General features: G+C 50.9%; 48 protein-coding genes and 2 pseudogenes (1 of these 50 running past the window's edge). 27 read left to right on the forward strand and 23 right to left on the reverse strand.

The window, feature by feature from the left end; genetic code table 11:
* Both B156_RS0109555 and B156_RS31295 read left to right on the forward strand, forming a co-directional pair.
* A pseudogene (locus B156_RS0109555) lies at positions 1-261 on the forward strand (IS5 family transposase); the annotation flags it as partial.
* A gap of 62 nt (positions 262-323) precedes the next feature.
* The gene (locus tag B156_RS31295; protein ID WP_018619465.1) at positions 324-497 is read left to right on the forward strand and encodes a hypothetical protein; all 174 of its coding nucleotides are present in this window, start codon (positions 324-326) and stop codon (positions 495-497) included.
* Positions 498-627: 130 nt separating this feature from the next.
* On the opposite strand, the gene B156_RS30255 is transcribed toward B156_RS31295, so the two are convergent.
* The 4 genes from B156_RS30255 to B156_RS0109580 form a co-directional block, all read right to left on the reverse strand.
* On the reverse strand, positions 628-1,302 hold the full coding sequence (locus B156_RS30255; protein ID WP_157626981.1) for a hypothetical protein: 675 nt from the start codon (positions 1,300-1,302) through the stop codon (positions 628-630).
* Between the two features lie 505 nt (positions 1,303-1,807).
* The gene (locus tag B156_RS0109570) at positions 1,808-2,059 is read right to left on the reverse strand and encodes a hypothetical protein (protein WP_018619467.1); all 252 of its coding nucleotides are present in this window, start codon (positions 2,057-2,059) and stop codon (positions 1,808-1,810) included.
* Between the two features lie 357 nt (positions 2,060-2,416).
* Positions 2,417-5,086, reverse strand: a complete 2,670-nt coding sequence (locus B156_RS0109575) for a hypothetical protein (protein WP_157626982.1) — start codon at positions 5,084-5,086, stop codon at positions 2,417-2,419.
* An 828-nt stretch (positions 5,087-5,914) separates the two neighbouring features.
* Positions 5,915-6,403 carry a hypothetical protein gene (locus B156_RS0109580; protein ID WP_018619469.1) on the reverse strand — a complete coding sequence of 163 codons (489 nt, stop codon included), beginning with the start codon at positions 6,401-6,403 and terminating at the stop codon, positions 5,915-5,917.
* 350 nt (positions 6,404-6,753) lie between these two features.
* Between B156_RS0109580 and B156_RS0109585 the strand changes: the two genes are divergently transcribed.
* Positions 6,754-7,008: a hypothetical protein gene (locus B156_RS0109585; RefSeq protein WP_018619470.1), complete on the forward strand. Its 255-nt coding sequence runs from the start codon at positions 6,754-6,756 to the stop codon at positions 7,006-7,008.
* 34 nt (positions 7,009-7,042) lie between these two features.
* Here the strand turns inward: B156_RS0109585 and B156_RS30765 are convergent, their stop codons facing one another.
* From B156_RS30765 to nhaD, 3 genes are all read right to left on the reverse strand, one after another.
* Complete coding sequence (locus B156_RS30765; RefSeq protein ID WP_342664415.1) at positions 7,043-7,153, reverse strand: tyrosine-type recombinase/integrase; 111 nt, start codon at positions 7,151-7,153, stop codon at positions 7,043-7,045.
* Positions 7,154-7,190: 37 nt separating this feature from the next.
* Complete coding sequence (locus tag B156_RS0109590; RefSeq protein WP_018619471.1) at positions 7,191-7,901, reverse strand: hypothetical protein; 711 nt, start codon at positions 7,899-7,901, stop codon at positions 7,191-7,193.
* Between the two features lie 79 nt (positions 7,902-7,980).
* On the reverse strand, positions 7,981-9,276 hold the full coding sequence (gene nhaD / locus B156_RS0109595; protein WP_018619472.1) for a sodium:proton antiporter NhaD: 1,296 nt from the start codon (positions 9,274-9,276) through the stop codon (positions 7,981-7,983).
* Between the two features lie 142 nt (positions 9,277-9,418).
* Between nhaD and B156_RS0109600 the strand changes: the two genes are divergently transcribed.
* A complete protein-coding gene (locus B156_RS0109600) occupies positions 9,419-9,748 on the forward strand; it encodes a hypothetical protein (RefSeq protein ID WP_018619473.1) in 330 nt (109 codons plus the stop codon).
* Between the two features lie 15 nt (positions 9,749-9,763).
* On the opposite strand, the gene B156_RS0109605 is transcribed toward B156_RS0109600, so the two are convergent.
* Both B156_RS0109605 and B156_RS0109610 read right to left on the reverse strand, forming a co-directional pair.
* Positions 9,764-10,954 (reverse strand): cation:proton antiporter family protein, encoded by a 1,191-nt coding sequence (locus B156_RS0109605; RefSeq protein WP_018619474.1) that lies wholly within the window; start codon positions 10,952-10,954, stop codon positions 9,764-9,766.
* A gap of 40 nt (positions 10,955-10,994) precedes the next feature.
* Positions 10,995-11,864 carry a hypothetical protein gene (locus B156_RS0109610; RefSeq protein ID WP_018619475.1) on the reverse strand — a complete coding sequence of 290 codons (870 nt, stop codon included), beginning with the start codon at positions 11,862-11,864 and terminating at the stop codon, positions 10,995-10,997.
* Between the two features lie 249 nt (positions 11,865-12,113).
* Here B156_RS0109610 and B156_RS0109615 point away from each other — a divergent pair, with 249 nt between their 5' ends.
* The 8 genes from B156_RS0109615 to B156_RS0109650 all read left to right on the forward strand — a co-directional run bounded on the left by B156_RS0109615 (position 12,114) and on the right by B156_RS0109650 (position 25,986).
* Positions 12,114-12,764, forward strand: a complete 651-nt coding sequence (locus tag B156_RS0109615; RefSeq protein ID WP_018619476.1) for a 3-keto-disaccharide hydrolase — start codon at positions 12,114-12,116, stop codon at positions 12,762-12,764.
* Positions 12,765-13,111: 347 nt separating this feature from the next.
* Positions 13,112-13,840 (forward strand): hypothetical protein, encoded by a 729-nt coding sequence (locus tag B156_RS0109620; RefSeq protein WP_018619477.1) that lies wholly within the window; start codon positions 13,112-13,114, stop codon positions 13,838-13,840.
* A gap of 2 nt (positions 13,841-13,842) precedes the next feature.
* Positions 13,843-16,614, forward strand: a complete 2,772-nt coding sequence (locus B156_RS0109625; protein WP_018619478.1) for a TonB-dependent receptor — start codon at positions 13,843-13,845, stop codon at positions 16,612-16,614.
* A gap of 4 nt (positions 16,615-16,618) precedes the next feature.
* Positions 16,619-17,749 carry a DUF4249 domain-containing protein gene (locus B156_RS0109630; protein ID WP_018619479.1) on the forward strand — a complete coding sequence of 377 codons (1,131 nt, stop codon included), beginning with the start codon at positions 16,619-16,621 and terminating at the stop codon, positions 17,747-17,749.
* On the forward strand, positions 17,746-20,157 hold the full coding sequence (locus B156_RS0109635; protein ID WP_018619480.1) for a hypothetical protein: 2,412 nt from the start codon (positions 17,746-17,748) through the stop codon (positions 20,155-20,157). The genes B156_RS0109630 and B156_RS0109635 overlap by 4 nt, the downstream gene beginning before the upstream one ends.
* A gap of 100 nt (positions 20,158-20,257) precedes the next feature.
* Entirely contained in the window at positions 20,258-22,876 is a 2,619-nt protein-coding gene (locus B156_RS0109640) for a glycosyl hydrolase (protein ID WP_018619481.1), read from the forward strand.
* 60 nt (positions 22,877-22,936) lie between these two features.
* Complete coding sequence (locus B156_RS0109645) at positions 22,937-25,084, forward strand: outer membrane protein assembly factor BamB family protein (RefSeq protein ID WP_018619482.1); 2,148 nt, start codon at positions 22,937-22,939, stop codon at positions 25,082-25,084.
* A gap of 2 nt (positions 25,085-25,086) precedes the next feature.
* Positions 25,087-25,986, forward strand: a complete 900-nt coding sequence (locus B156_RS0109650; protein WP_018619483.1) for an ROK family protein — start codon at positions 25,087-25,089, stop codon at positions 25,984-25,986.
* Positions 25,987-26,057: 71 nt separating this feature from the next.
* On the opposite strand, the pseudogene B156_RS32575 reads toward B156_RS0109650, so the two are convergent.
* Positions 26,058-27,932, reverse strand: a pseudogene (locus tag B156_RS32575) (glycoside hydrolase family 13 protein).
* A 131-nt stretch (positions 27,933-28,063) separates the two neighbouring features.
* On the opposite strand from B156_RS32575, the gene B156_RS0109660 reads away from it, so the two are divergent.
* On the forward strand, positions 28,064-29,803 hold the full coding sequence (locus tag B156_RS0109660; protein ID WP_018619486.1) for an alpha-amylase family protein: 1,740 nt from the start codon (positions 28,064-28,066) through the stop codon (positions 29,801-29,803).
* Positions 29,804-29,866: 63 nt separating this feature from the next.
* Positions 29,867-30,706 (forward strand): N-acetylmuramoyl-L-alanine amidase-like domain-containing protein, encoded by an 840-nt coding sequence (locus B156_RS0109665; protein WP_018619487.1) that lies wholly within the window; start codon positions 29,867-29,869, stop codon positions 30,704-30,706.
* Positions 30,707-30,797: 91 nt separating this feature from the next.
* Here the strand turns inward: B156_RS0109665 and B156_RS0109670 are convergent, their stop codons facing one another.
* Complete coding sequence (locus B156_RS0109670) at positions 30,798-31,271, reverse strand: Lrp/AsnC family transcriptional regulator (protein ID WP_018619488.1); 474 nt, start codon at positions 31,269-31,271, stop codon at positions 30,798-30,800.
* Positions 31,272-31,445: 174 nt separating this feature from the next.
* Between B156_RS0109670 and ald the strand changes: the two genes are divergently transcribed.
* Positions 31,446-32,582, forward strand: a complete 1,137-nt coding sequence (gene ald, locus B156_RS0109675; RefSeq protein WP_018619489.1) for an alanine dehydrogenase — start codon at positions 31,446-31,448, stop codon at positions 32,580-32,582.
* A 65-nt stretch (positions 32,583-32,647) separates the two neighbouring features.
* Here ald and B156_RS0109680 read toward each other — a convergent pair whose 3' ends face one another.
* The 6 genes from B156_RS0109680 to B156_RS0109705 form a co-directional block, all read right to left on the reverse strand.
* A complete protein-coding gene (locus tag B156_RS0109680; protein WP_018619490.1) occupies positions 32,648-32,938 on the reverse strand; it encodes a hypothetical protein in 291 nt (96 codons plus the stop codon).
* Positions 32,935-34,473 carry a glycosyltransferase family protein gene (locus B156_RS0109685; protein ID WP_018619491.1) on the reverse strand — a complete coding sequence of 513 codons (1,539 nt, stop codon included), beginning with the start codon at positions 34,471-34,473 and terminating at the stop codon, positions 32,935-32,937. Before B156_RS0109685 ends, B156_RS0109680 begins: the two co-directional genes overlap by 4 nt.
* 62 nt (positions 34,474-34,535) lie before the next feature.
* Positions 34,536-35,333, reverse strand: coding sequence for a DUF3298 and DUF4163 domain-containing protein (locus tag B156_RS0109690; protein WP_018619492.1), 798 nt, complete (start codon positions 35,331-35,333; stop codon positions 34,536-34,538).
* Positions 35,334-35,419: 86 nt separating this feature from the next.
* The gene (locus B156_RS0109695) at positions 35,420-36,154 is read right to left on the reverse strand and encodes a LytR/AlgR family response regulator transcription factor (RefSeq protein ID WP_018619493.1); all 735 of its coding nucleotides are present in this window, start codon (positions 36,152-36,154) and stop codon (positions 35,420-35,422) included.
* Between the two features lie 119 nt (positions 36,155-36,273).
* Positions 36,274-37,341 carry a sensor histidine kinase gene (locus B156_RS0109700; protein WP_018619494.1) on the reverse strand — a complete coding sequence of 356 codons (1,068 nt, stop codon included), beginning with the start codon at positions 37,339-37,341 and terminating at the stop codon, positions 36,274-36,276.
* Positions 37,342-37,490: 149 nt separating this feature from the next.
* Positions 37,491-38,126, reverse strand: coding sequence for a histidine phosphatase family protein (locus B156_RS0109705; RefSeq protein WP_026260732.1), 636 nt, complete (start codon positions 38,124-38,126; stop codon positions 37,491-37,493).
* Positions 38,127-38,290: 164 nt separating this feature from the next.
* Between B156_RS0109705 and B156_RS0109710 the strand changes: the two genes are divergently transcribed.
* From B156_RS0109710 to B156_RS0109755, 9 genes are all read left to right on the forward strand, one after another.
* Positions 38,291-38,707, forward strand: coding sequence for a hotdog fold thioesterase (locus B156_RS0109710; protein ID WP_018619496.1), 417 nt, complete (start codon positions 38,291-38,293; stop codon positions 38,705-38,707).
* A 71-nt stretch (positions 38,708-38,778) separates the two neighbouring features.
* Positions 38,779-39,783, forward strand: coding sequence for a hypothetical protein (locus tag B156_RS0109715; RefSeq protein WP_157626983.1), 1,005 nt, complete (start codon positions 38,779-38,781; stop codon positions 39,781-39,783).
* 75 nt (positions 39,784-39,858) lie between these two features.
* Positions 39,859-42,129, forward strand: coding sequence for an NADP-dependent malic enzyme (locus tag B156_RS0109720; RefSeq protein ID WP_018619498.1), 2,271 nt, complete (start codon positions 39,859-39,861; stop codon positions 42,127-42,129).
* 134 nt (positions 42,130-42,263) lie between these two features.
* Complete coding sequence (gene trpS, locus B156_RS0109725) at positions 42,264-43,241, forward strand: tryptophan--tRNA ligase (RefSeq protein ID WP_018619499.1); 978 nt, start codon at positions 42,264-42,266, stop codon at positions 43,239-43,241.
* A 111-nt stretch (positions 43,242-43,352) separates the two neighbouring features.
* On the forward strand, positions 43,353-43,583 hold the full coding sequence (locus B156_RS0109730; protein ID WP_018619500.1) for a LuxR C-terminal-related transcriptional regulator: 231 nt from the start codon (positions 43,353-43,355) through the stop codon (positions 43,581-43,583).
* A gap of 117 nt (positions 43,584-43,700) precedes the next feature.
* Positions 43,701-44,453, forward strand: a complete 753-nt coding sequence (deoC, locus tag B156_RS0109735) for a deoxyribose-phosphate aldolase (RefSeq protein WP_018619501.1) — start codon at positions 43,701-43,703, stop codon at positions 44,451-44,453.
* A gap of 46 nt (positions 44,454-44,499) precedes the next feature.
* A complete protein-coding gene (locus tag B156_RS0109740) occupies positions 44,500-45,432 on the forward strand; it encodes a sugar phosphate isomerase/epimerase family protein (RefSeq protein WP_018619502.1) in 933 nt (310 codons plus the stop codon).
* A 358-nt stretch (positions 45,433-45,790) separates the two neighbouring features.
* Entirely contained in the window at positions 45,791-46,375 is a 585-nt protein-coding gene (locus B156_RS0109750) for a phosphatase PAP2 family protein (protein ID WP_018619504.1), read from the forward strand.
* An 86-nt stretch (positions 46,376-46,461) separates the two neighbouring features.
* Complete coding sequence (locus B156_RS0109755; protein WP_018619505.1) at positions 46,462-47,469, forward strand: ComEA family DNA-binding protein; 1,008 nt, start codon at positions 46,462-46,464, stop codon at positions 47,467-47,469.
* A gap of 54 nt (positions 47,470-47,523) precedes the next feature.
* On the opposite strand, the gene rlmD is transcribed toward B156_RS0109755, so the two are convergent.
* Complete coding sequence (rlmD, locus tag B156_RS0109760; protein WP_026260733.1) at positions 47,524-48,990, reverse strand: 23S rRNA (uracil(1939)-C(5))-methyltransferase RlmD; 1,467 nt, start codon at positions 48,988-48,990, stop codon at positions 47,524-47,526.
* 70 nt (positions 48,991-49,060) lie between these two features.
* On the opposite strand from rlmD, the gene B156_RS0109765 reads away from it, so the two are divergent.
* Both B156_RS0109765 and B156_RS0109770 read left to right on the forward strand, forming a co-directional pair.
* Entirely contained in the window at positions 49,061-51,316 is a 2,256-nt protein-coding gene (locus B156_RS0109765) for a T9SS type B sorting domain-containing protein (RefSeq protein WP_018619507.1), read from the forward strand.
* Positions 51,317-51,467: 151 nt separating this feature from the next.
* Positions 51,468-52,277: an SDR family oxidoreductase gene (locus tag B156_RS0109770; protein ID WP_018619508.1), complete on the forward strand. Its 810-nt coding sequence runs from the start codon at positions 51,468-51,470 to the stop codon at positions 52,275-52,277.
* Positions 52,278-52,333: 56 nt separating this feature from the next.
* Here B156_RS0109770 and B156_RS0109775 read toward each other — a convergent pair whose 3' ends face one another.
* From B156_RS0109775 to B156_RS0109790, 4 genes are all read right to left on the reverse strand, one after another.
* Complete coding sequence (locus tag B156_RS0109775) at positions 52,334-52,735, reverse strand: group III truncated hemoglobin (RefSeq protein ID WP_018619509.1); 402 nt, start codon at positions 52,733-52,735, stop codon at positions 52,334-52,336.
* Positions 52,736-52,764: 29 nt separating this feature from the next.
* Complete coding sequence (locus tag B156_RS0109780) at positions 52,765-53,112, reverse strand: ArsC family reductase (RefSeq protein ID WP_018619510.1); 348 nt, start codon at positions 53,110-53,112, stop codon at positions 52,765-52,767.
* A 156-nt stretch (positions 53,113-53,268) separates the two neighbouring features.
* Positions 53,269-53,460 carry a hypothetical protein gene (locus B156_RS0109785; RefSeq protein WP_018619511.1) on the reverse strand — a complete coding sequence of 64 codons (192 nt, stop codon included), beginning with the start codon at positions 53,458-53,460 and terminating at the stop codon, positions 53,269-53,271.
* A 97-nt stretch (positions 53,461-53,557) separates the two neighbouring features.
* Positions 53,558-55,807 (reverse strand): carbohydrate binding family 9 domain-containing protein, encoded by a 2,250-nt coding sequence (locus B156_RS0109790; RefSeq protein ID WP_018619512.1) that lies wholly within the window; start codon positions 55,805-55,807, stop codon positions 53,558-53,560.
* Between the two features lie 235 nt (positions 55,808-56,042).
* Between B156_RS0109790 and B156_RS28995 the strand changes: the two genes are divergently transcribed.
* Positions 56,043-57,146, forward strand: a complete 1,104-nt coding sequence (locus tag B156_RS28995; protein ID WP_018619513.1) for an alpha-amylase family glycosyl hydrolase — start codon at positions 56,043-56,045, stop codon at positions 57,144-57,146.
* Positions 57,147-57,615: 469 nt separating this feature from the next.
* Here the strand turns inward: B156_RS28995 and B156_RS0109800 are convergent, their stop codons facing one another.
* Positions 57,616-57,671, reverse strand: partial view of a vWA domain-containing protein gene (locus B156_RS0109800; RefSeq protein ID WP_018619514.1) — the end only. 2,692 nt of this gene lie beyond the right edge of the window; 56 of the gene's 2,748 nt are visible here — the last part of the coding sequence; the start codon falls outside the window, past its right edge — the gene reads right to left on this strand; it ends in the stop codon at positions 57,616-57,618.

Below are 57,671 nucleotides of genomic sequence, written 5' to 3' on the forward strand. Positions count from 1 at the left end.
GATCAGGCCTACAACGGTGTATTCAAAAAAGCACTTGGGGAATGGAGTATTGATTTTGAAAAAGCTTCGCGAGCGGAGTCAGCGAAAGGGTTTGTTCCAGTGGCAAAACGGTGGGTGGTGGAGCGGAGTATTGCTTGGACAAACTTCTTCCGTCGGCTAGTAAAAGACTACGAACACACGCTGAGTTCATCAATAAACTGGCTTTATTTGGCTAACATTCAGCTAATGCTACAGAGAATACCCTCAGAATCAAGCACCTAATTCCCCAACACGCTCTTACTCTCTTTAAACCTACCCAACTCAGGCGTTTCCGCTGTCGCCGGATGCTGATTTTCTCACTAACCTTGCCCGCCGGGACGCGCCAACTGTCGCAGGTGGCCCAGAAATGGAGACTTTTTAAAACCTGCCTTACTGCGGCCTGCCCGTTGTCGCTGGATGCTGAAAATGGAGAACCGGCATTATTGCTGCACCCAACGCCCGAAAGGGCTGATGGATGAGGAAGCTACTTGCCTGAACACGAGGACTTTCAACCTTTACACCCTTTTCCTTGTTGGGCTGCAAACTTTCTTTCGGGGGCGAGCAACCTGTCGCCCGACAAGCCACCCACGCAGAGCGCACAAAATCACATTAATGCTCTGTAAAAATGAATAAACCCTGATTGTTTTTCTTGCCAAAATAGCAAATAGAAATCGGTACCATCTTTAATTGGGCATTTCCCTCTCCTTTTGAAAGTCCATACCATTCTTTATCTGTGAGTTTCTGTTTTGTCCCGTCACCAGAAATTTTCGTGTATGTTACTTCAATTTTAGAATTTCGTTCGTCAATGTAGCCAGCATTCAGGTGAATTTCATAAGCAAAATTTCCTTTACCAATTACCGCCCTATTAAGGGGTTTAGTTTCTCCCTCGGAAAGGTATAAGCTATGTTGTTCTCCAACAACTTCACGTATTGTTTTTGTAAGTTCTCTTCTCAGAATCTTTGCTCCGTTGTATGACTTTTCATATTTGATGCATCTATATTGCCTTAAATCAAAAGGCACATCTTCTATATTTTGAGTTAACAAAATTACTTGCTCTACATTTTTAAAGCTATGTGCTATACCTAATTCATAAAAAACGTTGGGATTCTGATTTGTCAAATCAGCAACCACTAAACTAGCAGATGAAATATTTTCAAGCACAGTTGTCATAATATGTGGCTGGCTTATTTCATCGGCCCTTTTGCACGTAAAATTTATTTCATCAGATTCTAAACTTTCTTTTATAATGTCATATACTTCATTAAATTCATTGGCAAACGGCATAAGTACAAAACAGTATTGTGGCTTTTCGTAGAGTGATGAATTACTGAAGAGGGATTTGGGGTACATCGTTTTACTGGTTAAAGTAGTAATTTGAAAATAGTCAATTTCATTATTGATAGGACTGTCCTTTTCATTGGGACACGACTCTACAAACTTAAGCCTAACCTGTCGCCAAGACGCTGAAATGCAAAACCCAACCTGCCTAACCGGAGCGTACACTCTGTCAGCCGCAACCCGCCGGACAAGAAAAAAACCTAACCTCTACGGCCTGCAACCTGTCGCCGGGACGCTGCCTTGCAGACACTTGATGAGCGAACACCCAACGCCCGAAAGGGCTGATGGTGGACGAACTATTCTCTGAACATGAGGCACTTTCAACCTTTTCACCCTTTCTCGGTTGGGCTGCAAACTTTCCTGTGGGACGTGCTGCCTGTCGACGGATAGCGACCCCACGCAGAGCGAATCACTACGCACATAGCCCTATACCTTTAACAAGCATTTAGACTTAGCTGCCAATACCACCACTCTCTTTTTCAATTAAAACCTCGACGGAAAAACCCGTTTTTGTTTTAGCCACAATATCAGCTGTATGTAACAAGTAGCCAACCGGAATTTCTCTTTTCGCGTAATATCTCAACGTATCATGTGCAGTCTCCTGTTCTTCGGTACTGACGCTCCCGTTGTAAATATCAGTTAGTAGTTGATCTACTTCCTTGCTTGCTGGTTTTATTTCAATCTTGGTTTTAGATTTTTTCATTTGAAAGGAATTTAATTTTTGAAGCCGTTTGCTAGGTTATCTTGCTCTACAGTGTTTGGCTTGTCAACCGAAGCCGCCTAACGAATTTAAGCCTACAATACGAGACCTTCGTTCTGTCGACCGCAAGCCCACTTTTGAGTTTTTCAAGCCTGATTCACTCAGGCGGTCAACCTGTCGCCCGTGACCCACCCCACAAGCACTGCTTGTTGTGTTCACCCAACGACCCCATGTGTTGATGGCGACGTAGGAGCCTTTACACACATGGCCGGTTGGGCTGCCAGCTTTCCTTTAGGAGTGAGCTGCCTGACAAGCCAACCACGCGAAGCGCACAGTAAGGCACATACTGAATACGAATTTTTAAGTCCTATAAACGAGTTTAAACCATACTTGAATTCGATCTAAGTTTGAAAAATCAAGATTTCCCGTTATAAATTCAGATGGTGGTATGCTTATTTCATAATAGCTGAAAACAGACCGATAACTTAGATTAAAATCAGAGTTGTAACCAAATCCAGCATCAGCATTGGCAAAGTCCGCATTGGTTAGTAGTCTGTTCTGTACATCATTGATATTAGCTTTTCTCCCTCGAAGTACAATAGATACAGGATCAGGATCATTAGTTCGTTGATATAACGCTCCTGATTGATAAAGTGTGGCATTGAAAGTGTTCGATAAATCTTGGGTCATTACGCCAACAAAACTAATTTTTATGCTTTGCAGTATCGCATAACTTTTATCTGTCAGCGTTCCAGAAGCATTCGTTAGTTCCGTTGATGGATCAATAGTAAATCTGAGGATAGCCGACTTTGGCGATGAGATAAAATCTTGAATTTGATCTTTATTAAAATTTAATTTATAGGTATATGGAGACCATAGAACTCTATTCACAAAATTATTATAATTAGTTCTGTATGTGGTTACAGTTGAAAAATCTACAATACTGTTGTTATAAGCAACAAGTACATTATTAGCTGCTTCCTGATCGTTCAACTCATTCAAATCGGCTTCTAAGTCTGGATGAAAATATCCATAATCATAACGAATCAGATTTGACAAATCAGTAAATTCAAGTATTTCTAGACTTCTTATCGCATAAAAAACTTGTTCGATAAGAAAATCCATATAAAACTGTGATCGTTTAATTATGTGAGCAAACTGCACTAAAAAATTATTAGCCCCTAAACCAAGCGTTGCTGCTTGATTATTTATTTGCTCAGCAACTAGCCCAAAAGCTTTAATTTGCCGATTGGCAACAACTTCATCATAACCAAGTAACTCAAGATCTTTTTTAGCGATTAACACCTCATGCATGTTATCGGCTTTCTGTCCCAATAATGTGTCTAATTCTGCATCTCCAGTCTTAACTCCCTTGATTTGACTTATCGCTTTGTTAATATTGAGAATAATTTCTATATTATCTTTAAATTTATTAGCGTTTTTATCAAATTTACCGATAGCACTAATAAAGTCGTCAGCACTACTAATTAGTTTTTCATGGGTAGTATCTTTTGGTTTCTTATTTCCGTTGGCTACATCGATAAACTCTCCAATGGCAGTTTTTGCTTCTTTAATTGATTTAATTTCCTCAATAGCGTCGATCATCTTGCTGCCACTTTTTGCGATTGTCATTAAGCCTTGAGCAGCCGCTACTAAAGTAGCACCAGCCGTATATATGGCTCCCACTACGGCAACAACAACCTCTACATATGCGAAAATCTCTGCAAAACCTATTCCATGATGTTGATTAGCAAGAAATTGTTTTCGCGCATCTATTTCATTTGAAAGTTTCTGATCGATTTTAATACGTTTATCTATATCATCCTGCTTTTGTTTTATTAAGGGTTTAATCTTGGAATTTAAATTAATAATGATAGACTGTTGGTAGGCTAACACACTCGCTGACTCTGCATTTAAAACTGTTTGAATATTACTTTTTATGTCAGCAATATTATAATAATTCTCAGCGATTCTCCGAATCTCTGCTACAAGGCCATAATAACCCAGATAAGTTTTTTCATATCCCTCAAAATCAGGTGCTATGTCAATTGAGCGAGAGACGCCTAAAGGTGTATGTAACAATTTAATTCTTTGTGTTAATTCAATAGCCCTTTGATTTTTTGTATCAAGTTTAACTGCATCGCCTAACTCGTTTAAAGCTAAACTGATTATAGCAGTACTGCTTCCTAATTTCGGATTCTTATATAAATTTGAATTATTTACTGCTCTAAAGTAGTACTCCCCAATAGTAGTTTTATAAGTACTCCAGTCAGAAGATATCTGAGCAGCTTGCTTGAAAAACGTCTCTTCGTCTAGAACTTCCTCTATTATTTCTCCATCTTTTCCCAAAGGACCTGCATCTCCTTTGGGCCCTGTAGGCCCTAATTTGTTTATTAGGTCCCCCGCAATATACATGTATATTCGTGGGCCTGCTTCAGGTTCTGGTTTAACCCCCATGCGGTATGTGCGTCCACCCGGTCCACCTTCACCACCTTCGCCTGGGACACCTTGATTTAATGAAATATTTACTTTATTATACACGGGAGATTCAAGAGTTCTTAGAAACAAATATCCTCCATCACCGCGTGCCCCTCCTGGCTTTCCCTTTCCTCCCACTGATCCGGGCACCTCGAGTTGAACTTTACTCGCGCTAACCAAATTGCCTATTTCTGTTCCATATGCGTTACTTCCCGCATCTCCTTGACCGCCCTTTGTCCCCTCTCCTCCATTCAGGTTTACACTAATATCAGTTGCGTATTTCGCCAAAATAGTTATTTGTTTTCCGTTTGAACCCTTAACGGCTATTTGGTTCCCATCTAACTTAAGAGGAAGAACTGTTATTGGTTGATTGTTACCTTCAAAGTGTGTCGATAAGAAATACAAGTTAATATTGTCCAATTCTACAGGCTCAACTACCGTTATTTTCCTAGCCGTAAAATACAGTGTATCTTGACCAGGTTCTATCATGGATACTAACCGTTTCAAAAGTGATTGAGTTAGCGTGATTTCATCACGTAGATAATTTGTCATTGTCTTTTAAATGTATAGTGAACAATTTTAAAATTACTAGTTGAAATTTGAAAGTGCCTAACGCTCAAGTTTCTGGTGTCGACCGACGCCTTTTCAGAGTCTATCAGCACCCAAGTGTCGCTTGTTAACAGCGAGCCGATCCGCTTACAAACGCTGGCCTGTCAAGAAGGGCAGCCTGTCGACCGATGCCCAAATTGGCACATAAAAGCCTGCCTGTCAATCAAGTTCGGTTTGTCGACTGGAGCCGCCGAACGTGCACTTGATGAGCGAACACCCAACGCCCACAGGGGCTGATGGGTGAGGGTGCTACTTGCCTGAACACGAACCACTGCCAATCTTTACACCCCTGTTTGGTTGGGCTGCAAAGCCTCCTCCGGGACGTGCATCTTGTCAGCGGTAGCCTGCCCACGCGAAGCGAGCATAATGCACGTTCCGATTTTCAGACCAGCGCGAAGCTTAGCAACGTAGCGAACCCACTTTTGTCAGGCCGCCTAATCAGGGCCTTTCCGGTGTCGCAAGTGACCTGGCCAACTGGTCAAAGCCCGAATTTGTGGCGGCTGACCTGTCGACCGGAAGCTGACCAACAAGCCCGAAAGCCTGCCTGTCGGGGCGGCTCCACTGTCGCCGGGAACCCACCTTTGACGCCCATTATGTTATGTTCACCCAACGCCAATGAGTGTTGATGGTGGGCGCACAATTCACTGAAACAAACGTACCTGCACCTTTACACACTCATTTGGTTGGGCTGCCCACTCTCCTTCGGGGCGTGCGGCCTGTCGCCAGACAGCCGCCCACGCGGAGCGAAATTTTGAGAAGCATGAACTTCTCTTAATTGTACCTTTCAAGAGTATTTTGTATTTCTATGTAATGGTCATCTAATTGAAAACCAGCCGTTTGAAGAAATTTCAAGATGGCTTCCATATCGCCCTTCATTGCTAATATTTGCTGCTTTAACCTTATTTCTGTTTGTGCTTTTTCTGTTGGCGAAAGAAGTGCCAATTGTGGATAAATAGCACTCCAAAGTGCGTAATTATTCTGCATGGATTGCTCCAGAACCCTTACATGTAGAAGTACACTGTCGGGTAGGCGTTGCAAATCTGATGCAGAAATTTTTTGTAACGTTTGGCCGTAAATTTTACTGACCATTGAATTCCCCTCCTGCTCAATTTTCATTTTGTGGTCGCCTGTATGTTCAGGAACAGGTTCGCCTTTCTCTTTTTTGATAAAGCGCTGAACTTGATCAGCAATTTGGTCAAGTAAACCAACTGCTGACGTAGCGGCTCCAATGATTGTGGTTATCGTAGCAATGTCTAACATATTTTTAAAGTTTAGGATTAAACTCAATTTTTCGAGCAACAGCCAAAATTCAACAACACAACGAATCCGCTTTGCCCGACTCGATTAACCGGGGCGTTCGACCTGTCAGCTAGAACCCAGAAATGAAAGCCAAAAGCTGCCTTGCTGGACGTGCGGACTGTCGACCGAAAGCCAGAATCTGAAGCAATGCTTTTACGCATCACCCAACAAGTATATGTACGAAACTTCGCTTAATATCAAGCTATTGAATATCAGTTATTTGATATTAAGTGCCTGGTAAATTATCTGTACTTTTGCTAAAGCCTGTGCCTGCTGTAAGAATAGAATAAAGGACCGGCATATGCAAGATAATGGCAAAAAAAGTTACGCTGATCACCGCTACGTTTATTGTACGGTCGTGGGACATTTACGGGTTCCCAAACTACTTTTTCGGGAAGGATAAAAATCTGTATCGCTTCGACTCGCGGGGCCAGGTAAAAAAGAACAAACGTGTTGTCATTGGCACGACCCAGGGATATATCCTGAAAAGTAAATTTTATAGCCTGGCTCAACTCCGCACCTTATTGCGACAACATGATATTAAAGATAATCCAGTGGGCTTTTAAAGGTGCTTATCTTATCGGCTGTGACGTGGGTGTATCATATGGTCGTCAGTATACTCTCATAACCCAACAATTGTTGAATAAAGCGGATATCTGTGCCGGATTCTAACAAGTGGGTTGCGAAAGAGTATCTATTAAAAACAACCAAACCTATAAGGTCTGTGAGACCTTATAGGTTTACACTATTACTTCACTGTAAAATCCGAATCTTTCAGGCCTTTGTTGATCTTTACGTTATCCACCGACATGGTCATGGGGCCGCGGGGCGACTGCTGGACTATGGTCATCGGGAACTTGATGCCACCCGTATCCTTGTAATCCGAATACACCATGCTGTTTTTCATTTCGCCCTGCGGCCCTCTTCCAGTGGTTACGGATTGCACTTTCAACCCTGTCGTAACGTCGAAATTATCGGTCCAGGTGGCAGCTCCGTCGGCGGTGGTGTGGCTGAGCTTATAGGTGTCTTTCCCGTCCACTTTTTCGGGGCCAACGAGCGTGGTTTTTACGCCATTCTCCGCGTAGTGCAGTTCGGGGAAAAGCGTGTTCATCATCGTCATTTGCTGGGCAGCCGGGCCATCGAGCGTACGACTGCCCTGCATACCGCCCATCGCTACGTTGGTGCCGTTGCCAGTTTGTTTCATCACCTCCATGCCATTGGCGTTAATTACCATCGAAAACATGGCGGGCGTCTTCTGCTTGCGCGTCACGATAATTGCGTTTCCGTTCATGTCGGACGACATGTTGGTCGTTAGGTCCGTGACCTTCATGAGGGCTTCTTTGCCACCAATGGCGGTAATGTAGTTAGCCAGTATCTCATCGGCCGTGGGTGTAGACTGAGCCGCAACCCAGTGACCCATCGTCAGCAGCAGGCCGACGATCAATCCTATTTTTTTCATGTTTTTCCTGTTAGTTTTTCGCCAAATATAGTCGTTCAGCCAACAATCGGCAAGGGGATTTACGGCGCTGACAATCAACTTACTGGAACAGTGAAGAGCCCGCCAGATAAACCCCGGCCCCGGCCAGATAGCCAATCAGTGCCAGCCAGCTTATTTTTCGCAGGTACCAGCCAAAAGCCATCTTTTCCATACCCATTACGGCCACGCCCGCAGCTGACCCAATGAGCAGCAAGCTCCCGCCCGTACCGGCACAGTAGGCCATAAACGTCCAGAGTTTACTATCTACCGGATAGGTTTGCAGGTCATACATACCCATCGACGCAGCCACGATGGGCACGTTGTCGACCACGGCAGATACGACACCGATGAGAACGACAATGCTATCCAGATTACCCACCGCCCGATTTAGTGAATCGGCCAGTTCACGCAGCACACCCGTTGCTTCCAGGGAGCCAACGGCCAGCAGGATGCCCAGAAAAAACAGGATGCTCGGCGTGTCGATACGACTCAGGGCGTAAGAGGCCGTAAACTTCTTACGCTGAGCGTCGTCTTTATCGCTGTGAATGATTTCGGAAGCGACCCAGATCAGGCCCAGCACCATCATCATGCCCATGTACGGCGGCAGATGCGTGACCGCTTTGAACACAGGGACAAACAGCATACCGCCCAGCCCGATGGCCAGCATCGTGCGCCGGTCCCGGCGGGTAATGGGCGTAACATACGGACGGCTGGGGCCAAGGTACTCGGCCGGGATTGGGGGTAACGGCTGGGGTTTATACACACGGGTCAGTATAGCCAGCGGCACCAGCAATGATACCAGACTGGGCAACAGCATGTTACTGATGATATGAAAGGCGGAAATTTGTCCCCCAATCCAGAGCATAGTCGTGCTGATATCGCCAATCGGCGACCAGGCTCCACCGGAGTTGGCCGCCAGGATAATCATTCCCGCCATAATCTGCCGGTCTTCCAGATCCCGAATCAGTTTGCGGATCACCGTTATCATCACAATGGAGGTAGTGAGGTTGTCCAGCAGGGCCGACATGAAAAACGTTAACAGGCTAATCAGCCAGAGCAGCGTACGCATATTCCGGCTGGCAATGCGGTCGGTGATGAGGGTAAAGCCATCGTGCACATCAATCAATTCCACTACGGCCATAGCCCCCATGAGGAAGAAAAGAATCTCGGCCGAGTCGGTCAGATGATGCTCCAACTGCTGGCCAATGGCTTCTTTGTCGCCCCCCAGCAGTGCGTAGGTAGCCCAGCAAACAACACCGGTAATGAGCGCGGTAGCTGTTTTGTTGATCTTGATGGAATGTTCAACGGTAATCAGTACATAACCGGCAATGAAGATAAGCGTAAGCAGTACAAGCATATACAGACAATAATTGCGCTGAGCGGTAAAAAAACATCGGCTCAGCGTAATGAAAAATAAACCGCCCCACGGCTTAAATTTTGTGGCGGGTGAGTAATTTCCGGCTAATTCCTGTTATCCCATTGTGAATCCCATTAGCCCGATGTTCATTATTCATGTTGCTTCGCTGGGGCCGGATGGCATGGCGTTGTTCCCGTTTATTCTTGTCCGGCATCGGCACCCCGGCCCTACCCTGCTCAACCACGAATGTATTCACCTCAGGCAGCAGCTGGAACTGGGGATTCTCCCCTTTTACCTGTGGTATGTCATCGAATACCTGATCCGGCGGATTCAGTATCGGGATCATTATACGGCTTATCGACATATCTGCTTTGAGCGTGAAGCCTTCGCAAACGACCGGGACCTGAACTACCTCAACACCCGGCGTTACTGGGCATTCCGGCGTTATCTTACCCAGGACACCCGGCCATAACCCAATAACTGTCCTTTATTGGTCCGACGATTCGGTTGTCAGTTGTTTACGGCCTAGGCCAGCTACCATCACCAAAGCCGATGATAGCACCAGCAGCAGCATGGGAATGCCTTCCCGGAAACCGATTAATCGTAAATCTTCGGGAATATTCAGGTACAGCAACACCGTTATCAGCCCCCGGGGCGCAATCCATAACAGCGGCCCCATCGGTCCCCTGTACGTTAACCGGAGCGTTACCCACCGCCAGGCCACAATAACCAGTAAAAAAAGGCCGCTGACAATGAGCGCATCGGTTTGAACCAGGTCCTGCGGAACGGCTGCGTAGCCAAAAATCAGGTAAAAAAAAGTACGGACCACAAACGCCCCCTCGGCGGTTAGATTCTTGAGCTGGTCGAGTTCTTTTTCAAACAGATCATTCTTAAAAATACGACTCAGTCGCCCCCGGATAAACAGGTCTGTATTGTTCAGAAACAGGCCAAAAATCAGAATCAGCAACAGGGACGACAGGTGATTTATTTCGGCCAGCGCGTATACCAGGAACAGGACCGAGATAATCGGCAGAAATTTAATCCGGTGGTTGATACGGCCAATCAGGTAGAGCAATAAAAAACAGCAGCCCAGTGAAATAACGGCCATCACCAGCGTGTCGCGGGTGAAGGACAATACAGCACCCAGCACCGAATTGCGACTAAGGAGCAGGAAATTGAACGCCATAATGCCCAGTATGCTGGCGTAGGCCGATTCATACACGGCAAACTCCCGTTGCCCGTCCGTCAGGCTGGTTATGATCTGCGCTGTCAGTGAACTACTGACAATGGAAAAGGGTAACGCGGCAAGCAGGCAATGGTAAAACGAGTCGTTCAGCAGTAGGTAGAGCATACTGGCCATCAGCAGCGTTCCGCCAATAATGCCAAGCAGGGAAGCCAGCAGCGTCCGGCGCAGCATACTCAGCCGCTCGGCGTGCAGTTCCAGATCCAGTCCACCTTCCAGCACGATCAGAATAAGCCCCAGCGTACCCAGCGTTGGCAGAATAGTGTTGACGTATGGCACCTGAACGGCAAAGTACTCCGTTACCTGCCGGGTAATCATCCCCAAAAGTAACAGCAACAAGACGGAGGGCGTTTTGAACCGGCTGCTGAACAAGTCGAAGGCGTACGAGATTAGTACCGATAAGCTCAGGACTATAATCAGAATTGATGAATCCATATGAACAGTCGGTCAATGTAAGCGGCCCCTTTGCTGACTTTTATTTCCGTCCGTAGTAATACAAATTCACCGATGAGGCACTGGCCCGCTCGCTGATGGTGAAAAAACCTTTATTGTCTTTATCAAAGCAAATAGCTTCGCCCTGCGGCTCGGCCCGTATGGTCAGCTGGCGGCTGTTGCCAAACTGTAAGGCATCGGAAATGGACTGGCCGGCGTTTCGTTTGTAATAATATACCTGCGTGTAGGTACGAACCAGCATTTCGGATCCGTCGGGCGAGATAGCCGCACTCGTCACAAATGTTATAGGTAACTCACCGTAGGCTTTTGCCACCGTTATCTGATTGACATCCTGCGGGTAAGGGAGGCTATACAGATGCACTTTCGTTTCCCGCTTCGAGATGATGTAAATATCTTTGGTAGCCGGGTCAACAAACATGGCTTCGGCATCGCGGGGGCCATCCGGATAGCGAAAATTAATCCGGGCAACCTGCGTAATGGGTGTTTGCAGCGACGCAGGTTCGGGAAACCGGTAAATTTGGGATATGTCGTGATTGGCATTATTATCGCCAATTTCCCCAATGTAAAGGTAGTTTACCCCATCAGTCGGCCCCGGCCCAATGGACAATTCCTCCCAATCGCGGTTAGCAACGTTGGGAACACTGATTTTCCCTTTTACCACTCCATCGTGACCCAGCAGTGACAGGTCGGCTGAGTTCCCGCTATCCTCCTCAATCCACACATTGCCGGGCTGGCTGCGGCTATCGGCCATGCCGGATGCTTCATCAATCTGTCCGGCGGTAACAGGCGTAGCAGTAGGGTCTGAGACAAACTGAGCCTCGTACACTCCCGGTACTGTGAGTTTGCAGGAAATAATTGCCAGACTAAAAACCAGCAAAACAAAATTACGCATGAAAATTCGGGTTGTTTCAGTTGCCAAAGTAACGAACAGATAAAGTAAAAGTGATACCCTTACCTTAATAAAGCTATCGACATCATCCGGTAACGCATTCCCCCAGGTCTGAAACTATTGCCGTGTTCTGCGTCATTCAGCGGCAATGTTTGCAACCCGGTGATGGACAGTTGGGCTGCCAACCATTAGTTTTTGGGCCAGTGGTGCTTTGGTTACCAAACATCTTTATTCTACTAATTGCTTTTTGCTATGCGTAATTCCCTACCCTACCTGCTGGCCACGCTGGTACTTGGTTTCCTGGTAAGTTGTGCCTCCCGCCCATCCGCTAAGTCAGACAATAGCTGGGTTCGTATTTTTGATGGTAAAACACTGGATGGCTGGAAACTCACGACCGAAAGTCCGGGAACATTCAGCGTACAGGATGGCGCTATTGCAGTGGCCGGTCCACGGGCACACCTGTTTTACGAAGGGCCCGTAGGCAACCACAATTTCAAGAACTTCGAGTGGAAAGCACTGGTGAAAACCATGCCCGGCTCCAACTCCGGCATGTTTATTCATACAGCCTATCAGGACAAAGGATGGCCTAGTAAAGGGTACGAAATTCAGGTAAACCAAAGCCATACCGACTGGCGTAAAACGGGCAGCGTTTACGGCCTTCAGGATGTGAAGGAGGTATTCGTGAAAGACGATGAATGGTATACGGAACACATTATTGTGCAGGGTAAAAAAGTAATCATTAAGGTAAACGACAAGATTATCAACGACTACACGGAACCCGACAGCGTTAGTAACGCCAACTCACCAAAAAAACTCAGCAGCGGCACCATTGCCCTTCAGGGCCACGACCCAAAAAGTAAAGTCTACTTCAAAGACATCATGATTAAAGTGCTGCCCGATTAAAAACGTCCCTAATTTCTGGCCGTGCAGCAACGTAACGATGGCCTCTTCGCTGAAAACACCCAACCAGGAGAAACGGTTAAACTTACCGTTTAGGTAAGCAAAAGTTACCTGATAATACCCTGTAGATATGGGTCAGCGACAGGGACACCGTATTCGCGGGTTGGTAAACATAAAGGTCATTCTTTTTTACGGGTAAACCCACGCCCCTTTTAGCGGATTACCGCTAAAAGGGGCGTGTAGCTATTGACGCCCGGATACGGCTTAATTTTCCGGGCCTTACAGTCGCTTATTTCCCTATCTTGTGGAGCGATTATACGGGTACAAACCAGCCATGTTTTTTCTTCCAGATGCGTCAACGCTTACTCCTGTCTTTAGCTTATTTATTTCTGTACCAATCTGCCCCCGGCCAAACGCCAAAGTCTGACAGTTTATTCGTGCAGGCGGCAAAACAACAGGCTGTCAACCAGTACGAGCAGGCTTTTTCAAAGCAGGAACATGTGTACGAAGGGAATGAATACATCGCCCACGACCACCGCATAAAAATCCATCCGTTTTACCCAACCGACAGCCTGCTGACGGGAACAATCACCTACAACGATATTCGCTACCACGACGTACCCATGTTGTACGATATTGTTCGGCAGGAAGTAGCCGTTCAACCACCGGAAGGCGGGTACCGGATTCGGCTTCACACCAATAAAGTAGGTAATTTTTCGCTGGGTCAGCACCGGTTTATTCGACTCGAAAATGACAGCACGTCGGGCATTGAGCCCGGCTTTTACGAACTGCTGCTCAATGGTCGGACGCAGGTACTGGCGCAACGCGTAAAAACCATTCATGAAGATATTTCGAGCGGGACTTACATGGCCGATTATCTGGTCAAAGACCGTTTCTTCATCCGCAGAGACAGCCTGTACCATGAGGTGAAAACAAAACGGTCGGTGCTTGCCCTGTTTCCAGACCAAGCCAAAGCCCTGCGAAAATACCTTCGTGCCAACCACCTCAAATTCAAGGACGAACAGCGCGAAATGTCGATTACGCGGGTGGCAAAACAGTATGAAGAAATAACCCGTTAAACATGGCCCAATTCTACCGCACTTTCTTCCCATTACTGCTACTGACGATGCTGGCTATAGCCTCGCTGGCACAGTCACCGGCTGATAAGCCGGTTAGTGGTACATTCGAGCAGGTACGTTTTGAGCAGTTTGCCCAGACCATTGAAGCCCAGACCGCGTATCGGTTCTTCTTCAACCCCGCCGAAGTCGATAGCCTTGTCGTTACGCTGAACGTTGAAAATCAACCGGTACGGTCGGTACTGCAACAGCTTTTTAACGGCACAAAATACCAGTATGCCATTGATAATCAACTGCGCGTCTATATCACCATTGACCGGGTGATTCGGACGGAGCTGCCTATTGCTTTTTTCCGGGGTGGGCTACCCGGCTCGTCAACCGACTCCACGCTGAACGATTACCTCTCCCAACAGCAGAAAAAACGCCCGGAACCCGAAGCGAAGGTGTATGAAATTGGGAAACGAACCTCCCCCATCCGACCCGGCCGCTCTACCCTGTCCGGCTACGTGCGGAATGTAGCCTCCGGCGAACCCATTGTGGGGGCCGCCGTGTACGTCGAAAATCCGCGTATCGGCACCGTATCCGACCCCTTTGGCTTTTATTCCGTTACCCTGCCCCGTGGCAAACATGACCTCAAAATCAGGAGTATCGGCCTGAAAGATACCCGCCGACGCATTATCGTTTACTCGGACGATAGGTTCGACATTGAGATGGAGGACGACGTGATTGCGCTGAAAGAAGTGGTTATCGAAGCGGAAAAAGACAAGAACATTTCGGGCCTGCAAATGGGGCAGGAACGGATTGATATCAAAAGTATCAAGCAGGTACCCACAGCCCTGGGTGAAGCCGATATACTGCGGGTTATTCAGACACTACCGGGTGTGAAAACGGTGGGCGAAAGCTCCACCGGCCTCAACGTGCGCGGGGGTGCCACCGACCAGAACCTGATTCTGTACAACGATGCAACGATTTATAATTCGTCGCACCTGTTCGGCTTCTTCTCCGCCTTCAACCCCGACATGATTAAAAGTGCCGAACTCTACAAAAGCGCTATGCCGGCAAAGTTTGGCGGACGCCTGTCGTCGGTGCTGGATGTGCAAACGCGGGATGGCAACAAGAAGAAGCTTGTCGGGTCGGGCGGTATCGGGCTGCTAACGGGCCGACTAACGCTGGAAGGCCCCATCCTGAAAGATAAAACCTCGTTTATTGTGGGCATCCGCTCCACCTACTCCGACTGGCTGCTGCACCAGTTGCAAAACGAGTCGTTTCAGAAAAGTCAGGCGCAGTTTTATGACCTGAATCTGCACATAACCCACGACATGAACGAACGGAACACGTTTTACCTGACGGGCTACGCCAGCCGGGATAAGTTTCGACTCAACAGCGATACGGCCTATGCCTACCAGAACAAGACTGTTACGCTGAAGTGGAAACATGTCATTACCAACAAACTGTACAGCGTTTTCACGGGTACTTACAGCGGCTACACTTACAGTGTGTCGAGCGATAAAAATCCGGTCAATGCCTATGATTTGGGCTTTGGTATCCATCAGACACAGGTGAAGGCTGATTTTAATTTTTTCCCGACCAATCAGCACACGGTGGATTTTGGCGTCAGTGCTACCTACTACAAACTCCATCCCGGCACGTTTCAGCCCAAAGGCGAGGCATCGCTGATAGTTCCGGATATTGTCGCCGATGAACAGGGGCTTGAAAATGCGCTGTACATCGGCGACCGCTTCGACCTGAGTCCCCGGCTCTCCATAAGCGGTGGTCTTCGCTACTCACTGTACACCTATCTGGGTGCCCGTTCGGTGTATAACTACGTGCCGGGGCAGCCTAAAACGGTGGGTAATATCAGGGATACGGTAGCCTACACAAACAACCAGCCCATCAGTACCTACCAGGGGCCGGAGTATCGGCTGTCACTTCGGTACGCCCTGTCCGGTACAGCTTCGGTGAAAGCGAGTTTCAACCGAACGCGGCAGTATATTCAGATGCTGTCCAATACCACCGTTATTTCGCCAACCGACATTTGGAAGCTGAGCGACCCCAATATCAAACCGCAGATTGGCGACCAGTACGCCGTTGGCCTGTACAAGAACAATCGCACCAATACCATCGAACTATCGGTAGAAGCGTACTACAAAACCATGCAAAACCGGCTCGACTACCGGGGCGGGGCTTCGCTGATTCTGAATCATCACATCGAAACCGACGTCATCAACGCCGAGGGACTAGCTTACGGTGTTGAGTTCCTGGTTAAAAAAACAACGGGCAAACTGAATGGCTGGCTGAGTTATACCTATGCCCGTACCCTGCTCCGTACTACCAGCACGGGTAACAGCGAAACCATCAATCAGGGCAATTACTACCCCAGCAGCTTCGACAAACCGCACGACGTTACGCTCATCAGCAATTACAAAATAAATCGCCGGTTTAGCCTGTCGTTCAATTTTACGTATAGCACGGGGCGACCCATCACGCTGCCGGTGTCCAAGTATTACCTCGATGGAGCCGCCCGGCTGCTGTATTCAGAGCGAAACCAGTACCGGATTCCTGACTATTACCGCGCCGATGTGGCTATGAACATCGAAGGAAATCATAAAGTCAAGAAACTGGCGCACAGCTCCTGGACGGTTTCTGTCTACAACCTGCTTGGACGGCACAATGCCTACTCGGTCTATTTCAAATCGGAGAATGGGGTCATAAAAAGTTATCAGCTCTCCATTTTTGGCAATCCGATTCCATCGGTCACGTATAATTTTAGATTTTAAGGCGATGAAAAAACTAAGCGACAGCCATATAAGCCTGTTTTTGTCATTGTATTTTTTGTCGTTGCTCACGGGTTGCGTAGACCCGTACCGGCCACCCGAAATCACCTCGCCCAACAGTTATCTGGTCGTGAACGGCTTCTTCGACAGTGCCCCCGGCGCCACAACGACCATCTCTCTGTCGCGTACTCAGAACCTGGCTGACCCTAAACTTCCCACCGCCGAAACCAAGGCTGTGGTGACTATCGAGATGCCCAACAAAACGGCCTATACCCTGAAAGAAGGCACCAGCGGAGCATATACCCTGACGGGCGTTATGCCGGTAGTGGGTGAAACGTACCGCCTGCACATAAAAACCAAGGGGCAGGATTACTATTCGGACTACGTGCCGGTGGTACCAACGCCCCCTATCGACAGTATAAGCTGGCGGGCAGAAAACGATGGTCTGCAAATCAATGTGAACACGCATGACCCTACAAACAACACCCACTATTACCGCTGGGATTTCGCATCGACCTGGGAATATTACACGCTGTACAACTCCCTGCTGGAGATAAAAAACACCCAGATTGTGGATCGACTGCAATCCGTTTTCCGGTGCTGGGGTAGCGATAACTCCACCAACATTATAACAACATCCACCAACCGGCTGAGCCAGGATGTAGTGAGTCAGTTTCCGTTGTTGCACATACCCAGCACCTCCATCAAGCTGGGGGTCAAATACAGCATTATGGTCCGGCAGATTGGGCTGACCCAGGCGGGTTTTGAATACTATGACCAACTGGCCAGAATAACCCAGAACGTCGGCTCTATTTTCGACCCGCAACCGACGCAGATTACGGGCAATATTCATTCGGCCACCACTGCCAGCGACCTGGTGCTGGGCTTCTTTCGGGTCGGCACGGTCGATAGCAAACGCCTGTTTATTAGCCGCAGTCAGCTACCGTTTGGCTGGAATACCTACACCGGACTTGGGGGATGTACGATGGATACGCTCAGTAAAAAAGATGTACTCGATATGAAGCCAGCCATTATCAGTTATGATGAGCTGACAAAGATGTACTTCACTACGTCCGAGGATTGCGCCGATTGCCGGACGCGGGGTGGCGTAATCACAAAGCCTGACTTCTGGAAATGATATCAACACCTTCCCGCACCCCTTTCCTGAATGCACTACTACTGTTACTGGTCTGTAGCCCATCGCTGTTTGGTCAGACCCCAAACCCGTCGGTAGCCATAACAAAGGCATTCGATACCTACCGTCGGCAAACGCTGGCCGAAAAACTGTTTGTTCATACCGACCAGGCCGGTTACCTCACCGGCGAAACCCTCTGGTTCAGTATCTATTACGTGGATGGTACGTATCACAAACCGCTTGATATCAGCCGGGTAGCTTATCTGGAATTACTGGATAAAGAAGGTCGCTCAGTAGTACAAACGAAAGTAGCACTCACTACAGGCGGAGGAAATGGCAGTCTCTTTCTGCCCGCATCCCTGCGGTCGGGCCTGTACCGGATGCGGGCGTATACCAACTGGATGAAGAACTTTAGTGCCGACTATTTCTTCGAAAAAAACCTGACCATCGTCAACCCCTTCACCCCCATCGACCCGCCACTACCCAAAGCCATCACTGACTACGACATCCAGTTTTTCCCGGAAGGCGGCAATCTGGTACAGGGGCTGGCCAGTAAAGTAGCCTTTAAAGTAGCCGACTCAACCGGGCACGGTATACCCGTTCGGGGGTGGCTCATGAGTGGACAAAGCGACACACTGGTCCGGTTTGCATCCCACAAGTTCGGGATGGGAACGTTCCGTTTTACCCCTACAGCCAATACTACTTATCGGGTTCTAATGCAGGACGAAAGTGGTCGTTCGTTTATGCGGTCGCTCCCATCCATTCAGCCGCAGGGATACGTAATGCGGCTGGAAGAAGCTCCCGGGGATAAACTAACCATCACCGTTAGCACTACCGTTGATGGAGCTTCAGCGGTGTATCTGTTTGCCCATACCCGCAATGCGATTAAAGCCGCCGAAATGCACTCTATTCAGGGCCAGTCCGGACAGGGAGAAACAACCTTTACACTCGATAAAAACGTGCTGGGCGAAGGCATCTCGCACTTCACCGTTTTTGATGCCAGCCAGCAGCCTGTTTGCGAACGGCTGTACTTCAAACGGCCCACACCGGTAGCTATCTCCTTAAAAACCAGCCAACCCACGTATGCTTCCCGTACCAAGGTGATGCTGGACATGTCGGTACAGGCACCCGCCAACAACAGCCACCAGACTAAGCTGTCCGTGGCCGTCTACCGGCTCGATTCGCTGGCGACTACTCATTCAGAAAACATCCTGAGTTATTTGTGGCTGATGGCCGACTTGTCCGGCTCCATCGAATCACCGGCGTATTACCTTCAGGAAGAATCCGATGCGGTGAAGCAGGCTACTGACAACCTGATGCTAACCCACGGCTGGCGCCGGTTTCGCTGGTCGGATATGCTCCAGAATACACCCGCTCCCGTTAATGCGTTTACCCCCGAAATTAACGGCCCTATCATTCAGGGAACCGTTACCGACCCCGTTTCGGGTAAACCCCTGTCCAACAGACTTACGTACCTATCGACACCCGGCAAACCCATTCGGCTATATGTATCGCGGAGTGACTCCTTGGGGCGAATTCGGTTCGAGATGCAGGATTTCTACGGAACGAAGAACATCATTGTGCAAACGACTCCGAAAGACAGTCTGGACAAACTGACTATAACCAACCCCTTCATCGAATCCACGTCACTACTTTCGCTACCCCCGCTCATGCTACCCGAATCGCGGGCCGATCAGCTCCTGAGCCGGAGTGTAGCCATGCAGGTACAATCCACCTTCTGGGGCGACCGTGCCGGGCAGTATCGTGGCCCCGTAGTGGACAGTACGGCGTTTTATGGTAAGCCCAGCGAATCGTATCTGCTGGATACCTATACGCGTTTTCCGCGCATGGAAGAGGTACTGCGCGAATATGTGCTGGGGGTGATGCCCCGCAAACGGCAGGGGCGATTCCACCTGGATGTGCTGAACGCGCCTTACCGGGCCATTTTTGAGCAAAGTCCACTGGTGATGATTGACGGAGTACCGGTGTTTGATATGGAGAAGGTGATTGACTTCAGCCCCCTGAAAATAAAGCAGCTGGATGTAGTCACAAACGCCTACCTCATCAGTCCGGCCCTGTTTTACGGTGTCATCAGTTTCATGACGTACAAAGGCGATCTGGCGGGCTTTCCGCTTGATACCCGACTGCTGAAACTCGACTATGATGGCCTGCAACGGCAACGGGAATTTTACGCCCCCCGCTACGACCGCCCCGCCAGTCGATTACCCGATGGGCGTACCCTGCTGTACTGGAATCCGGCCTTGAAAACCAGCGCCCAGGGGAAAACCCAGCTTGATTTTTACACCTCCGACCAGACCGGCACGTATGTAGTGGAAGTCAACGGATTGACGAACGAAGGGCATGCCGGGTATCAGCAGACACTTTTCAATGTAAAAAATACCCCGAAGTAGGTGAGTACAGTACGGTGAAATTTCGACCAACCCGGACTTTTACTACGAAGGCCCTATTTTGTCTGTCATTTCGCCCTGTACCTGTACACCCTACACCCTTATGAATCGATTCCTTTTTCTTTTGCTGCTACTCCTGAACAGCCTTTGTACCGCTCGGGCGCAGTCTAAACCCCTCGTTACCAGTCAAACGGCCACCGGCAATACCGCTAAGCCCTGGACCTACTGGTGGTGGATGGGCAATGCCGTCAACGAACCCGATATCACCAACCTGCTCGAACAGTTTGCCAAAGCCGGGCTGGGCGGAGTTCACATCATCCCCATCTACGGGGTAAAAGGCTTCGAAAAGCAGTTTATTCCTTACCTGAGTGACCGCTGGATGGCGGTTTTTGCCCACACGGTTCATGAGGGGAAACGGCTGGGATTGGGTGTTGACCTAACCACCGGCACGGGTTGGCCCTTCGGCGGCCCCGGTGTAACTTCGGATATGGCGGCTAAAGCCTGGAAGGTAGAAGACGGGAAACTAACCTCCGTCCTGACAAAGCAACAGGTAAAACGCCCCGCACCGGGTGCCCAGGGACCGGTCATTGACTACTTCAGTAAACAGGCCGTTGCACAGTATTTAAAACGCTTCGACTCCACCCTGACCCAACTCCCGGAGCGGCCCAGGGCGGTGTACAACGACTCCTACGAAGTATATGGGGCCAACTGGACGGATAATTTCCTGGCTGAGTTCAAGGCCCGGCGGGGGTACAACCTCAACAGTCAACTAGCCGCTTTGCAGGATACGACCCAAACGCCCGAAAGCATCCTGGTGCATCAGGATTATCACCAGACCCTGTCCGAACTCCTGCTCGATGGCTTTGCGAAAACCTGGGGTAACTGGGCTACCAAAGCCGGGTATTTATCCCGCAATCAGGCGCACGGTTCACCGGGTAATCTCATCGACCTCTACGCCCAGGCCGACATTCCCGAAACGGAATCATTCGGATCCAGCCGTTTTCCCATTCCCGGCCTGCGGGTCGATGCCAGTTACAGTGTCGAGCAGTTTGGCACGCCGAATCCGCTGGCCATGAAATTTGCGTCGTCGGCCGCGAACCTGCTGGGCAAACCACTGGTCAGTTCCGAAACGGGGACCTGGCTGGCCAATCATTTTCAGGTATCCCTGTCGCAGATAAAGCCGCAGATCGATGAGTTGCTGGCGGCTGGTATCAACCATATTTTCTACCATGGCATCCCCTACTCGCCCCCGTCCGAAGGGTGGCCCACTGTGGATTCGCCGGGATGGTTATTTTATGCCTCGACGAACTACGGTCCTACGTCGCATTTATGGCCGCATCTGCCCCTGCTGAATCAGTACATCGAACGCTGCCAGACACGCCTGCAAACCAGCAAATCCGACAACGATGTGCTGCTATACTTTCCTATCCATGATTTGTGGGCGACGCGGGCCAGGTCGGCGGGGGGGATTCATCAGCTGGAAGTTCACCATGTAGAGCAGTGGCTATTGCCGCAACGGGTCGGGCAACTGGGCGAACAACTGGCACAGCACGGCTACGCCTTCGACTACGTGTCCGACGACCTGCTGACGAAACTCACCGCCAGTCAAACCGGTATTCGCAGCCCGTCGGGAGTTACTTATAAAGTGGTGCTGGTACCCCGCAGCACGTATTTACCCGAAACATCGCTCCGGCAACTGGAGCGGCTGGCCCGGCAGGGTGCCCGGATTATTTTCGACGGACCGCTGGCGCAACAGGCACCGGGTTTCTACAACCATGAGGCCCGCTCGGAACAGGTAAAACAACTCGGCCAAACGCTCCTGAAACAGAAAGCCGTAACCGGCACAACGGATGTTTTCAGTGCGCTGTCCAGATCAGGCATCCGGTCAGAACCCTGGGCTGCCGAAGGGCTGTCGTTTATCCGCAAACGGCGCGGTGCCGATACCACGCAGTATTTTATCACGAACCTGGGCAACCAGTTTCATCAAAACTGGATTACGCTGTCGGCAACGGGCCGTGTGAGTCGGTATGACCCGCTGACGAATCAAGCGGAAACAGCACCCGTTCGGACAGGCAAAAATGGGCAGAATGAGGTATTCCTTCATCTCGAACCCGGTCAGTCCTGCTTTATCAACGTCAGCGCCGGAACGCCCAACGTCGTGAATACGGAAGCCCAAAAACGCCTGACCAACCAGCCTGTCGGACCGGCCATTTCACTGACTAACTCTTGGCAATTCCAGTTTCTAAATGGCAGACCGACTCTAACGACAAAAGTCACGATGCCCGGTCCCGGCTCCTGGGCAACCGTATCGGACTCGGCAGGGTATTTCTGGGGAATTGGCCGGTATACGACTACCTTCGATTTACCCGCCGGAACAAAAGCATCACCCTACCTGCTGAGCCTGGGCGATGTACGGGAAGTAGCCGACGTACGGCTAAACGGGGAGTCGATTGGTACGGCCTGGTGCATCCCCTATCAGTTGACCCTACCCGCCGACAAACTAAAACCCAGTAATAACCGACTGGAAGTTGACGTTACGAACCTGTCGGCCAATTACATGCGGCTCTACGACCGAATCCATCCGGAGTGGAAGAAATTTTATGACATCAACATCGTGGACATCCGCTACAAACCCTTCGATGCGACGAAATGGGATGCCCTGCCTTCCGGGCTACTCGGGCCGGTTACGCTGACGCCAGCTGGTTCTTTGGCGGATAAGTAATTCCTCTTTTCAGCTGCCGCCAAAGTGGGTATATTTAGCCCCTTGACGTATTCTTACCCCATGAAACAACTGTTTGTTCCTTTCACCCTGCTATTGGCAGTTCTATTCATCGCGGCTACACTAACCACCCAGCCTCTGTTGCCCGGCGCAGCCAGTGACTGGCCCGAGTACCTGGGTGGCCCCGACCGAAATCACTACTCGACGCTCACCCAAATCAATGCCAGCAACGTCAGCCAACTGAAGATGGCGTGGCAGTACCACACCCTGGATTCGGGGCAGATTCAGTGCAATCCCATTATCAAAAACGGGGTTTTGTACGGCATGACGGCCACTACCCAACCCTTCGCCATCAATGCGGCAACGGGTACGCCAATCTGGTTGCGCAAAGATAGTATGGCCATGAACGGAGCTATCCGTTCCAGCAGCACCAGCCGGGGACTTGTTTACTGGGAAGATGGTGCCGACCAGCGAATTCTATTCACGAATGATTCCTGGCTCTACGCCGTGGAAGCCACCACCGGCAAGCCCGTAGTGGGTTTTGGCGAGAGGGGCCGTACCAGTATGAAAGCTGGGCTGGGGCCAACGGCAAAAGATAAAATGGTTATCTCCAATACGCCCGGAACCGTTTTCGAAGACCTTATCATCATGCCCATGCGCCTGTCCGAAGGAGCCGATGCGGCACTGGGGCACATTCAGGCGTTTAATATCCGAACCGGCAAGCTGGCATGGGTTTTCCATACCATTCCCGAGCCGGGCGAATTTGGCTACGATACCTGGCCCAAAGAAACGTACAAAAATACCGATGTGGGGGCCGCCAACAACTGGTCGGGGATGGCTGTCGACCGGCAGCGGGGCATTGTATTCGTGCCCACCGGCTCGGCGGCCTTTGATTTTTACGGCGGCAACCGGGCGGGCCAGAATCTGTTTGCCAACTGTCTGCTGGCCCTTGATGCTAAAACCGGCAAGCGGCTCTGGCATTACCAGCTCGTTCACCACGATATTCTGGACCGCGATGCCCCTGCTCCGCCCAACCTCGTGACGGTGACGCACAACGGGAAAAAGGTGGATGCCGTGGCGCAGGTGACTAAGCAGGGGTACGTCTTTTTGTTCGACCGGGAAACGGGGAAGCCCCTGTTCCCCATCAATGAAGTACCCGTTCCGGCTTCCGACGTAGAGGGTGAGCAGGCATGGCCCACGCAACCCATCCCGACCAAACCGGCCCCCTACGCCCGGCACTCGTTGAAAGCCTCCGATATTAGTCCGCTGGCCGAAAATCGGCAGGAACTCATTGCGACCCTGAAACGCAGCCGCTACGATGGAGCTTTTACGCCCCTCAGTGCGCAGGGCACTATCATTTATCCCGGTCTGGATGGCGGTGCCGAGTACGGGGGTGCCGCCGTTGACCCCAACGGAATCATGTACGTGAACAGCAACGAAATGGGCTGGCTGATTTCGCTCAACAAGAAACTATCCAATGAGCAGCTTGCCCAGCTTAGCCCCGGTCAGCGGGTGTACACCACCACCTGTTCGCCCTGCCACGGAACCGAACGGCAGGGTAACCCGGCCAGCGGGTTTCCATCGCTGGTGAACATCCAGAAACGGCGGAGTCAGGCCTACGTGAATAATATCGTTTCGCACGGGAAAGGCATGATGCCCGCGTTTACGGGTCTGTCGGATACGCAGAAGCAGGATTTACTGGCGTATCTGTTTGGGCAGGAAAAGGCAGAATCAGGTGTGGCCAGTGCCCGTGAACCGGGCCTGAGTCAGGCCGAACAGGCGAAATCGAACGTACCTTACCGCATATCGGGCTATAGTAAGTTCCTGGACAAAAACGGCTATCCCGCCGTGAAACCACCCTGGGGTACGCTGAATGCCATTAACCTCAACACCGGCGAATACGTCTGGAAAACGGTGCTGGGAAACTATCCAGAACTAAAAACCAAAGAGCCTACCGGGTCGGAAAGTTACGGCGGCCCCGTTATTACAGCCAGTGGGCTGCTCTTTATTGCGGGGACGAAAGATGCCCTTTTACGCGTATTCGACTGCAAAACGGGGAAACAACTTTGGCAAACCCAGCTCCCGGCGGCCTGCTTTGCCACACCCAGCACCTACGAAGTAGCGGGTAAACAATACATTGTGCTGGCCTGCGGAGGGACCAAACTGGGTGCGCCAAAAGGAGAGAGTTACGTAGCTTTCGCCCTACCGTAGTCATGCCCATGTCCAGTACAAATCAGGCTATCGGCATCGACCTCGGTGGTACCCGCATCAAAGGCGTCCTCATCGACACCCAGACGGGGGCGGTTATCGAGAAACGGATGACGCCCACCAACGACGGCGAAACGAACAATTGGAAGGAAGCGGTAGCCCAAACGGTACGCGACCTGAAAGCCATATCCGGACAGTCCATTCTGGGCGTAGGGATGGCAGCACCGGGTTTGCCCAATGTGGGTAATTCGGCCATTGCTTACATGCCGGGCCGGTTGCCGGGGCTGGAAGGTTTCGACTGGGGTGAATTTCTGGGTGAGCGGGTCTGGGTGCTGAACGATGCCCATGCCGCCCTGATGGCCGAAGCCCGGTTTGGTGCCGCCCAACACATTGCCAACGCCGTGATGTTAACCCTGGGAACGGGGGTTGGGGGTGGAATGCTGGTCAACGGGCAGCTGTATCAGGGATTTTTCCAGATGGCAGGGCACCTGGGGCACATGACGATAGACGCCGACAGCGACCAGCTCGATGTTGCGAACGCGCCCGGTAGCCTGGAGGATGCTATTGGCAACACCACCGTTGGTCGACGGTCGTACGAACGGTACAAGAGTACGCATGAACTGCTGGACGGGTATAAACGGGGAGAACCACTGGCTACGCTCGTCTGGCTGACTTCCGTACGTCGGCTGGCGGGGGCACTGGCCTCCATTGCCAACTCGTTTTCGCCCGAACGAATTATCCTGGGCGGGGGCATCACCCAAGCCGACGATGCGTTGTTCGGTCCTTTGGCCACCTTCATGGATCTGTTTGAATGGCGGCCGGGCGGCAAAAAAACGACTATCTGCAAAGCCCATTTTGGGGAGTGGGCGGGTGCCATTGGGGCCGCGGCCAGTTTGCAGGCTTAGCTAACAGACCCCGTTGTGGTGTCGTTTCTGACCAGTTTGGCGGTGCAGAAACGACACCACAACGGGGCGGACTATTTCTCCAGCTCCAGCACCAGGGCCGTTTTGGCGGGCAGTTTTATTCCTTTTAAGTCCGTCAGCTTCTCATCGGTCAGTACATTTCTGGCGGATGAGAAACCACTCATCCGTTCGGAGAAACGGGCCGTATCCAGGCTTATTTCCTTCTCGGTGCTGTTGGTCGCTACCATCACCGTTTTGCCCGCATCGTACCGAAAATAGACGTACGTACCATTTTGTGGCAGGTACTGCGTGAGTTTCCCCGAGTGCAGCGCGGGTGTAACCCGGCGGTAGTTCGCCAGTTTTTTCACAAAATTGAACGCGTCGTTCTCCTTGTCGGTACGTCCGGCAGCCTCGAACTTATTTTCCTTGTCCCCCGAAAAACCACCGGGAAAATCACGACGCACCTCGGCATCCGACGGGTCTTTGACGTTCTTCATCAGAATTTCGGTGCCGTAGTACATCGACGGGATGCCGCGCGTAGTGAGCAGCCAGGTCAGACCAATTTTGTACTTATCGAAATCCTCGCCAATCACGGACAGGTACCGGTCGGTATCATGGTTATCCAGGAAAGTGACAAGTTTGGTCGGGTCGGTATACACCACATCCTGCGCCAGTGCCTGATAGGGGCGGTTTACGCCATCGTCCCAGCTAAAATTCTGCTTTAATCCATCCAGCATGGCCGAATACAGCACAAAATCAAGGCCCCCCGGTTGATTCGACTTGAACGGGAAGTCAATTTTATTGCGAGTATAGTACGCCTGATCAACGACGTTATTGACTCATGACTCCCCAAAAATGTGAATAGTTGGGTATTGCTCCATCAGGGCCGCGTTGCAGCGATTCATAAAGGGCAAATCGTTATACATGTACGTGTCCACCCGCCAGGCATCTACGCCAAACTCCTCCACGGTCCAGATGGCGTGCTGAATCAGGAAGTTAGCCACGTACGGATTGTTCTGATTGAGGTCGGGCAGGAACGGTACAAACCAGCCATCGAGGGTGACGCGCCGGTCGGTTTCGGCAGCGTGGGGGTCCGTAATGGGCTGGTATTTATAGGAAGTATTTGTGTAGGCAGGCCACTGGTGAACCCAGTCTTTGCTGGGCATATCTTTGATAAACCAGTGATTAATACCAACGTGGTTATATACGGCATCCTGCACCACTTTAAACCCGGCCGCATGCGCCGACTTGATGAACGCGGAGTAGGCCTGATTGCCACCAAAACGCTTGTCTATGGTATAATGGTCGGTGAACCCGTAGCCATGATAGGCCGAGCGCATGACCCCGCCCTCGTTGGTAAGGGGCTGGTTATTCTCCAGCAATGGCGTGAACCAGATGGCGGTAACACCCAAATCTTTCAGGTAGTCGAGGTGTTTGGCAGCCCCGGCCAAATCCCCTCCATGCCGGTAAAAAGGATTGGCCCGGTCGGCGTTAGGGTCGGCCATATCGGCAAACTTGTCATTGGCGGGGTCGCCATTGGCAAAGCGGTCGGGCATGGCCAGGTAGATAAAATCCGCCGAGGTTACACCCGTTCCTTTGGGGGTTTTGTCGCGGGCTTTCAGAACGAACGGTTGCGTAAGCGTCTGGTTGCCCCGCTTTCCCGTTAGTTTGAGGGTCCCGGCTTTGGCCGTGGGCGAAATAACCAGGTCCAGGAAGGCGTAGTTCGGGTTTTCGACCGTGTGCGTTTTAGCCAGTTTAACCCCCGGATAGTTGAGCGAATAGGTCAGTGTTCCGGCATTGGGGCCATACACCATCAGTTGCACCGTCGGGTTCTTCATTCCCACCCACCAGTTGGTTGGGTTGACGCGCTGAATACGGGCATCCTGGGCAACGGTGACACGCGCCATCAGGCTCAGCACGAAAAAGAGCGTAGTAGTTAGTTTTGTCATAGGTTAGCAAGCGGTTGACATACGAATAATGCAACAATAACGAAAAATAACGAAAAATTTTAGCCGAAAAAGGCCATAGCTTTGCGGAAATGTGGCTGGTACCTTACGCTAACCTGAATTGATCTGCCCATATGTATATGGAATCGGCTGTCCCGACGATGGACAAATTAATCATTTACCAGATTTTCACCCGGCTGTTTGGTAATCAGAACACCACCAACCGACCGTACGGAAGTCGCGACGAAAATGGCGTCGGTAAATTCAATGATATCAATGAAGCGGCCCTCAAAGCGATCCGTCAATTTGGGGCCTCGCACATCTGGTTCACCGGTGTTATTGAACACGCCACCGAAACCAATTACAGTGACCAGGGTATTCGTCCTGATGACCCAACGGTAGTGAAAGGGCGGGCAGGGTCTCCTTACGCCGTAAAAGACTACTACGATGTTGACCCCGACCTGGCCGTCGACGTACCCAACCGCATGGCTGAGTTTGAGGCTCTGGTACTCCGAACCCAGTCCCACGGTCTGAAAGTAATCATTGACTTTGTGCCGAACCACGTGGCCCGTCAGTATCAATCCGACTGCAAACCGGCGGGCGTTGCAGACCTCGGCCAGAACGACGATACCAGCCTTGCCTTTTCATCCGCCAATAATTTCTACTATTTGCCGGGGCAACAATTTGTTAGCCCGGACCAGGACTCGCTTCAGCACCGTGCGGAGAGCACACCCGTTCCGAAGCTGACTGAGTTTCCGGCCAAAGTAACGGGCAGTGGTTCCCTCACCGCCACCCCCGACATCAATGACTGGTACGAAACGGTGAAGTTGAATTATGGTTACAATGTTTTCGACGGCAGTTTACACCTTGATCCGATTCCGGTTACCTGGCATCAGATGCTCGATATTCTGCTGTTCTGGGCCGAAAAAGGCGTTGATGGATTCCGTTGCGATATGGCTCATATGGTGCCGGTAGCTTTCTGGAACTGGGCCATCAGCCGCGTGAAACAGCGTTACCCACGCCTGATTTTCATTGCCGAAATCTACGATCCGGGTCTGTACCGTTCGTTCATTTTTGAGGGTCGTTTTGATTATCTCTACGATAAAGTAGGGCTGTACGATGCGGTTCGGCGGCTCATGGAAGGGCATGGCTCCTGTTACGAACTGACCAGCGTGTGGCAGCACGAATCCGGCGACTTTGCCCAGCACATGCTCCGGTTTCTGGAAACCCACGACGAACAGCGTATTGCTTCCCGTTTCTTCACCAACGATCCCTGGGCGGCCATCCCCGGTATGACCCTGGCCGCCACCATGCACACGGGGCCTGTTCTGCTGTATTTTGGGCAGGAAATTGGCGTACGGGCCGAAGGCGTTGAAGGCTTTAGTGGCGATGACGGGCGCACGACTATTTTCGATTACTGGGGATTACCGGACTGGCAGGGCTGGCTCAATCAGGGTCGGTACGATGGCGGTGGCCTGACCGATAATCAGCGCAGTCTGCGGGCTTTTTACCAGCAGTTGAACCACCTCGTCATCAACTCCGATGCCATTCAGAACGGTTATTTTTACGATTTACAATACGCGAATGACAATGGGCAAAGCCCGGGGTACGATGCACATCAGGTATATAGTTACCTGCGCTATACCGAACGGCAGCAGTTACTCATCGTCTGCAATTTTTCCAGTAAAAACACGCACAGTACTACTATCACCATTCCACAGGCTGCCTTTGAGGCTATGCAGAAAGATGCTGCCCGAACGCATTGGTTCAGTGATATTTTCATGAGCGATACCCGGATTGAGACATCCGGTCTGGCGGGTGTACCGATTCATTTGCCCCCCCGTTCGGTGCGGGTATTTGAAATAAAATCGTAAAAAAAGGCTACTTTTAAGTAATCTCTTCGTCAACATACTAGAGTAGACCTTAATTAAGTTCCTGTGCGCAACCTGTTTACTACCCTTCTTTTGCTGTTGCTTTCACCAGCCGGACAGGCTCAGGGAATTGTTCTGCCCAGTAACCTGAACTCACTGACCATTGTGGGGGGCAAAACACTGGCCGAAACGACCATTAAAATTGGTAAACAGTTTATCGGTAACCCGTACACCCCACATACGCTCGACGTGAATCCTACCGAACAACTGGTTGTTAACGTTCGGGAATTCGATTGCACCACCTACCTGGAAACCGTACTGGCCCTTTCATTAACCTGGCAGGCTGTATCCGTTAAACAAAATCCAGCCCTGTTTGATGAAACGTTTCGCCAGTATCTGACCCGGCTCCGGTATCGGGATGGGCGGATCGAAGGCTACGCCAGTCGATTGCATTATTTCTCGGACTGGCTGCGCGACAATGAACAGCACGGCCTTTTGACCGATGTAACCCATGAACTACCGGGCAGTATCTCCGTAGCGAAATCCGTTTCTTACATGACCGCGTCGATGTATCGATACCCCCGCCTGCAGGACCCGGCCATCTTTAAACAGGTGGCCCGAACGGAAGCATCACTGAGTCAGCAGCCCTTTGCTTTTGTACCGAAAAAGAACATTCGGCAGGCCGAAGCGCAGCTTCAGGACGGGGATATCGTGATGCTGATGGCCGCCCGGCCCGGTCTGGATATGAAGCACGTTGGCCTGGCCGTCCGACAACCTGATGGGCGCATGCATCTCCTTCATGCCTCCTCCGACCAGGGTGAAGTAGTAATTACGAAGTACCCTATAAGCGATTACCTGCTGTGGCATAAACACCTGTCGGGCATTCGGGTAGCCCGACTGAAATGAATAGTGAAGCGTTAACAATGTAGAATAAACTCTTAGAGACTGATTATCAGCATAAAATATTTTTCATTCTACATTTTTCACTTCTCCTTCCTTACTTCTCCAGCTCCAATGGTACTATAGTCGAGTTTTTCACTTCGGCCATCACAAAAAAGCTGCTGATGTGCAGCGTACCCGCAATAACGGACAGGTGTTCCTGGTAAAAGCGGTTGTAGGTTTCCATATTACGGCTAACAATCTTGAGCAGGTAATCGAACGTACCCGACACCCGGTTACACTCTACTACATCGGGCAGTTCACAGATGGCCGCTTCAAAAGCCGCAAACGCATCGCGGGTTTGCCGGTCGAGCGTAACCTGGCAGTAGACCATCAACAGGTTACCCAGTTTTTTTCTGTTTAAAATCGTCACGTAACGGTCGATGACTCCTTCCCGTTCGAGTCGCTTTATTCGCTCATGAATGGGGGTTTTGGAGAGGTTGATCCGCTTTCCAATTTCCTGAATGGTCATCAGTGCGTCTTGCTGGAGCAGGGTCAATATTTTACGGTCGGTATTGTCCAGATTATCCATAACGGCATTTTTACGTATTTAACCCCTATTATTCGCTAAAAATAGATTTATTTCCTGTTTATAAGGCTGATTACAAGCTTATTTTCCAAAATAATGAGTAATATCAGAAAAGTAACACCGCCTTTTTACCTTTGTTTAAAGGCAATCCTACTAGGCCAAATCAATTGATCGCTCATGGTAATCGGTGTTCCCGCTGAAATAAAGAATAACGAAAATCGCGTTGCGTTGACTCCCGCAGGCGTTACCGAACTTCGGAAACGTGGCCATACAGTTTATGTACAGGTCAATGCGGGTGCAGGTAGCGGTTTTGAGGATGAAGAGTACATTGCAGCCGGTGCCATAATGCTCCCCACTATCGAGGCTATTTATGGTATTGCCGAGATGATCATGAAGGTTAAGGAGCCGATCGCTTCGGAGTATGACCTTATCAAGGAAAACCAGCTTCTCTTTACGTATTTCCACTTCGCTTCGTCGGAAGAACTGACCCAGGCCATGCTGGCCAAAGGGGCTATTTGTCTGGCTTACGAGACCGTTGAGCGGCCCGACCGTAGCTTACCCTTGCTGGTACCTATGTCGGAAGTAGCCGGTCGGATGGCGGTTCAGGAAGGAGCCAAGTACCTCGAAAAACCCATGAAAGGTCGGGGTATTTTACTGGGTGGTGTACCAGGGGTTAAGCCCGCCAACGTACTCGTGCTCGGTGGAGGTATTGTTGGTACGCAAGCCGCCAAGATGGCCGCCGGACTGGGGGCGCAGGTCACTATTATGGACGTAAGTCTGGCCCGGTTGCGTTACCTGTCAGACATCATGCCGCCCAACGTGCAGACGATGATGTCGAATGAGTATAACATTCGGGACATGATCAAAATCTGCGACCTGATTATCGGGGCGGTACTGATTCCGGGTGCCAAAGCACCTCACCTCATCACCCGTGAAATGCTGACGCAGATGCGGCCGGGTACGGTGTTGGTCGACGTAGCCGTGGATCAGGGCGGATGTATCGAAACCTGCCGGCCAACTACGCACGAAGACCCTACGTTCATCATTGATGGTGTAGTGCATTACTGCGTAGCCAATATGCCGGGGGCTGTTCCCTATACCAGCACGCTGGCTTTAACCAATGCAACCCTGCCTTACGCGCTGCAACTTGCCAACAAAGGCTGGCAACAGGCATGCCGCGACAACACAGACCTGAAACTGGGACTGAATGTAGTAGGCGGTAAAGTAGTGTATCAGGGAGTGGCCGATGCCTTCGGCTTGCCATTAACCGACGTAAATTCGGTATTGACTCAGGAAGAAGAGTCAGTACGCTAAAAATATTACTTATTCATCGATAGACGCAGGCCATACTTTTCGGAGTATGGCCTTTTTTTTGGGTCTTAGCTCAGATATTTCGCCACCAAAACAGCCCACTCCTCGTCCAGCGAACCCTCAAAATAGGGTTCTCCCGCCCGACGGTACCAGTAGTTGGCATTGAACCGGTCGCCTTCTTTTCGGTGCAGGTAGGCGTGCAGCCGGTCGTAAGGCGGGGTGCCCTCCCGGCCTTGCGCAACGTTATGGGCGGCTTCCCAATGGCCGCAGCCATCATACCAGAGCCCCTGTAGAACCGGATGGATACCCGCTGGCGGCTCTGGCTGCGACAGGGTAGTTTTGAACTGCTCAATGGTCATTTTACGCTGAATTTTTCGGGTAAGGCTTTTTGCAGGTACGATTCATAAGCCGGGGTAACATACACCGTATAGGTATCCAGCCGCACGGCCCGGTAGGGTTGCTTCATAACGCGGGGCAGCAGTTCACCCAGCTTCTGAAAATCATTGTTTGGAATAATAGCCAGGTCCGCTTTCTCCCATTGATTTTTGGTAGGCCAGATGTTGTAATGTTTGTGAAAAAACGGAATCAGGTAATCAAAGACAAACACATTTGAGCGTGCGGGAATAACATGGGCGAGTTTTTCAACAACGGCTACATCCGAAGCCGGTAACAGCGGTTCTTTTTCAGGGTCATATCGGTGCGTCACCAGATTACGAAGACTGGCAAAGAACCGGAAGTCGGGCCGGGCGTACTGAACAATGGGCAGCTGTATAACTACGAGCACTACACAGACCGAAATCCACTGCCTGCCGGAAGCCTGCTGCCTGCCGACACCGAATATAAGCCACACAAGCAACGTATACACCACGGAGAACGCATAAACCAGTACAAACCGGGGTGGCCACGTAAGCGATACCAGGTCAAATAAAGCATTGGTTCCGTAATAGGTGCCCCCCTGTACCCAGTTAGAGAGTAACAGCGCCAGTTGAGCTACTGCATAAACCAACAGAACGCTACCAGTTTGCTGCCAACCGGTCCGAAACAGTCCGTATGCCAATAAGCCGATGGAGGGCAACAGGAGCAGGACCGTTTGCCCCAGCAGACGTAGGTTCGTACGAATAAACGTTGCATCATGCAGGCCGTTACCAATAGCAGCGAGAGCCTGCTGCAGCCGGGGTTCAGGCTCGGCCGAATGATTTTTGTACGACAAAAAAAGCATCCCTGCTATAAAAACGGCCGCCCAACCGCCCAACACCCGCCAGAATACGGACCTGGTGAGTATACCAAAAACATTACGCTCCCGATTGGTAGCCAGGTACTGAAGGCACAGATAGGCCAGGTGAATAGCACCCACCAGCAGAGCACCGTCTTCTTTTACCAATACGATCAACGCACCCGTTATCCAAAACCAGGTTGACTGACGCGTGTACAAGGCCAGAAAAAAGAGAATCGACAGCGGGAAATAGGTCAGTTCAGGATGCCAGCCAATGCCAGGGTGGTCGTTGAGCCAGAACCAGACAGGTCCCAGCAGCAACACACTTAAGGCGGCCCAAACAGCCCAGGAAGCCATTTGTCGGCTAAGCTGACGTAGTAACAACCCATAACTCAAGGCTAACAGGCCCACCTGAACGGCAAAAGCGCCGTAGGCACCACCCAGGTAGATGAGTGGCCCCCAGAGCAGCATGGCATAATTGTTATGAATCCGGTCATCGTAGCCCCAGATGTTTTCGTACAGCAGCGGCCTGCCATCCAGCCAGCTGCACGATGCCTGAAGAAAAATGTACATGTCGTTGTAGGTATAATACAACGCATTGAACCGGGCAATTTTGAAGCAGAAAAATAAGAGTAGTATCAGGCTGCTCGTGGCAACCGGAACAATCCAGCGTGATTTCATAACATACTAACAGTGGGCCATTTGCCAGCGATTTCAGCAAGTTGCGCCCGGCAAAATTCTGTTTACAGCCACTGCTCACGCAGAATACCATTTAGTTTTTCGTACGGAATCGTGACCTGAACCGGCCCCACCGCGTAAGCAGCTATTTCGTACGGATTGTAATAGAAAATAAGGCCATTTCGGGTCGTACCAACGTTGTCGGGTAAAAAGAAATGACCCTCGCGCAGAAAATATCCTTCTTCTTCCAGGTTAGCATTCGGCTTTATTTTCTGCTGTTGCCGGAAGGCTTGTTCTACTAGGCCGAGCAGGGCCGTAGTATCATCAACCATATCGTCCAGCGTCAGCATCCGCCCCGTTTTTCGGTCAAATGTATAAAAACTCAGGCCTGAGTTGGGATGAGCACCACCCGTATAGGCGTACGTTTCGACTTTTACGGTCAGGGCTTTCGCGCTTGAATGAACGGTATCGACCCTGGTTTCCAGTTGCCAGCAGCCGCTCAGGCTTCCCATATCTTTCCGCACCGCTTCATAATCCAGCGCAAACAGGGAAGCAGCCTTGTTCAGATTGGTTTTCGCATCCGGATTAGTGGCCACCGTTGTACTATCGAGCCAGCCCGTCAGGCTACCGACAGCTATCAGGTGGAGACTATCATTAATTTTTCGGGTCCCTTCGGTATCATCCTCTAATAAAAGGTAGGATACGGATACATCGACGCCGGTATTGCTGGCGCTATCGCAACGCGTTGCTCCGCCAAAGGTATATTGTTGTCGTCGTAAAGATGGAGGACCCGATTGCGTTAACTGACAGGCTGACAAAAAACTCACTAAACCGAAAAAGATCGGCACAAAACAGCACTTCATAACGATAAAATAGAGTAATAAGAGGAAGTCAGGTATAAACGAGTTGACGACTGGCTAAATACCCAATTCCATCCGATTATCCTTCGTTACAAACTTAACAAATCTTTGAACCGAATAGCCTGCCGCCGACTAATTTCAATCTTGTCGCCCCCGCGTAACGTCACCAGCAGCCCCCCGCTGAACCAGGGTTCAATCTTGTCAATCCATTGCAGATTGATGATATGCTTGCGGTTGGCCCGGAAAAAAGTGCTGGGGTTGAGCCGGTCTTCAAGGGCATTCAACGACTTTAGTACCAGTGGTTTTTGATCATCAAAATATAGTCGGACGTAATTGCCCATGGATTCAAACAGCCGAACCTTGCCCAGTTTGACGAACCAGCATTTTTCCCCGTCCTTCACGAAAACCTGATCATTTTCGCCCAAAACCTTTGAGGAAGTTCCTAAAGATGACCCCGCATTTTCGGGAACGTGCTGTTCTTCCTCTACCCGGTGAATGGCTTCGGACAGGCGGGCCAGTTCGATGGGTTTGAGCAGGTAATCGAGTGCGTTGAACTCGAAGGCTTTGATGGCGTACTCATCAAAAGCCGTTGTAAAAATTACTTCGGGGGTTTTGCCTTCGATAGACTGTAGCAGCTCAAAGCCGTTTTTTCCCGGCATCTGAATATCCAGAAACAGCAGTTCCGGCTCCAGTTCATCAATCATGGCCAGCGCTTCATCGGCATTGGCCGCTTCACCAATAATCTGAATTTTTGGGAAATTTTCGAGTAGCCGACGTAGTTCATTACGGGCCAGGCGTTCATCATCAATAATAAGGGTTTTCATGTAGAAGGTAGTTGGTCAGTTAATTAGTTTATCAGTTGGTGGGTCAGAGAATTGGTCAGTTAGTTAGTGAGTTAATCAGTCGTTGGTGATGACGCGCCAGTACTGGCTACTGGTCAACTTTAACTGACCGACTTACTGGCTGATTTTCGGAACATGCCCTCCGATTGGGCGGGTATCAATATATCGGCACATACGATAGCCTCGTCTTCCTGAAAAATATCAAACCGGGCATCCGGGCCGTAGAGCAGTTCGAGCCGCTGGGCGGTGTTGGCCAGTCCGAAGCCGCCCGATGCTTCTTTGTCGCCCAGCACGCCGGTATTCCGGATAACGATGTGTAATTTATCGGAGCTGATGCTGGTATGCACTTCCACGAATCCTCCCCCAATGGCGGTGGACACTCCGTGCTTGATGGCATTTTCGACCAGCGTTTGCAGCATCATGGGGGGAACCTGCCAGAACAGGGTTCGACCGTCGATATTGATACGCGAGGTTAGCCGGTCTTCATACCGGACCTTTTCCAGGGCCAGGTAGTCTTCTACGGTTTTAATTTCTTCCCGTAATTCAACCGTTTTTCGCCGGTCGGCCAGCAGCGAGTTTCGTAGTAAATTGGACAGTTGTGTAATACTTTGCTGTGCCTTAACGGGGTTTTCATGCACGAGTGCCCGAATGCTGTTCAGCGCGTTGAATACAAAATGGGGATTTAACTGGGAGCGCAGCACTTTGGCTTCTGTTTCGCGGATGCTGGTTTTAAGGAGTATCTTCTCAATTTCGGCGTTTCTATTCTGCTCTACATAATGATAAACGGTGTAGGTCAGCACCCAGGTCAGCATACTTTTACCCCAGTTCAATATGTAGCCAAAAAACAGAAAGGGTTCGCCAACCAGGTGCTGCGGTACAATAATCTTATCGATGGGCATGTTGACCATCGTCATAATCAGGGCCAGCACCAGAATGGAAAGCAGCACGCGGGGTGCTATCTGAAAGAAGGGAAGCCGTACCCAGTTCCACCGACGAATCATTAATCGGTAGAGGTGGGTTAAGGTAATTCCCAGAAAAATATTGGCAATGGCCAGGTAAAGCACGTCAACGTCAAAGCCGTCCTCAAACAAATAGCCCAGATACTCCACCGCAAGAAGGAGCGACCAGCCGAAGATCTGACAGAACCAATATATTTTCTGCTTTGCCATAAACCTTTTCCCGGTTACCTACCAGCAGGAATTAAACGAATATACGGGCTTCGGCAGGCAAAGTAGTTCATCCCATCAATGAATGGATATATAGCGGTATTACCGGACATATGTGCCTGTTGACTGGTAATCAATTGTACAACGGGTTGCTACATCAGTGCCAGTGACAGCAGGTGAGCCGTATCATTGGCCTGTTCAATAGTAAACTGGGATGACTCGTACTGGTAGCAGATTTTGTACAGGCATAAATTACTGTGCTCGAACTGATCCATATCCGATAAAGGCCTGTTTGTAAGCCAGCAGAGCAAAACACGCATGGCGCGACCGTGCATGGCTACCAGAACGGTTTCTTCTTCCAGATGCGAGAGAATAACCTCCATGGCGGCTTTTTGCCGGGCGGCCACCTCGTCGGGGCTTTCTCCCTGATCCGTTGTTTGAGCGGTGTTTCCCGACGACCAGGCTTCGATCAGGTCCCGGTAATATTCATTATCCAGATTACCGGGAATTTTACCTTCCATCACGCCCCAGCAAATTTCGTTCAGCCCGGTCAGCTTTTCGTACGGTATGTTCAGGTCAAGGAATGGCTGGACAGTCTGGTACGTACGTTTCAATCCCGAAATATAAATCTTACTGAAGGGTACATGCTGGTAGGTCTCAAAAAAGGCTTGTGCCTGCGCCCGCCCCATATCATTGAGGTCTGAATCAACCCCGCTTCCCTGCACTACTCCCCGCCGGTTGTAATCCGTTTCGCCGTGGCGAATCAGGTATATTGTTTTTTGTATCAAACCTATTCCTTTGCTAACCGATAAATTTTCCCAAAATTGGCCCTTAAAATTACATAAAAACGGTGTACTAACCTGTTTCAAGGGCCAAGTTTCGGTGTTAACGTAAGTCGGCAACCCGTTTATCAGCTCAAACCGGAACGTTGGTACCCAAACCACGAAAGACAATGAAAGCTGGATTCGACCTAAATGCGCTTGATTTTATTCATACCGATTCTTTGGGTAAGCACCTCGGAATTGAGTTCATGGAGGCTGGAGAAGGCTACCTGGTTGCCCGAATGCCCGTCGATAATCGCACGCGGCAGCCATTCGGTATTCTGCACGGTGGCGCATCGGTGGTACTGGCCGAAACACTGGGCAGTGTGGCTTCCTGGATGATGCTGGACGACCCGGAAAAACAAAGTGCGGTGGGGCTTGAAATTAATGCCAACCATATCCGCTCCGTTCGCGAAGGCTGGGTATACGGTCGCTGCACACCTATTCATACGGGCCGCACTACCCAGATTTGGGACATTCGAATTACGGACGAAGGTGGTAAGCTGGTGTGCGTGAGCCGGTTGACAATTGCGATTATCAGTCGATGAGTTAATCCGTTCGACCTGTTATACAAAACATAGTTTCGTCAATGGTGTATCAGCAAAAAAGCGTGTTTATAATGAGCCGCACCCGTATACTGTGGCAAACGCTGGGGTTCCTGCTCCTGTTTCTGTCGCTGTTTGTTATTCCTGCCGGCATCGCGCTCAGTGGTGCGCGCTACCCCGACCTATCGGTTCTACCCATTTTCTGGGTGTTGGGCATCGGCTTTGTAGGGGCTATTGTTCTGCTCGAGATGAAGCCGCAAACTGTTTCAATTGAACTGAGTGAAACGGGCTTTACCGTAAAAAAATGGGGAAGCCGGGCTACTCATTACCCGTACAGCGCCATCACATCGTACAATGAGCGACGCCAGTTTGACCGGGCGTCGGCATTTGATGAGCTAACGCTGTACATGCCGACCAACTGGTTTATGCTTCGCTCCAACGTGTTCCGGGACTATCCTTACCTGAAAGCCCAGTTGACGCAGGATGCCCGGCCAGTGCCCTACCGCCGGGTCATCACCCAAACTGAGCGAATGCAGTTCCGGTGGTTTCTGAGTGGGATGGCACTACTAATCATTACCAGCATTGTGTTTGGTTTCGTGGCGCACAATCCATCGGGGAAGAACCCTGCTCCGCTAGGGCCATTTACTGCGCTGCTTGACGAAGTACGGGCAGTGGAAGCGAAAAGTAATTTCAAAGGTGTTTCGTTTCGGCTCAACCGTTGGTCCGACCACTGGTTTTATGCCAGTCGGCAGGATTTTGATCAGGACATCCGGTTTCTGCTCCGGTATATCCGCCCGAACCGACCCGTAACGCTGCTGCTGCGGGAGAGCGATATCCAGAAGAAACTACTCGAAACCGAGCCGCTTACAGTTGGTGATAAATACTTTGATTACAAACGGATAGAGGTGTTTGGCATTCGTCAGGGAAATGACATCAACCTAAGTACCACGCAGCCAGTCTACGAACCAACCCGCACCCGCCCCTACAGATGGCTACTTTTCTATGGTATGCTGCTGGTGTTATGCGGCACGTGCTGGGTCTGGACGGAGCAGCAACAGTTGCTGATTCAGGCGAGTTAACGAATTGGTCCGCTAACTTTTTCCGTACCTTCGCAGTCCGGTTACTGGTAACAACTCGTCCGTAACTTCCTATCTATGATTCAGAAAATCCGGCGTGAAGATGCCCTAGATTATCACGCCAAGGGTCGTCCCGGCAAACTCGAAGTCATTCCCAGCAAGGAATACAGCACCCAGCGCGACCTCTCGCTGGCCTATTCGCCGGGGGTGGCTGAACCCTGTCTGGCCATTGAAGCCAACCCGGATGACGCCTTCAAATACACCGCCAAGGGCAATCTGGTAGCCGTTATCAGTAACGGAACGGCCGTACTCGGACTGGGTAATATTGGTCCGGGCGCCAGCAAGCCCGTGATGGAAGGAAAAGGATTGCTCTTCAAGATTTATTCCGACATTGACGTATTCGACCTGGAGCTGGACACCACTGACATCGACGAGTTTGTGCGTACGGTCAAGATTCTGGAACCCACCTTTGGTGGTGTCAATTTAGAGGACATTAAAGCGCCCGAATGCTTCGAGATTGAGGAGCGGCTCAAGCAGCAAATGAACATTCCGGTCATGCACGACGACCAGCACGGCACGGCCATTGTGAGCGGAGCGGCTCTGCTAAACGCGCTGGAACTGGTCCATAAAAAAATGGAAATGGCTCAGTTCGTTATTCTGGGTGCTGGCGCGGCCGCTATTTCCTGTGCCCGCCAGTACGTAGCCCTGGGTGCGAAGCGGGAAAACATGGTGATGTTCGATGTAAACGGCCCTCTTACCACCAATCGTACTGACCTGGATGAGATGATGCGTCCCTTTGCTACCAGTCGGGCTATTACCTCCCTGAATGATGCCTTTGCCGGAGCAGATGTATTCGTTGGTTTGTCGAAAGGGAATATCGTGAGTCAGGATATGATTCGGCTGATGGCCCCTGATGCAATTGTATTCGCGATGGCCAATCCGAACCCGGAAATCAGTTACGACGATGCCATGGCCGCCCGGCCCGATATCATCATGGCAACGGGCCGTTCGGACTACCCGAACCAGGTCAACAACGTGCTTGGATTCCCTTACATTTTCCGGGGAGCACTGGACGTTCGGGCTACCGAAATCAACGAAGCCATGAAGCTGGCGGCTACGTATGCCCTGGCCGATTTAGCGAAGAAACCCGTCCCGGACCTGGTTAACCTGGCCTACGGTGAGTCGAATATGCTCTTTGGGCGAACTTACATTCTGCCCAAACCCGTTGACCCGCGTTTGCTTATCACGGTGGCCCCGGCGGTGGCGAGAGCCGCCATGGAATCGGGGGTGGCGCGGTTACCCATCAATGACTGGGAAGCGTATGAGCAGCAACTGGCCCGCCGACTGGGGCAGGACAACCAGATATCGCGGGTTATTCTGACCAAAGCCAAAGCCAATCCAAAGCGGGTGGTGTTTGCCGATGCCGAAAACCTGAAAGTTTTGAAAGCTGCCCAACAGGTTCGGGATGAAGGTATTGCGTTCCCCATCCTCCTGGGCGAACGGGACAAAATTGAACAGCTTATCAAGGAAAACAACCTTGATTTGGGGCATAATGTCCAGATTATTGACCTGCGCGCGCCCGAACAGCAGCCTCTGATTGATCGATTTACCAACTTGTATTTCGACCGGCGTAAACGCAAAGGGGTAAACATGACCGAAGCCCGGAAACTGATGTACATCCGGAACTACTTCGGGGCAATGATGGTGGAAACGGGTGAAGCCGATGCCTTGATTTCCGGCCTTACGCGCAGCTACCCCGATACCATTCGGCCGGCTCTGCAAATCATTGGCAAAGAACCGGGCGTTAAAAAAGTGGCTGGGATGTATATTCTGCTCACCAAACGAGGACCCCTGTTTTTCTCCGATACGACGGTCAATTTCAACCCTACTGCCGAGGAGATTGTCGAGATAACTGAACTGACTGCCCAAACGGTAGAACGGTTCAACATCAAGCCCCGCATCGCGCTGGTTACGTACTCCAACTTCGGCAGTGCCCAGGGCGACGATGCCGAAAAAATGAACCGGGCCGTCGAAATTTTGCAGCAGAAACACCCGGACATGATTGTAGACGGCGAGATTCAGGCTCACCTGGCGTTCAATACCGAACTGCTCCAGCAGAATCACCCGTTCAGCAAGCTAGTGGGCGAAGGGGCTAACACGCTCATTTTCCCCAATCTGTCGGCGGCAAACATTGCCTACAACCTCATGAGTGAAGCCGCCGGTTTCGATACCATTGGCCCCATTTTGCTGGGCATTCGCAGGCCGGTGTATGTATTGCAGCTAGGTTCATCAGAACGCGAAATCGTCAACATGGTCGCCATTGCGGTGGTCGAAGCGCAGGGGAAATAAATTTTAATGATAAATTATAAATGGTGAATCGGGGCCGCCCGTGCAGATGAAATCGCTAATGCGTGCTGATGAAACCGGAAGGATTTCATCACTCATCCGCACGGGCGGCCCCGATTCATCATTCATCATTGACTATGAGAATCTTAACCGGTATCCAGTCCAGCGGCAGGCCGCATCTGGGCAATATTCTGGGGGCTATCAAGCCCGCTATTGAGTTATCCAGACTTCCGGATAACGAGTCTTTTTTATTCATTGCCGACCTCCATTCGCTCACCACCATTAAGGATGGCCCTATGCGTCGGGAGTTTACGAAAGCGGTGGCGGCAACCTGGCTGGCTTTTGGGCTGGACACGCAGAAAAACACCTTCTGGCGGCAGTCGCGGGTGGCTGAACATACGGAACTGGCCTGGCACCTGAGTTGCTTCACGCCTTTTCCAATGCTGAACAATGCCACATCATTCAAGGAAAAGTCGGATAGGTCGCTATCGGTGGTCAACGCGGGTTTATTCGTATACCCGGTATTGCAGGCGGCTGATATTTTGCTGTACGATGCCGAGATTATTCCCGTTGGGAAAGACCAGCGGCAACACATCGAAATGACGCGTGACATTGCCAGTGCCGTTAACCATCAATACAACGCCGATATTTTCGTTCTCCCGGAGCCCCGCATCGACGACCGGCTCATGACCATTCCGGGTATCGACGGGGCAAAAATGAGCAAGTCGTACAATAACTACATCGACATTTTCCTGCCCGAAAATGAATTGTGGAAAGTGATTAAAAAAATCAAATCGGACTCCACCCCGCTAGAAGACCCGAAGAATCCAGACACTGATATTACCTTTCAGTTGTATTCATTACTGGCCTCCGACGCGCAGATTGCCGAGATGCGGGCTTTGTACGAAGGAGGTAATTACGGCTACGGCATGGCCAAAAAGGCATTCTATGAACTCATACTGGCGCAGTTTGCCACCGAGCGCGAACGCTTTGATTACTACACAATTGAGAATCCTGATGCGCTGGAAACCGAGCTTCGGGCAGGGGAAGAAAAGGCCCGCGCCGTGGCAGGGCGAACCATTACGCGGGTACGGGACGTGATGGGATTTAATTAACGGGCAGGAAAATTACCGTTAGCTAAATTGATTTGGAGTGGGTGTTTTCATTTATGTACTTTCATTCGACTAATGAAACGTATAGTCAACTAAATAAACCACCCATAAACAATGAGTAACCTACCCTATCCGCAAAGCCTTAACGTTGTTCGGTTGAAGCCCCGTGAACTTCACTTTTTGCAGTTAGCCTGCTCCGAATTAACCTACGTCCAGATTGCCGACCGCATGTGCGTTAGCCCCCGCACGGTAGACGGCTATCGGGAAGCCTTGTTCGACCGTTTCAACATCAAAAGCCGGGTGGGGCTGGTTCTTTGGGCGTTACGGTCGGGATTGGTGGCGTAACCCCGCCCTCTAATCGACATAGCCATTCATCTTCCCGCAAGTATTCCGGCTCGTTAGTCAATACGCTATCGACATGGTTCGTTACGTGAATAAGCCTTTTTTATTCACGTAACGAACATGCCCCTAATTAGTGAGATTGCCAACATGATTGACCACGCGCTGCTGCACCCGACGCTTACCGACACCGAACTGAGGGCAGGCTGCGAGTTAGTTCTTGCCTACGATGTAGCATCGATTTGTGTTAAACCCTATGCTGTCCGTACCACCACCGAATTTCTGGCGGGTTCCACTATCCGGGTTGGAACGGTCATTGGCTTTCCTCATGGGAATAGCGCCACCCGCATCAAAGTGGCCGAAGCCGAACAGGCTTGCCAGGATGGTGCGGTTGAAATTGACATGGTAATTAATATTGGTAAAGTATTGAGTGACGACTGGGCCTACGTACGGGCGGAAATCCAGTTGGTTCATACCGTGTGCCGTGAGCGTGGGGCCCTGTTGAAAGTAATTTTCGAGAACGACTTCCTGCCCGACAATGCCCGCAAAATCAAACTCTGTCAACTCTGTACTGAAATAGGAGTTGAGTTTGTGAAAACCTCAACCGGCTTTGGCTTCGTGAAAGGTACAGATAATAAATACGATTATGACGGAGCTACGGTGGAAGACCTGCAACTGATGCTCGCTCATGTAGGGCCGGGTGTTCAGGTGAAAGCATCCGGCGGTATCCGTACCCTCGATGAACTATTGCTGGTACGGGAAATGGGCGTTTCGCGGGTAGGTACCTCGTCAACGGCCGCCATCATGGAAGAAGCTTACCGTCGGTTTGGAGTAAGCACCTCCAACGAACCTATCCCTGAAGTCGACGGGTATTAATCGAGCCTTATGCGTAGTTTTACGGCCTAACTGATCGATTCGCCTAATGCTCAATCTCGGCTTTGTTTCGGCTATCCTAGCCGATTATGACCTCAATGGTGTATTAAAATTCGCTTCCGAGCATTCCTTCAAATGCGTTGAAGTGATGTGTTGGCCAACCAGTAACGCCGATTCGCGTCGGTATGCCGGTGTTACACATATCGACGTGGATAATCTGGACGTAGAGCAAATTCACGACCTGACAAACCTTTACGGGGTTTCTATTTCGGGCCTGGGCTATTACCCTAATCCACTAGACCCGAATCCCGAACAGGCAGAGTTTTATCGGGAGCACCTGAAAAAAGTTATTCGGGCGGCTGCGAAGCTGGCACGACCCGGCAATCCGGCTCCCGTCGTTACTACGTTCATTGGCCGCAATCCATCGTTAAGCATCACCGACAACCTGAAACAGTATGCTGAACACTGGCCCGGTATTGTGAACGTTGCCGAGGAGTGTAACGTAAAGATCGGTATCGAAAATTGCCCGATGTGGTTCACCGACGATGAGTGGCCGGGCGGCAAAAACCTGGCAACTACGCCCGCCATCTGGGACCGGATGTTCGAGATTATCCCCTCTCCTATTCTGGGACTGAACTATGACCCCAGCCACCTGATCTGGCAAATGATGGATGAGGTAAAACCCATTTACGACTACCGCGACCGCCTGCACCACATTCATCTGAAAGACGTGAAACTGTACCGAGACAAGCTAAATCGGGTGGGCATTATGGCGAATCCCCTGGAATACCATTCACCCAAATTACCCGGCCTGGGTGATGTGCGCTGGCGCGATTTCTTTGCCGCTCTGACCGATGTGCGCTACCGGGGTCCCGTTTGCATTGAGGTAGAGGATAAAGCGTTTGAAGGCAGCCCGGACGATGTAAAAACGGCCATCCTGACCGCCCGTAATTACCTAAGCCAATTTCTGGTGCTGTCTTGATTGAATCAGTCTGATATATCGCTAAGGTATAGTAGTATAGCAAAACCGATTCCCGTCACCAAGCAAACACCGATAAATGCTAACCAATAAGGCCGTTTTTGGGGCATCGTGATAGCCAGAATCAACAGTACCAAGCAGTGAACAGGAGAAAACAAGACGATGAGCAACACACCGCTAATCCAGTAATTTCCTATCAGGCCAATAGTCCAATAGGCCAGCGCGGGGAGTACATTCTCACGGACTATTCTGGTGGTATTCATGCTAATCTACGTAGTCGCTGAATGGTGTAATGTAGTGAATTCATGATACGACAAGGACAATAGTAACTGTCTGTAGCTACTTGAGCCAATTTTATACTATGATTGAAACCCTCAATCAACTAGACACCGCTCTTTTTCTGTGGCTCAATGGCCGCTACACCCCCTGGCTCGACCCGATTATGCTTTGGGTGACGGAGCGCAACAACTGGTTTCCATTTTATGCTCTGCTCATCGGGTGGCTGGTGTACCGCTTTCGGAAACAAGCCATTGCCCAGATACTGACCATTGCAGCCGCTGTTGCCGTGGCTGACCAACTCGCTTCGTCGGTGCTCAAACCCTTGACCCACCGCCTGCGCCCATGCCACGAACTGGCCCTGCAAAAACTGATTCATCCGGTACTGGAATGCGGGGGTCTGTACAGTTTCGTGTCTTCCCATGCCTCCACCACATTTGCGCTGGCCACTACACTCTGGCTGCTGTTGGGCAAACAATACCCACTCTTCAAATGGGTATTCCTGTGGGCGGCTGTTGTATCGTACAGCCGGATTTACGTGGCAGCCCATTACCCGCTCGATGTGCTGGCCGGTACGGGCCTGGGTGTCTTGTCGGCGTTTCTATGCGTCCTTATCATGCAGGGGTGGCAGAATCGTTTTGTCACCCCTGACAATCGTCTTGTCGACTAAGCTACTGCAAAAGATTGTTTGATAGCGTTTCGCGAGTTAGCTTGCCGTTCGTACAGAACCTTCCGTACTACCCTATCCAACTGTTCATGTTCAACCGGTTTCAGTCGCTGATTCGGGATTACTTCGGTTTTTCGCACAAAGAGAGCCTGGGGTTCACCGTGCTGATTTTCCTGACCGTACTCTGCCTGTTCATTCCCTTTTTGTACCGGTTTGTAAGCGACCGGAATCCAATTGACACCAGTGCTACCGACCAGCGTAAACTCGATAGCCTGGTATCGCTGATGCAGGCCGAAGAAGCCCGCCAACCCCAATTTGGCAGTCGCCCGGAGAAAGACAAGACCACCGCCGAACGGTTCAATGAGCCCAAACTGTTCAATTTTGATCCGAACACGGTGAGTGTAGCCGGATTACAACAACTGGGGTTACCAAAGTGGCTGGCCGAACGCATTGACAAGTACCGCGGCAAAGGCGGGCAGTTTCGGAAAAAAGAAGACCTGCTGCGCATCTATGACTTCCCGCCCGACCTCTACGACCAGCTTGAACCCTATATTTCGCTGAAAGAAGCGCCCCGCAACGGCCAGTATCCGTCGGAGCGATTTGGGGATACGAAAGCCAGTGCCGGAGAACCCTACAAACCCGGCGAACGAAAGCCATTTCCCGAACGACCCGCTTACGCGGAACGTCCCGCCAAACCGGTAATCCAGCCCTTCGATATCAACACCGCCGACACTGCCCAGTTGATTGCCCTGAAAGGGATTGGGGCGACGCTAGCCGGGCGGATCGTGAAGTTTCGCGATGCCCTTGGTGGCTTCATCACTACGGAGCAGTTCCGCGACATTTACGGACTGGATTCGCTGGCGCTCGGCGAATTGGAGAAGTTTGGCAAAATACAGTCTGCCGTGCGTAAGATTTCGGTTAATACGGCCACAGCAGAGCAACTGGACAAACACCCGTTTCTATCGCGTCGGCAGGCGCAGATTATCGTTAATTACCGGGAGCAGCACGGGGCTTACACGTCCGCCGAATCGCTCAAACCCATTCGAATTCTGGATGCCAAAACCATCGAGAAAATTGCACCCTATCTGGAATTTTAGTCATAGCGTCCTTCCGTCAGGGAGAGAATTAATTCTCTCCCTGACGGAAGGACGCTATGACTTCCGGCTTTTTAACAGCACCACATTCTCCACATGGTGGGTGTGCGGAAACATATCCACCGGCTGCACATTCTGCACCGAATACCCTTCGTCCAGAATGCCCAGGTCACGGGCCTGCGTGGCAGTGTTGCAACTGACGTATACAATCCGGTCGGGAGCCGCTTTGAGCAGCTGGCGCGTAACGGCTTCGTCCATACCGGCGCGGGGTGGATCGGTAATGACAACCTCCGGGCGACCATGCTGGTCAAAAAAACTATCCGTCAGAATATCGCGCATATCGCCGGCCACAAAGGATGCATTCGTAATTCCGTTCACCTGGGCGTTGATGCGGGCATCGGCCACCGAGGCTTCAACGTACTCCACCCCAATTACTTCCTTGGCCCGTCGGGCCACGAACAGCGCAATGGTTCCGGTACCGGTATACAGGTCATACACCCGTTCGTTCCCCGTCAATCCGGCCCAGTCACGGGTAATTTTGTAAAGATTGTGGGCCTGCTGGGCGTTGGTCTGGTAAAATGATTTCGGGCCAATCCGAAACGTTAACGGCGGTCCGTCGGCCTCATTCATTTGCTCTTCAATGTACGGTTTACCCGCCCAGTTGATCACTTCCTGGTCCTGATAACTGTCATTCTTCTTGCTGTTCAGAATATAGTTCAGTGAGGTAATCTGCGGGAAGTTCGTTTGCAGGTGTTCCAGCAGGCCATTCAGCCAGTCGGGTTGGTCGTAGGCCACCTGCAACGTTACCATCACCTGCTGCGTAGTATCGGCAGTGCGAATGATGAGCGTACGCAGAAAACCGGTGTGAGTTTTCAGGTTGTACAGCGTCATATCGTTCGCAAAAACATAGTCCGATACGGCCAGCCGGATGGCATTGGACGGGTCGGGCTGGAGGTAGCAATGATGGATAGGCAGCACTTTATCGAACCGACCGGGAACGTGAAACCCCACCGCCCGCTGGTCGATGAGTTGACCACTGCGGACTTCCTGCTGGGTCATCCAACGGCCTTCGGCGCAGGTAAATTCGAGTTTGTTCCGGTAATACCGCGTGGGGTGAGCGGGCAGAATAGGCCGGATAGTGGGGAGAGCCACTTTACCGATACGCGTCAGATGGTCGACTACCTGCTGATGCTTGAAGCTCAGTTGTTCGGGGTATTGAATATGCTGCCATTTGCAGCCGCCACAGGTACCAAAATGTTCACAAAACGGCTCGGCCCGTATGGTCGACCAGTCATGAATTTGTTCGGCAACGGCCTCCCGATACTGTTTTTTCTTACCGGTAATCCGCAAATCCACCACATCACCGGGGGCCACGCCCGGTCCACCAGTTGGGTTTTCGACAAAAATTATCCCTTCGTCGGTTCGCACAATACATTTTCCTTCGGCGGCTACCGCATCGATGCGGACACCTTCCATCCGGACAGGGTTCTGGGACTGGTTCTTTTTATGGTATCGTCGGCTCATGTAATTCCCTAAAAAACTGCTAATTTAAGCATCCGTTTTCGGACGGTACCCATGTTGACTTGTTCTGAGTATGGTAAACGTATACAGTAAGGGGTGGTTTTCGGTATTTCTGACCAGTTTGCTGCTGGTTTTGGCCCATACAACCCAGGCGACGCACATTGTTGGTGGTGAGTTGGAACTGCGGTATCTGGGTACGCAGAGCACGTATACGCATCGTGTTAATCTGAATCTCTATTTTGATGATATCAATGGCAGTCCCCAAGCCGAAGATGCCTTTACATCCGTTGGTATTTTCGCCAAACGCACCAATCAGCTTATCGGGTATGTGGTGCTTAACCGAATTGGCAGTCAGTACGTTGCCTACACAAAACCGGCCTGTGCAAACGGCAGCCTGCGCACCCGCCTGATACGGTACAGTCTCGACCTGACCCTCGACCCGAATGTATTCAACGATGCCGCCGGGTATTATATGTCCTGGGAGCGGTGCTGTCGCAACGGAACAATTGTCAACATTCAGGTTCCGGGCGATGCCGGGTCAACCTTTTACCTGGAGTTTCCGGCCCTGCTCAATGGCACGACAAGGGTTACCAACTCCTCGCCCGTTTTTACAATTCCCAAAGGTGATTATGCCTGCGTTGGTCAGCCGTTTACGCTTGATTTCAGCGCCAAAGATGCCGATGGCGACAGCCTCACCTACGCCGTAGTAACGCCCTACAACGGGTTCAGTACCCGGCTCGATCCGAATCCGGGTGGGTCGAATGGTGCAATACCACCCACGTTTGCCGCAGGCCCTTACCCACCCGTAAACTGGATTGGCGGCATTTCCAGCGCCAACGAAATTCCGGGCAATAGCCCACTGCGGATTGATGCCCGCTCCGGCCTGTTGCGTGTAACGCCCGACCGGGTTGGCTTATTTGTCTTTTCGGTTGAGGTGGGTGAATACCGCAACAAAAAACTAATTGGGGTAGTCCGGCGCGATTATCAGGTGCTGGTTATCGACTGCGCAAAGAATGATCCACCCAAACTGCTCTTCCGGCCCGACGACCAGAAAGCATTTTATCAGCAGGGCACCGTAGTGACTATTGCGGAGAAAGACACCAACTGCCTGACGCTGTACGTTACGGATATCAACCCGAACCAGCGCATCACGATTACCAATATGAGTGGATCGCTTCCCGGTCTTACCCTCACGCCCAACGACCTGCTTACCCGAACCAGCCGCGACACGCTATCGGCTAAATTCTGTTTCGGGCGTTGCGTTGGTGAGGATGGTAAACCCTTTACCCTGCTTATCCGGGCCACCGACGACGGCTGCCCGCAGGGGCTGAGTGACACCATCAGCATTCGGCTGAACATTATCCCCTCGCCGAACAACAAACCCGTTGCCAGCACCGACTTACCGAAAAATCAGGCCCAGATTACCATTGGCTCGTCACTTACCTTCAACGCCCTCGGCAATGATACCGACAACGACAATATTACGATTCAGGCCGTTGGGCGGGGCTTCACGCTGGCGCAGGCGGGTATGAGTTTCAGTTCGGGGTCGGGCGTGGGTAAGGTGTCGCAGCCGTTCGTGTGGAAACCGGTTTGCGCTCAGGCTACCCAAACCAACTACGTGGTCGATTTTATCGTGACCGATAACCGCTGTAGTCGAAACCTGCGCGACACCGTGACGGTCAACCTGAGCGCTTTGGGCAAACCCAGCCAGCCACCAAGTATTCGAACAACGCTCCCGCAACCCGTTGTCGAACTGGTCGTCAGCCCATCGGATTCGGCCGGGCGGGCAATGTTCGATGTGCTGGGCAATGACCCCGATCGGGATACCATCCGAATGACGGGCACCGGGCGGGGGTTCGATATGAAATCGGCCGGGATGGATTTTACCGGCAAGTTTGGTCCACCCACCCTTCAGTCGCCCTTTAGCTGGAAGCCGACCTGCGAGCTGATGGCCGGACGAAAGGAAGCGACGTTCATTGTCGATTTCGTGGTCGATGACCGTTCCTGCCTGCCCAAACACACCGATACAACCAGCGTTACCTTCCACATAACGAGTCCATCGTTTGGGGCCGACATCAAAATTCCGAACGTGTTCACGCCCAACAACGATGGGATGAATGACTACTTCGCCGTAAAAGACCTGCCCGAAAGCACCTGCGATGAGCAGTTTAAACGGATTGATATTACCAATCGCTGGGGCGCACTTATTTTTACTTCAACTGACCCAAAGTTCCGCTGGCATGGTACTGATTCCGCCGTTGGTACCTATTACTATTTACTCCTCACCACCAAACGCACCCTTAAAGGGCCGATTACCCTGCTACGATAAATCCCCCAATTTCAACCGGGGGCTGATATAAGTGTATCCTGTTCCCGAAAAATGTTGGTTGGGCTTTTCCGAATCAATACAAGTTTGTCTTGCACCCACAAGACCAACACGGCGTGGATAGCTCGTCAATCCGTTATCTTTGTCGCTCCTTATGAAAGATAAAGTAGTACTTATTACCGGTGCTTCGTCGGGAATTGGCCGGGCACTGGCTTTTGCATTCGGGCAGGAAGGGGCCCATATCGTCATCTGCGCCCGCAAAGCCGATACCTTACAGACCGTACAGGCCGAACTTACCCAGGCAGGTATTACGGTGCTCTCCCTAACCGCCGATGTGAGTGTGGAAGCGGATGTAAAACACTTAATCGAGCAGACCATCGCTCAGTTTGGCCGGCTGGACATCCTGATTAACAATGCGGGTATTTCCATGCGCTCGATGCTCATCGATACCGACCCAGCGGTTATCCAGCGGGTAATGGACATTAACTTTATGGGAACCGTGTACGCCACCCGCTACGCCCTACCATACATCGAGCAAACAAAAGGGTCTATCGTAGGCATTTCGTCCATTGCCGGTTATCGGGGGCTTCCGGTACGCAGCGGGTATTCAGCCTCCAAGTTTGCCATGAACGGGTTTCTGGAAGCCGTACGGACGGAGTTACTACACACGGGCGTTCACGTACTGACGGCCTGCCCCGGTTTTACGGCCTCGAATATCCGGGTGGCGGCCCTGGACGCGCATGGTCAGGCCAAAGGCGAGACCATGCGTGACGAAAGCAATATGATGAGTGCCGAAGAATGCGCCGACCATATTCTCCGCGCCGTGAAGAGCCGCAAACGGGAACTGATACTGACCACGCAGGGTAAATTGACCGTCTTCATCAACAAGTGGCTCCCCGCCCTCGCCGATAAACTAGTGTACAACGCCCTAGCCAAAGAGAAGGATTCACCCCTTAAGAAATGAGTGAAAGGCCGACGCGATTGACTGGTATGAATGCGGCAATCAGTCAATTACGAAATTCAGCCTTCCATGTATGCGTCATTGTTGAGGTAGTCGAGTTTCTGGCTCCAAACCATGGCAATCTGCGTAGCCCGCTGCTGAACCTGCTCCGCCGTTTCTCCGGTGAACTGTTCGCTCAGGGTTTCGGAAAATAACGCTAACCAACGCTGGAAATGGTCGCTGGTCAGGGTATGTTTTTGATTGACCAGTAAATGTGGGCGAAAGGGATGCCCGTCGTAGGCGTTGTTACCCAGAATAATGCTTTCCCAGAAGGCGTACATCTTGGGCAAATGGTGCGACCAGTCTACCTGGGCTACCTCCGTAAAGATGGGGCCAACCAGCGGGTCGGCCTGCACTTTTTCGTAGAATGAATCCACCAGGTGTTTAATCGCGTCCGGCGAATCCAGCGTTCTCCTTACCATGTCCGTGTGTTTATAGAAACAACCCCGACTTAGCTAGGAAATGTTTCACTATACTCATCAGCCTTAAAACCTAACGCCACAATGCGGCCCCCTGCCTCAACCAGCGGACGACGAATAACGGACGGTTTCTGAATCATCAACGCAATAGCTTCTTCGGCATTGGTGGGCTTTTGGGTATCGGGGAGCTGCTTCCAGGTCATACCCGACCGGTTGACCAGTTCTTCCCAGGTCTTTTGCGTGAGCCAGTGTTCAATCCTTTGCCGATCTATTCCCTGCTTTTTGTAGTCGTGAAAGGTATAGTCGATACCGCGTCCGGCTAGCCAGGAACGGGCTTTTTTGACGGTGTCGCAGTTGGGAATGGCATATAGCGTGTACATGATACTGTTTTTCCTGGGGCAAAAGTAACTGGTTTGCCGCGTTTCTATTGCTACCGTAGCTATCCGCTGAGGCCTTTATTTACAGGCGAAAATTTCTTGTCAGGCACAAAAAAGTCGCTCTCTGGGAAAGAAAGCGACTTTTTGAGTGGAGAATTTTTACGAACTGCGGCCACCGCCGAATAACTTCGAGACAACCCAGATAATAATAGCAATAACAACAATAACACCAATAATACCTGTATAGGCACCAGCAGCGAAAATATCGCCGATGGCTTCACAACTAGTTAGAAACAAGGTTAAAAATAGGGCCACAACGGCCATCGGAAAGAAACGCGACAGGGTTTTCATACGCATTGACTAGGTTTTGTGTAGTTGGAATCCGGTCGGCCTTCGGCGGATTGCACAATTAACCAGCCCACCCGCAGTTTGTTTAAACGCTTATTCGTTACAAATTCCACCAGTATGTCCACTTGAGCACCAATGCCCGGTTTTTGACCGAAAAGAACCCCGGTACATCCTGCCCGATCTGGGCGGAGTTGGGCAGGTAATTATCCGTATAGACCAGGAAAAAATCGGATGCGGGCTTGTAACGCCACTGCACACGGGCATTCACGTTCATGTTTTTTTGCTGCTCGTTGTACTGCACAAACGTGGTGAGATACAGGGTGTTGGTCAGTGTCAGGTCAAACCGGGGGCCAACCAGCCAGAATGTGGCACGGCCCCAGGGCTGGGGTAGCCGAATATCGTTATAACTGGCACTGGCCGCCAGGCTCACGTAGGGTTGAAACCGATAGCCCAAATCGGCTGTGAGGTTCAGGCGGGTGCCGTTGGCGTAATACCCGCCGTAGCGCGATGAAAATCCGTAGGTAAATAAGCTCTGGGGTTTAGAGTCAAATTCCGTACCCCAGGCAGTCCAGTTATGTTCCGTGTTCGTAGCCAGCGTTTCCCGACCGGTATTCGTTGGGTCGAAAGGTTGCAGGAGCCGCACGTAATCCGTAGCCACCCAGGCCTGAAGGACGCTCTTGCTTCGGAAGGTAACACTGTAACTGAGGAAACTTTCATTATCACTCTGTCGCCCGGCCGGGTCGAAAAAGTAGGTTGAGTTAAGCATTGGTCCGTGGCTCAGAATACCGCTGCCCGTAGGTAAAAATGTATAGCCCAGTATGCCCTGTAGCCGTTCGTAGCCCCGGCGAGGTACGTAGCCCGCTTCGGCAGTGTAGTTTTGGCCCACCGACTCTACCTGACCACCAATGAGCCACTTCCGGCTGAAATATTGCAGGTTGGCAGCATACACCGCACTGGACCCATTACCGGTACCGGGAATGACTTCCTGACCCGGATTGAGGGGTTGTACCGGACTGAACGACTGGACGTACATGGCTTTGCCCGACCATAAATTATTGGCCGAAGCCAGGTTGTATTCCACACCGAGGTTTCGGTTGTAGCGCGAATACAGGGCCTTATTTCCAACGAATTCGTAGCCCAGTGATTCTTTATTGACAAACATGACCCCAATATTGGATCGGGAAAATACGCGCCGTTGCAGGGCCATAACGGCAAAGTTCTGAGCCGGTAATCCCGTTTCGCTGACGCCCCCGGTTTGCATATCCATGATACCAATACGCCAGTCTTTATTGAGCTTGCCACTCAGCCGGGCTCCAAACTGAATGGGCACCCCGCCCAGCCCAATCCTGCGACTGAAAAACGGCCGGATGGTGGCATACCCGAAGTTGGTAAACTGATCGCCGTTTTCCAGAAAAAACTGACGTTTTTCGGGAAAGAAGAGTTCGTACCGGTCCAGGTTGGTTACCTGCTGGTCTACATCCACCTGCGAGAAATCAGGGTTGACCGTCAGGTCCAGATTGAGGGATGACGTAATAGCCACCTTAGCATCCAGGCCCGCGTTGAATCGCCCTTTCGTATCAATGTTGTTCTGGTAATCGCGGGTCAGGCCACTGAGGGCGTAGGGAATCAATGAAATGTTGGGGCCGGGCTGCGGTGGGGGCTGATCCCAGACCAACACCCCGGTCAGGGCCAGTGAGGCCGTTGGAAATTGCCGCTCAATGGGTGTCCAGGAGGATTTTTCGGTTGTTTTCAGATCCAGTCGGCTGAAATTTATTCCCCAGCGGGTTATTCCCTTCTTGTACCGGATGGTTTTGAATGGGATGGCCATTTCCAGTACGTAGCGGTCGCTATAGTTTTTCACGACCGATGTCCATTTGTTATCCCAGCTCAGGTTGGCTTTTCCACCTTCGTAGAGTAACCCATCCCACTGCGCTCCGGCAGCATTGGTCCCGAAGGTGAACCCGTTGGTCTGGTCGTCGAAGGGGTCCATGAAGAAGATGAAGTTATCGTTCTTGCCGAAATTCCAGTCGCGCCGGAGCGACTCGACAATGTAGGGACCAGGCACGTCGCCCAGAAAACAAACGGCACTCAGGTACACATTATGGTCATCGTAGGTCATCCGCACATCGGTTCGCACCTTGGCACGGCTGGTATCCATGGGCAGTACCATCCAGAAATCGGAGGCTACTTCGGCGGCCTGCCAGGCGGGTTCATCCACGGAGCCATCCAGAATAACCGGGGAGGTAGCGCGGCTGATGTGCAGTTGATAGGACTCATTTTTTTTCTGTGCCAGCAGGTTACTATGGCTCAGCAACAGATAAGCAACTAAGAACGAAACGGAGAGTTTCACCAGGCGAATTCTTTTTGGTTGTATAGCTAGTAAAGTAAAGTTACGGCCGATTTACCCCTTTCACCAACAAATACCAATGTGAGTGATCTACTCGTATCGTGTTGCCCCGACCGAATAATAAAAACAGCTGCGCTCCGGCACGATTCCGGGAGGAATAATCTCCAATTGAGCGTATAGTAGGATAACTACTAAAAATATAGCCTAGTATAGCTGCCCGATACAACCCATTTCAACCATGCCTACTTCCGTTGGCAGTGCTGCCGTTCGAACCGTTCTGGCCAATGCCTCTATCCCACAGCGCCGAAATGCGACTGTTGGTAATCAAGTGGTTGCCATTAACACCCCGTTTCCATCACCGCCCGACTGGCGCGATGTCTGGATTTACTTCCTGCTCATCGACCGGTTCAACAATCCGCTGACCCCTCCCCGGCACCTGCCTTTCGATAGCGAACAGGGTACGTTCCAGGGAGGCACGTTCAATGGTGTTCGCGAGCAACTGGACTATCTTCAGCAACTGGGCGTAGGAGCCATCTGGCTGTCACCAGTGATAAAAAACTGCCAGTACGAGGATACGACTTTTCATGGCTACGGCTTCCAGGACTTTTTGCAGATTGATCCCCGCTTTGCGTCTGATCCGGACGCGGCCCGGCAGAACCCGCAACTGGTAGAAGATGAACTACGCGCCCTGATAGATGCCGCCCATGCCCGTGCCATCTACGTGATTTTCGATATTGTGCTGAACCACGCCGGTAACGTATTTGGCTATGACCTCGCCGGGAATACCAACTCCGCCGAGGCTCCGGGGCGAAACGACGTTTACCCGATCCGATGGCACAATGCCCAGGGACAGGCATCTTTTGCGGATTTTGCCGGCGCTGGTACTATTGCCGATGATGCGGCCATCTGGCCGCCGGTTGAGTTACAGCGCAATGACCTGTTTCGGCGGAAAGGGCGGGGCGGGGAAGAAGGGGGCGATTTTAGCTCACTCAAAGAACTGGTGACGAATTTTAGCGAGACAACGCCCTTTAACCGGGCCTTTCCCGTGCGTAACACCCTGATTCTTGCCTACCAGTATATGATTGCGAAATACGACATAGACGGTTTTCGGATTGATACCCTGAAGTTTATCGAGGCTGATTTTGCCCGTATTTTTGCCAATGCCATGCGGGAATTTTCGTTGAGCATCGGTAAGAAGAATTTCTTTACGTACGGTGAAGTCTTCGACGAGGAAGAAAAAATCAAACCTTTACGTGAACGGTTTCAGGTTTTCAAGACAAGAGTCAGAGTACTTCTTTGGGTCAGAGAATGTGTTCATTTGGCCAAGCGTTTTCGTGAATGATAAGAGTTGATTTACTATTTGCAATAAACCAACACATAGGCTTAAACAAGCTTCTAATAGCTCAAACAATCGAATAGTATATTTCCAAGATGCTGACTTGCCTCAAAAACCACTAGTACAATTATACGGAGATTTTCGTGAACGATTTTAACAGTAGTTGTTTGTAACACAACCCATTCATTGATAGCAAAATAACGAGTTCATTAAATAACAGTAGATAGCCTTTTATTGACCAAAATGGCTGGATGAGTAAGGGGGAGGGCTGTACGAAATTAAACATATCTGTCCCGTGAGAGAACAGTACGTATTATTCATCTGAAGCCTATCGAAGTGGTTTTGAACTCTTTTCAAAGTAAAGGGTAACTGATCTTACTGTACTTATAAAATCACTAGATTTCACGAACTGTTTCAGCCAGCCACTTATTTTTTACGACCAAGTAAGGCTCGAAAATAATCCTTCCAGCAATCCCTATTTCAACAACTGCTTTTTTGCCTGTGCTTCCAGAATTAGCTGTAATTCGGCGG

This window comes from Spirosoma luteum DSM 19990, from assembly GCF_000374065.1.
GTDB classification, from domain to species: Bacteria; Bacteroidota; Bacteroidia; order Cytophagales; family Spirosomataceae; genus Spirosoma; species Spirosoma luteum.

What these genes read in the sequence shown, in the direction of transcription:
- B156_RS0109765 (WP_018619507.1), top strand. Translation starts at nt 49,061, where the DNA reads ATGGTAAACGTATACAGTAAGGGGTGGTTTTCGGTATTTCTGACCAGT.
- B156_RS0109755 (WP_018619505.1), top strand. Translation starts at nt 46,462, where the DNA reads ATGTTCAACCGGTTTCAGTCGCTGATTCGGGATTACTTCGGTTTTTCG.
- B156_RS0109775 (WP_018619509.1), bottom strand. Translation starts at nt 52,735, where the DNA reads ATGGTAAGGAGAACGCTGGATTCGCCGGACGCGATTAAACACCTGGTG.
- B156_RS0109685 (WP_018619491.1), bottom strand. Translation starts at nt 34,473, where the DNA reads ATGAAATCACGCTGGATTGTTCCGGTTGCCACGAGCAGCCTGATACTA.
- B156_RS0109700 (WP_018619494.1), bottom strand. Translation starts at nt 37,341, where the DNA reads ATGGCAAAGCAGAAAATATATTGGTTCTGTCAGATCTTCGGCTGGTCG.
- B156_RS0109645 (WP_018619482.1), top strand. Translation starts at nt 22,937, where the DNA reads ATGAAACAACTGTTTGTTCCTTTCACCCTGCTATTGGCAGTTCTATTC.
- deoC (WP_018619501.1), top strand. Translation starts at nt 43,701, where the DNA reads ATGCCCCTAATTAGTGAGATTGCCAACATGATTGACCACGCGCTGCTG.
- nhaD (WP_018619472.1), bottom strand. Translation starts at nt 9,276, where the DNA reads ATGCTTGTACTGCTTACGCTTATCTTCATTGCCGGTTATGTACTGATT.
- B156_RS0109740 (WP_018619502.1), top strand. Translation starts at nt 44,500, where the DNA reads ATGCTCAATCTCGGCTTTGTTTCGGCTATCCTAGCCGATTATGACCTC.
- B156_RS0109780 (WP_018619510.1), bottom strand. Translation starts at nt 53,112, where the DNA reads ATGTACACGCTATATGCCATTCCCAACTGCGACACCGTCAAAAAAGCC.
- B156_RS0109680 (WP_018619490.1), bottom strand. Translation starts at nt 32,938, where the DNA reads ATGACCATTGAGCAGTTCAAAACTACCCTGTCGCAGCCAGAGCCGCCA.
- B156_RS0109710 (WP_018619496.1), top strand. Translation starts at nt 38,291, where the DNA reads ATGAAAGCTGGATTCGACCTAAATGCGCTTGATTTTATTCATACCGAT.
- B156_RS0109750 (WP_018619504.1), top strand. Translation starts at nt 45,791, where the DNA reads ATGATTGAAACCCTCAATCAACTAGACACCGCTCTTTTTCTGTGGCTC.
- B156_RS0109625 (WP_018619478.1), top strand. Translation starts at nt 13,843, where the DNA reads ATGGCCCAATTCTACCGCACTTTCTTCCCATTACTGCTACTGACGATG.
- B156_RS0109580 (WP_018619469.1), bottom strand. Translation starts at nt 6,403, where the DNA reads ATGTTAGACATTGCTACGATAACCACAATCATTGGAGCCGCTACGTCA.
- ald (WP_018619489.1), top strand. Translation starts at nt 31,446, where the DNA reads ATGGTAATCGGTGTTCCCGCTGAAATAAAGAATAACGAAAATCGCGTT.
- B156_RS0109630 (WP_018619479.1), top strand. Translation starts at nt 16,619, where the DNA reads ATGAAAAAACTAAGCGACAGCCATATAAGCCTGTTTTTGTCATTGTAT.
- B156_RS0109575 (WP_157626982.1), bottom strand. Translation starts at nt 5,086, where the DNA reads ATGACAAATTATCTACGTGATGAAATCACGCTAACTCAATCACTTTTG.
- rlmD (WP_026260733.1), bottom strand. Translation starts at nt 48,990, where the DNA reads ATGAGCCGACGATACCATAAAAAGAACCAGTCCCAGAACCCTGTCCGG.
- B156_RS0109650 (WP_018619483.1), top strand. Translation starts at nt 25,087, where the DNA reads ATGCCCATGTCCAGTACAAATCAGGCTATCGGCATCGACCTCGGTGGT.
- B156_RS0109670 (WP_018619488.1), bottom strand. Translation starts at nt 31,271, where the DNA reads ATGGATAATCTGGACAATACCGACCGTAAAATATTGACCCTGCTCCAG.
- B156_RS0109660 (WP_018619486.1), top strand. Translation starts at nt 28,064, where the DNA reads ATGTATATGGAATCGGCTGTCCCGACGATGGACAAATTAATCATTTAC.
- B156_RS0109610 (WP_018619475.1), bottom strand. Translation starts at nt 11,864, where the DNA reads ATGCGTAATTTTGTTTTGCTGGTTTTTAGTCTGGCAATTATTTCCTGC.
- B156_RS0109715 (WP_157626983.1), top strand. Translation starts at nt 38,779, where the DNA reads ATGAGCCGCACCCGTATACTGTGGCAAACGCTGGGGTTCCTGCTCCTG.
- B156_RS0109785 (WP_018619511.1), bottom strand. Translation starts at nt 53,460, where the DNA reads ATGAAAACCCTGTCGCGTTTCTTTCCGATGGCCGTTGTGGCCCTATTT.
- B156_RS28995 (WP_018619513.1), top strand. Translation starts at nt 56,043, where the DNA reads ATGCCTACTTCCGTTGGCAGTGCTGCCGTTCGAACCGTTCTGGCCAAT.
- B156_RS0109695 (WP_018619493.1), bottom strand. Translation starts at nt 36,154, where the DNA reads ATGAAAACCCTTATTATTGATGATGAACGCCTGGCCCGTAATGAACTA.
- B156_RS0109620 (WP_018619477.1), top strand. Translation starts at nt 13,112, where the DNA reads ATGCGTCAACGCTTACTCCTGTCTTTAGCTTATTTATTTCTGTACCAA.
- B156_RS0109690 (WP_018619492.1), bottom strand. Translation starts at nt 35,333, where the DNA reads ATGAAGTGCTGTTTTGTGCCGATCTTTTTCGGTTTAGTGAGTTTTTTG.
- B156_RS0109585 (WP_018619470.1), top strand. Translation starts at nt 6,754, where the DNA reads ATGGCAAAAAAAGTTACGCTGATCACCGCTACGTTTATTGTACGGTCG.
- B156_RS0109770 (WP_018619508.1), top strand. Translation starts at nt 51,468, where the DNA reads ATGAAAGATAAAGTAGTACTTATTACCGGTGCTTCGTCGGGAATTGGC.
- B156_RS0109600 (WP_018619473.1), top strand. Translation starts at nt 9,419, where the DNA reads ATGTTCATTATTCATGTTGCTTCGCTGGGGCCGGATGGCATGGCGTTG.
- trpS (WP_018619499.1), top strand. Translation starts at nt 42,264, where the DNA reads ATGAGAATCTTAACCGGTATCCAGTCCAGCGGCAGGCCGCATCTGGGC.
- B156_RS0109640 (WP_018619481.1), top strand. Translation starts at nt 20,258, where the DNA reads ATGAATCGATTCCTTTTTCTTTTGCTGCTACTCCTGAACAGCCTTTGT.
- B156_RS0109570 (WP_018619467.1), bottom strand. Translation starts at nt 2,059, where the DNA reads ATGAAAAAATCTAAAACCAAGATTGAAATAAAACCAGCAAGCAAGGAA.
- B156_RS0109635 (WP_018619480.1), top strand. Translation starts at nt 17,746, where the DNA reads ATGATATCAACACCTTCCCGCACCCCTTTCCTGAATGCACTACTACTG.
- B156_RS31295 (WP_018619465.1), top strand. Translation starts at nt 324, where the DNA reads ATGCTGATTTTCTCACTAACCTTGCCCGCCGGGACGCGCCAACTGTCG.
- B156_RS0109720 (WP_018619498.1), top strand. Translation starts at nt 39,859, where the DNA reads ATGATTCAGAAAATCCGGCGTGAAGATGCCCTAGATTATCACGCCAAG.
- B156_RS0109730 (WP_018619500.1), top strand. Translation starts at nt 43,353, where the DNA reads ATGAGTAACCTACCCTATCCGCAAAGCCTTAACGTTGTTCGGTTGAAG.
- B156_RS30255 (WP_157626981.1), bottom strand. Translation starts at nt 1,302, where the DNA reads ATGCCGTTTGCCAATGAATTTAATGAAGTATATGACATTATAAAAGAA.
- B156_RS0109615 (WP_018619476.1), top strand. Translation starts at nt 12,114, where the DNA reads ATGCGTAATTCCCTACCCTACCTGCTGGCCACGCTGGTACTTGGTTTC.
- B156_RS0109605 (WP_018619474.1), bottom strand. Translation starts at nt 10,954, where the DNA reads ATGGATTCATCAATTCTGATTATAGTCCTGAGCTTATCGGTACTAATC.
- B156_RS0109590 (WP_018619471.1), bottom strand. Translation starts at nt 7,901, where the DNA reads ATGAAAAAAATAGGATTGATCGTCGGCCTGCTGCTGACGATGGGTCAC.